This window comes from Streptomonospora sediminis (assembly GCF_054778995.1).
Genome location: NZ_BAAGYZ010000103.1, coordinates 1 through 57,671, shown reverse-complemented (window position 1 = coordinate 57,671; position 57,671 = coordinate 1). Strand labels below are relative to the sequence as shown.

At 70.9% G+C, this 57,671-nt stretch carries 46 protein-coding genes (1 of these 46 running past the window's edge); 23 read left to right on the top strand and 23 right to left on the bottom strand.

All coding sequences use genetic code 11. From position 1 onward, the window contains the following. On the bottom strand, nt 1-264 hold the 5' end (the start) of the coding sequence (locus ACYVD5_RS20005; RefSeq protein WP_461002620.1) for a LysR family transcriptional regulator. It extends 633 nt beyond the left edge of the window; only the first 264 of its 897 coding nucleotides appear in the window; it begins with the start codon at nt 262-264; the stop codon falls past the left edge of the window. 206 nt (nt 265-470) lie between these two features. Here ACYVD5_RS20005 and bla point away from each other — a divergent pair, with 206 nt between their 5' ends. After that, nucleotides 471-1,385, top strand: a complete 915-nt coding sequence (gene bla, locus ACYVD5_RS20000) for a class A beta-lactamase (RefSeq protein WP_461002619.1) — start codon at nt 471-473, stop codon at nt 1,383-1,385. Nucleotides 1,386-1,884: 499 nt separating this feature from the next. After that, nucleotides 1,885-3,885 (top strand): ATP-binding protein, encoded by a 2,001-nt coding sequence (locus tag ACYVD5_RS19995; protein WP_461002618.1) that lies wholly within the window; start codon nt 1,885-1,887, stop codon nt 3,883-3,885. Here ACYVD5_RS19995 and ACYVD5_RS19990 read toward each other — a convergent pair. The 3 genes from ACYVD5_RS19990 to ACYVD5_RS19980 form a co-directional block, all read right to left on the bottom strand. Next, on the bottom strand, nt 3,788-4,279 hold the full coding sequence (locus ACYVD5_RS19990; protein WP_461002617.1) for a hypothetical protein: 492 nt from the start codon (nt 4,277-4,279) through the stop codon (nt 3,788-3,790). The two genes, ACYVD5_RS19995 and ACYVD5_RS19990, sit on opposite strands and share 98 nt — an antisense overlap. Beyond that, nucleotides 4,276-5,541 (bottom strand): hypothetical protein, encoded by a 1,266-nt coding sequence (locus ACYVD5_RS19985; protein ID WP_461002616.1) that lies wholly within the window; start codon nt 5,539-5,541, stop codon nt 4,276-4,278. The genes ACYVD5_RS19990 and ACYVD5_RS19985 overlap by 4 nt, the downstream gene beginning before the upstream one ends. Nucleotides 5,542-5,810: 269 nt before the next feature. Next, nucleotides 5,811-6,644 (bottom strand): helix-turn-helix transcriptional regulator, encoded by an 834-nt coding sequence (locus tag ACYVD5_RS19980; RefSeq protein WP_461002615.1) that lies wholly within the window; start codon nt 6,642-6,644, stop codon nt 5,811-5,813. A gap of 125 nt (nt 6,645-6,769) precedes the next feature. Between ACYVD5_RS19980 and ACYVD5_RS19975 the strand changes: the two genes are divergently transcribed. Continuing rightward, nucleotides 6,770-7,828 carry an aldo/keto reductase gene (locus ACYVD5_RS19975; RefSeq protein ID WP_461002614.1) on the top strand — a complete coding sequence of 353 codons (1,059 nt, stop codon included), beginning with the start codon at nt 6,770-6,772 and terminating at the stop codon, nt 7,826-7,828. A 169-nt stretch (nt 7,829-7,997) separates the two neighbouring features. On the opposite strand, the gene ACYVD5_RS19970 is transcribed toward ACYVD5_RS19975, so the two are convergent. The 4 genes from ACYVD5_RS19970 to ACYVD5_RS19955 form a co-directional block, all read right to left on the bottom strand. Continuing rightward, entirely contained in the window at nt 7,998-8,144 is a 147-nt protein-coding gene (locus ACYVD5_RS19970; protein ID WP_461002613.1) for a hypothetical protein, read from the bottom strand. Between the two features lie 161 nt (nt 8,145-8,305). Then, nucleotides 8,306-11,626 (bottom strand): AfsR/SARP family transcriptional regulator, encoded by a 3,321-nt coding sequence (locus ACYVD5_RS19965; protein WP_461002612.1) that lies wholly within the window; start codon nt 11,624-11,626, stop codon nt 8,306-8,308. A 454-nt stretch (nt 11,627-12,080) separates the two neighbouring features. After that, on the bottom strand, nt 12,081-16,148 hold the full coding sequence (locus tag ACYVD5_RS19960) for an MMPL family transporter (protein ID WP_461002611.1): 4,068 nt from the start codon (nt 16,146-16,148) through the stop codon (nt 12,081-12,083). Further along, nucleotides 16,145-16,846 carry a response regulator transcription factor gene (locus ACYVD5_RS19955; protein WP_461002610.1) on the bottom strand — a complete coding sequence of 234 codons (702 nt, stop codon included), beginning with the start codon at nt 16,844-16,846 and terminating at the stop codon, nt 16,145-16,147. Before ACYVD5_RS19955 ends, ACYVD5_RS19960 begins: the two co-directional genes overlap by 4 nt. A gap of 1,922 nt (nt 16,847-18,768) precedes the next feature. On the opposite strand from ACYVD5_RS19955, the gene ACYVD5_RS19950 reads away from it, so the two are divergent. Further along, nucleotides 18,769-19,731: a Gfo/Idh/MocA family protein gene (locus tag ACYVD5_RS19950; protein ID WP_461002609.1), complete on the top strand. Its 963-nt coding sequence runs from the start codon at nt 18,769-18,771 to the stop codon at nt 19,729-19,731. A 259-nt stretch (nt 19,732-19,990) separates the two neighbouring features. On the opposite strand, the gene ACYVD5_RS19945 is transcribed toward ACYVD5_RS19950, so the two are convergent. Both ACYVD5_RS19945 and ACYVD5_RS19940 read right to left on the bottom strand, forming a co-directional pair. Further along, complete coding sequence (locus ACYVD5_RS19945) at nt 19,991-21,367, bottom strand: AAA family ATPase (RefSeq protein WP_461002608.1); 1,377 nt, start codon at nt 21,365-21,367, stop codon at nt 19,991-19,993. 170 nt (nt 21,368-21,537) lie between these two features. Next, on the bottom strand, nt 21,538-22,437 hold the full coding sequence (locus ACYVD5_RS19940; RefSeq protein WP_461002607.1) for an alpha/beta fold hydrolase: 900 nt from the start codon (nt 22,435-22,437) through the stop codon (nt 21,538-21,540). Between the two features lie 218 nt (nt 22,438-22,655). Here ACYVD5_RS19940 and ACYVD5_RS19935 point away from each other — a divergent pair, with 218 nt between their 5' ends. Together ACYVD5_RS19935 and ACYVD5_RS19930 are read left to right on the top strand one after the other, a co-directional pair. Beyond that, nucleotides 22,656-23,633: an aldo/keto reductase gene (locus tag ACYVD5_RS19935; protein ID WP_461002606.1), complete on the top strand. Its 978-nt coding sequence runs from the start codon at nt 22,656-22,658 to the stop codon at nt 23,631-23,633. Nucleotides 23,634-23,795: 162 nt separating this feature from the next. Further along, nucleotides 23,796-24,677 (top strand): ArsR/SmtB family transcription factor, encoded by an 882-nt coding sequence (locus ACYVD5_RS19930; protein ID WP_461002605.1) that lies wholly within the window; start codon nt 23,796-23,798, stop codon nt 24,675-24,677. 63 nt (nt 24,678-24,740) lie between these two features. Here the strand turns inward: ACYVD5_RS19930 and ACYVD5_RS19925 are convergent, their stop codons facing one another. Next, nucleotides 24,741-25,979, bottom strand: a complete 1,239-nt coding sequence (locus tag ACYVD5_RS19925; protein WP_461002604.1) for an ROK family transcriptional regulator — start codon at nt 25,977-25,979, stop codon at nt 24,741-24,743. Nucleotides 25,980-26,450: 471 nt separating this feature from the next. On the opposite strand from ACYVD5_RS19925, the gene ACYVD5_RS19920 reads away from it, so the two are divergent. The 7 genes from ACYVD5_RS19920 (at nt 26,451) to ACYVD5_RS19890 (ending at nt 35,515) form a co-directional block, all read left to right on the top strand. Then, nucleotides 26,451-28,973, top strand: a complete 2,523-nt coding sequence (locus ACYVD5_RS19920) for a glycoside hydrolase family 2 protein (protein ID WP_461002603.1) — start codon at nt 26,451-26,453, stop codon at nt 28,971-28,973. Between the two features lie 2 nt (nt 28,974-28,975). Continuing rightward, entirely contained in the window at nt 28,976-29,872 is an 897-nt protein-coding gene (locus ACYVD5_RS19915) for a LacI family DNA-binding transcriptional regulator (protein ID WP_461002602.1), read from the top strand. 140 nt (nt 29,873-30,012) lie between these two features. Next, nucleotides 30,013-31,041 carry a LacI family DNA-binding transcriptional regulator gene (locus ACYVD5_RS19910; RefSeq protein WP_461002601.1) on the top strand — a complete coding sequence of 343 codons (1,029 nt, stop codon included), beginning with the start codon at nt 30,013-30,015 and terminating at the stop codon, nt 31,039-31,041. Nucleotides 31,042-31,368: 327 nt separating this feature from the next. Next, nucleotides 31,369-32,622 (top strand): AGE family epimerase/isomerase, encoded by a 1,254-nt coding sequence (locus tag ACYVD5_RS19905; RefSeq protein ID WP_461002600.1) that lies wholly within the window; start codon nt 31,369-31,371, stop codon nt 32,620-32,622. Beyond that, nucleotides 32,619-33,665, top strand: coding sequence for a carbohydrate kinase family protein (locus ACYVD5_RS19900; RefSeq protein ID WP_461002599.1), 1,047 nt, complete (start codon nt 32,619-32,621; stop codon nt 33,663-33,665). The genes ACYVD5_RS19905 and ACYVD5_RS19900 overlap by 4 nt, the downstream gene beginning before the upstream one ends. 597 nt (nt 33,666-34,262) lie before the next feature. Then, nucleotides 34,263-34,856 (top strand): DUF4352 domain-containing protein, encoded by a 594-nt coding sequence (locus ACYVD5_RS19895; protein ID WP_461002598.1) that lies wholly within the window; start codon nt 34,263-34,265, stop codon nt 34,854-34,856. A 233-nt stretch (nt 34,857-35,089) separates the two neighbouring features. Then, nucleotides 35,090-35,515, top strand: a complete 426-nt coding sequence (locus ACYVD5_RS19890) for a PPOX class F420-dependent oxidoreductase (protein ID WP_461002597.1) — start codon at nt 35,090-35,092, stop codon at nt 35,513-35,515. 243 nt (nt 35,516-35,758) lie between these two features. Here the strand turns inward: ACYVD5_RS19890 and ACYVD5_RS19885 are convergent, their stop codons facing one another. Next, nucleotides 35,759-37,948 carry a HelD family protein gene (locus ACYVD5_RS19885; RefSeq protein WP_461002596.1) on the bottom strand — a complete coding sequence of 730 codons (2,190 nt, stop codon included), beginning with the start codon at nt 37,946-37,948 and terminating at the stop codon, nt 35,759-35,761. A gap of 372 nt (nt 37,949-38,320) precedes the next feature. Between ACYVD5_RS19885 and ACYVD5_RS19880 the strand changes: the two genes are divergently transcribed. Continuing rightward, the gene (locus tag ACYVD5_RS19880) at nt 38,321-38,854 is read left to right on the top strand and encodes a hypothetical protein (protein WP_461002595.1); all 534 of its coding nucleotides are present in this window, start codon (nt 38,321-38,323) and stop codon (nt 38,852-38,854) included. Between the two features lie 298 nt (nt 38,855-39,152). Then, nucleotides 39,153-39,722, top strand: a complete 570-nt coding sequence (locus ACYVD5_RS19875; protein ID WP_461002594.1) for a sigma-70 family RNA polymerase sigma factor — start codon at nt 39,153-39,155, stop codon at nt 39,720-39,722. Between the two features lie 27 nt (nt 39,723-39,749). On the opposite strand, the gene ACYVD5_RS19870 is transcribed toward ACYVD5_RS19875, so the two are convergent. The 3 genes from ACYVD5_RS19870 to ACYVD5_RS19860 form a co-directional block, all read right to left on the bottom strand. Then, the gene (locus ACYVD5_RS19870) at nt 39,750-39,980 is read right to left on the bottom strand and encodes a winged helix-turn-helix domain-containing protein (RefSeq protein ID WP_461002593.1); all 231 of its coding nucleotides are present in this window, start codon (nt 39,978-39,980) and stop codon (nt 39,750-39,752) included. Nucleotides 39,981-40,026: 46 nt separating this feature from the next. Further along, a complete protein-coding gene (locus ACYVD5_RS19865) occupies nt 40,027-40,260 on the bottom strand; it encodes a GntR family transcriptional regulator (protein WP_461002592.1) in 234 nt (77 codons plus the stop codon). Between the two features lie 143 nt (nt 40,261-40,403). After that, entirely contained in the window at nt 40,404-40,637 is a 234-nt protein-coding gene (locus tag ACYVD5_RS19860) for a GntR family transcriptional regulator (RefSeq protein WP_461002591.1), read from the bottom strand. 151 nt (nt 40,638-40,788) lie between these two features. Here ACYVD5_RS19860 and ACYVD5_RS19855 point away from each other — a divergent pair, with 151 nt between their 5' ends. The 8 genes from ACYVD5_RS19855 (at nt 40,789) to ACYVD5_RS19820 (ending at nt 47,534) form a co-directional block, all read left to right on the top strand. Continuing rightward, nucleotides 40,789-41,031 carry a hypothetical protein gene (locus ACYVD5_RS19855; protein ID WP_461002590.1) on the top strand — a complete coding sequence of 81 codons (243 nt, stop codon included), beginning with the start codon at nt 40,789-40,791 and terminating at the stop codon, nt 41,029-41,031. Beyond that, nucleotides 41,028-41,375 (top strand): hypothetical protein, encoded by a 348-nt coding sequence (locus tag ACYVD5_RS19850; protein ID WP_461002589.1) that lies wholly within the window; start codon nt 41,028-41,030, stop codon nt 41,373-41,375. The genes ACYVD5_RS19855 and ACYVD5_RS19850 overlap by 4 nt, the downstream gene beginning before the upstream one ends. Nucleotides 41,376-41,599: 224 nt before the next feature. Beyond that, nucleotides 41,600-43,249: an MFS transporter gene (locus ACYVD5_RS19845; RefSeq protein WP_461002588.1), complete on the top strand. Its 1,650-nt coding sequence runs from the start codon at nt 41,600-41,602 to the stop codon at nt 43,247-43,249. 276 nt (nt 43,250-43,525) lie between these two features. After that, a complete protein-coding gene (locus tag ACYVD5_RS19840; RefSeq protein ID WP_461002587.1) occupies nt 43,526-43,903 on the top strand; it encodes a VOC family protein in 378 nt (125 codons plus the stop codon). A gap of 44 nt (nt 43,904-43,947) precedes the next feature. Beyond that, on the top strand, nt 43,948-44,331 hold the full coding sequence (locus ACYVD5_RS19835; protein ID WP_461002586.1) for a VOC family protein: 384 nt from the start codon (nt 43,948-43,950) through the stop codon (nt 44,329-44,331). 78 nt (nt 44,332-44,409) lie between these two features. After that, entirely contained in the window at nt 44,410-44,622 is a 213-nt protein-coding gene (locus ACYVD5_RS19830; protein ID WP_461002585.1) for a hypothetical protein, read from the top strand. Between the two features lie 704 nt (nt 44,623-45,326). Continuing rightward, entirely contained in the window at nt 45,327-47,036 is a 1,710-nt protein-coding gene (locus tag ACYVD5_RS19825) for a BCCT family transporter (protein ID WP_461002665.1), read from the top strand. Nucleotides 47,037-47,057: 21 nt separating this feature from the next. Next, a complete protein-coding gene (locus ACYVD5_RS19820; protein WP_461002584.1) occupies nt 47,058-47,534 on the top strand; it encodes an Hsp20/alpha crystallin family protein in 477 nt (158 codons plus the stop codon). Nucleotides 47,535-47,648: 114 nt separating this feature from the next. On the opposite strand, the gene ACYVD5_RS19815 is transcribed toward ACYVD5_RS19820, so the two are convergent. From ACYVD5_RS19815 to infB, 8 genes are all read right to left on the bottom strand, one after another. Continuing rightward, nucleotides 47,649-48,986: a M16 family metallopeptidase gene (locus tag ACYVD5_RS19815; RefSeq protein ID WP_461002583.1), complete on the bottom strand. Its 1,338-nt coding sequence runs from the start codon at nt 48,984-48,986 to the stop codon at nt 47,649-47,651. Nucleotides 48,987-49,251: 265 nt separating this feature from the next. Then, nucleotides 49,252-51,564 carry a polyribonucleotide nucleotidyltransferase gene (locus ACYVD5_RS19810; protein ID WP_461002582.1) on the bottom strand — a complete coding sequence of 771 codons (2,313 nt, stop codon included), beginning with the start codon at nt 51,562-51,564 and terminating at the stop codon, nt 49,252-49,254. 401 nt (nt 51,565-51,965) lie between these two features. Beyond that, nucleotides 51,966-52,235, bottom strand: coding sequence for a 30S ribosomal protein S15 (rpsO, locus tag ACYVD5_RS19805; protein ID WP_461002581.1), 270 nt, complete (start codon nt 52,233-52,235; stop codon nt 51,966-51,968). Nucleotides 52,236-52,590: 355 nt separating this feature from the next. Continuing rightward, nucleotides 52,591-53,547 (bottom strand): bifunctional riboflavin kinase/FAD synthetase, encoded by a 957-nt coding sequence (locus ACYVD5_RS19800; protein ID WP_461002580.1) that lies wholly within the window; start codon nt 53,545-53,547, stop codon nt 52,591-52,593. Between the two features lie 165 nt (nt 53,548-53,712). Further along, complete coding sequence (gene truB, locus ACYVD5_RS19795; protein ID WP_461002579.1) at nt 53,713-54,606, bottom strand: tRNA pseudouridine(55) synthase TruB; 894 nt, start codon at nt 54,604-54,606, stop codon at nt 53,713-53,715. A 162-nt stretch (nt 54,607-54,768) separates the two neighbouring features. After that, entirely contained in the window at nt 54,769-55,212 is a 444-nt protein-coding gene (rbfA, locus tag ACYVD5_RS19790; protein WP_461002578.1) for a 30S ribosome-binding factor RbfA, read from the bottom strand. Nucleotides 55,213-55,217: 5 nt separating this feature from the next. Continuing rightward, on the bottom strand, nt 55,218-55,514 hold the full coding sequence (locus tag ACYVD5_RS19785) for a DUF503 domain-containing protein (RefSeq protein ID WP_461002577.1): 297 nt from the start codon (nt 55,512-55,514) through the stop codon (nt 55,218-55,220). 159 nt (nt 55,515-55,673) lie between these two features. Further along, the coding region (gene infB, locus ACYVD5_RS19780) for a translation initiation factor IF-2 (protein ID WP_461002576.1) at nt 55,674-57,671 on the bottom strand (1,998 nt) is incomplete at its 5' end.

Sequence of the window (57,671 nt, the reverse complement as noted above, 5' to 3'; positions counted from 1 at the left end):
GAGCCGGGCCCGTTCGGCGTCGTGCTGCATCTCCTCGGCCAGGCCGACCAGGCGTTTGGCGGAGGGCAGCATGTTGCGGCCGAACGGCGTCAGCGTGGCACGCCGGGTCGAGCGGTCGAACAGCCGGCCGCCGAGGTGCCGTTCCAGCGCCGCGATACGGCGGCTGGCCACGGGCTGGGGAATGCGTGCCGCAGCCGCGCCGAGGGTGAAGCTGCCGCGCTCACTCACGTGCACGAAGGCGACACAGGCACCGACAAGATCCATGACCCGCAGGCTATGCCGAATCTGCATGGAAGTTGTCATTTTCGTCTTAGACGGCATCGGTGGTGGCCCGCAAGACTCACTGCGAGGCCGCCGAGCGGCGGCGGCCTCCCACCCGCGCGCCGGGCGGTACGGGGGCCGCCGTGTCCGGTCCTGCCCTCGGCGATACCGAGCCTCGCGCGCCGACCCAATGACAGGAGGACCGCCCCATGTTCACCAGACCCGGCCGGGCCACCCGGTTCGCGGCGGCGGCCGCGCTCGCCCTCGTCCCCCTCGCCGGCTGTGCGACGGCCGAGACCGCCACACCCACCGCGGGTTCGCAGTCCGGCTCCGGCCCCGCTGTTACGCCCGGGGAGTTCAAGCCGCAGTTCAAGAAGCTGGAGAAGGAGTTCGACGCCACACTGGGCGTCTACGCGCTGGACACCGGCTCCAACGAAGCCGTCGCCTACAACGCCGGCGACCGGTTCGGCTACGCCTCCACGCACAAGGCGTTCTCGGCGGGCGCGGTGCTGGACCAGACCCCGGTGGAGGATCTGGACAAGCACATCACCTACACAGAGGACGACCTGCTCGAATACGCCCCGATCACCGAGAAGCACGTCGACGAGGGCATGGAACTGCAGGAGGTGATGGACGCCGCCGTGCGCTACAGCGACAACACTGCGGCCAACCTGCTCTTCCGCGAACTGGGCGGGCCGAGCGGCCTGCAGGACGCGCTGACCGAACTCGGGGACGACACCACCCACGTCGACCGGATCGAGCCCGAACTCAACGAGTGGCAGCCCGGCGACATCGAGGACAGCAGCACACCGAAGGCCATGGCCGAGACCTTGCGCGCCTACACCCTGGGCGACGCACTGCCCGCTGAGAAGCGGGAGATCCTCGTGGACATGCTGCACCGCAACACCACCGGCGACGGCCTGGTCCGCGCCGGAGTGCCCGAGGACTGGAAGGTCGGCGACAAGTCCGGCGGGGGCGACTACACCCGCAACGACATCGCCGTGATCTGGCCGCCCGAGGACGACCCGATCGTGATCGCGGTCATGTCCTACCGCGATGTCAAGGACTACGACGACGCCCTCATCGCCGGGGCCGCCGAAGTGGCCGTCGACGCGCTGGACTGACACCGGTGGCGGGCCCGCAGCCACCCGATCGGGAGGTGGCTGCGGGCCACGCGCGTCGGGCGGGTCGCCCCCGCCCGCCGGAGTGCGAAATATGCGTCGGCATTGTTTTTAAATTATTCCTTTTCACCACTTCAGTAACTGCGTCACCTCCCGCCGCACCGCAAACCGGACCCTATCGGCAGCCTGCCGAATGGACGATGTTAAGATCGCTTTCCTTCTAATAAGAGAATCCGGAAGGAAAGTGATGCGCGCATCCCCGGACGGTCCCGGCAACAGGGACTCGGCGCACCGGGATGGCCGCACGACGCCGCCGTGCCAGGACGGCGGTGATTCCGCCGGTACCGCAGCCGGCGCCGGCAGAGCCGACCGAGCCGATAGAGCCAATGGCACCACCGTTTCCGGCGGCGCCGTGGGCGCCGTCGTACAGGCCGGCACCGTACACGGGGATATAACCGTGCATTCGGCGGGTCCCGCACCGCAGTCTCACCAGGCGCCCCCGGTGCCCCGCCAGCTTCCGCTGGCGCCGCGGAATTTCACCGACCGCGAATCCGAGTGGGACCGGCTCGACACCGCGGCCCGCGCCGCCCGCAGCGACGGGGTACCGCAGATCGTCGTTCTGGACGGGCCCGGCGGAGTGGGCAAGACCGCGCTCGCCACCAGTTTCCTGCATGTGCTCGCCGACGCCTTTCCGGACGGCCTGCTCTATACCGACCTGCGCGGATTCGACCGGGGCGGCCCCGTGGACCCTGCTGACGTACTCGACGGGTTCCTGCGCGCCCTGAACACCGACCCCGCCCGGATCGCTCCCGAGCCGGGTGCGCGCGCCGCGCAGTTCCGCTCCAGCACCGCAGGGCGCAGTATGGCGCTGCTGCTGGACAACGCCGCCTCGGCCGCCCAAGTCCGCCTGCTGCTGCCGGGGTCGGGGGCCCATGTCGTACTGGTCACCACCAGGCTGCAGCTGGCCGGGCTTACCGCGGACGCTGCGGCCTTCGTCGAGGTCGCCCCGCTGGACGAGAACGCCGCCGCCGACCTCGTGCAGCGGATGCTGGGCGCCGACCGCAGCGGGGAGGCCGCGGCGGTGCGGCGGCTGGTCGCACAGTGCGGCCGGCTCCCGCTGGCCCTGTGCGCGGCCGCGAGCGGATTGGCGCGGCGCCCGGGCAAAACCGTCGGACGGCTCGCCGACCAGCTCGCCGACGAGCGGGGACGCCTGGCCAGGCTCAGCCGCGAGGAGGAGCTTTCCGTGCAGGCGGTGCTGGACACCTCTTACGCGGCACTGCCCGATGCGGCACGGCGCCTGTACCGCAGGCTCGGCCATACCGAGGGCCCCGACACCACGCCGGCGGCGATGGCAGCGCTGCTGGAAACCTCCGCGGACAGCGCCGAAACCGCCGCGGAGGACCTGCTGTCAGCCCATCTGCTGGAGGAGCACGCGCCGGGGCGCTACCGCCAACACGACCTGAACCGGCTGCACGCGCGCCGGCGCCTGGCCGAGGAGGAATCCGCGGCCCAGCGCAGCGCGGCCCGGCGGCGCCTGGCCGACCACTACCTGGATTCGGCCGTCGATGCCGACCTCAGGCTCAACCCGGGCCGCTGGCACCTGGGGGCGCGGTTCGATGAGCCGCGCCACGGCGAGCGCTTCGCCGACCGGCAGTCGGCGCTGGCGTGGCTGGAAACCGAACTGCCGAACCTGCGCGCCGGGGTCGCGGCCTGCCACTCCGACGGGAATTACGAGGCGAGCTGGCAGCTGTGCGAGGCGCTGTGGAACCTGTTCCTGCTGCGCAAGCACTTCGGTGCCTGGAGCGAAACCTACGAGACGGGGCTGGCTGCGGCGCGCGCTGCGGGCGATCCGGCGGCACAAGGGCTCATGCTCCGCGGCTTGGGATCGCTGCGGCTGCAGCGCGGCGAGGCCGCGGCGGCCCGCGAGCCACTGTATGCGGCCTTGGAGCAATGGGCGCGCGCCGACCACGCGCTCGGTGAGGCGGCGGCGCTGGAGAGTTGCGGGGTGGCCGAACTGGCGCTGGGCGCGCCTGCAGCGGCGGCCGGCCACTTCGAGCGGGCGCTGGAGATCCACCAGCGGTTGGGCCGGCAGCGCGGGATCGCCTTGATGCGGCGCCGCCTGGGCGAGGCGGCCCGCGACCGCGGCGACCACGCCGCGGCCGAGGCGCACTTCCACCGCGCGCTGGACCGCTTCACCGAATCCGCCGAACCTTACATGCGGCTGCGGACCCTGGTGGGACTGGCCGCAAGCCGGGCCGCCGCCGGATCCCACGGCGGATCGGAACTGGCCGAGGCGCTGCGCATCGCCGGCGGCCTCGGTGCCGAAACCGAGACCGCCGGCATCCACGTGCTGCTGGCCGACGCCGCCGCCGCCGAAGGGCGCACCGGCGATGAGCTCGCGCATCTCAATACAGCGCTGTCCATCTACAGTGCGCAGCACCAGTCCCGAGCCGCAGAGATACGGCAACGGATCGACGCGCGGCCGCGGCCTGGAAATCGGTAAGCGTCCGCACCGGCCAGGCGCGGGCCAGCTCGGCCAGGTCCAGGCCCGCCGACAACCAGGAGTGGGCCAGGGAGCCGAGCAGCCGGGCGTCCCAGCCCGAGCGCGCGGGCAGGTCGGCCCCGCTGCCGTCGACGATGACGGCGGGGCGGGGCACCGCCACGGCCCGCACCCGGCATGCCGGGGCGCCGCGGGCGAGCCGGTCGGGGCCGGCCGGCGGCTGCTGCGGCCCGCAACCGGGGTGCCGCAGGGACACGACGTCGGCTGCGAGCAGCCAGGCCCGGTCAGCACAGCACGCCGCCCAGACCTGGTCCTCGGCGGCGCGCTCCAGCAAGGCGCCGCCGGCCGCGTGTACAGCCACCTCGCTGCACACGCGGGCCCAGCGCGGGGCGCTCACGCGGCCCGGGCGCCAAAGCCCGGTCCGGCATCGTCGTCGGCCGCCACCGGTTTCGGCGCGGGCAGCGGGCGCAGTGCGGGCGGCCGGTCCGGCTCGGCGCAGCCCATGAGCGAATAGGCCTGCCGGCGGATGAGCCGGGCGGAGCGGCCCGGCACCGAGGTCAGCAGCCCTGCCAGTGCCTCGCCGTGCTCGGGGTCGGCGCGGTCGATGGCCCGCCCGATCTGGTCGGCGGCGGGTTCGCCGCTGCGGAACGGGCGCGCCCGGCGGTACAGCTCGGCTATTTGGGAACCGGGCACGATATCGGCCATCTCCCCCGCCGCGAGCAGTACCGGCCGGCCCAAGGCGGCGGCATAATACGTGACGGAGCTGTTGTCGCCGACGACCGCATCGGCGGCGACGAGCAGTGCCTGCCACGCCCCCTCGGGCGCGAGCAGCCGCAGCCCCGCCCGCCGCGCCTCGCCGAGCCAGGCGGCGACCTGGCGCGGCCCGTGGGCCGACCACACGCCCGGATGCAGCACCGCAGCGACCACGTAATCCGCCGGCAGTTCGCGCGGCAGTTCGGTGAGCAGTTCCGGGCGGCTGCCCGCGAGCCCGCCGCGGCCCCACGTGCTGACCAGGACGACCAGCCGCTGGTGCTCGCCCACCCCCAGCGCGCGGCGGTAGGCGCTCCGCAGCGAGCGGCTGGCCAGCATCCGGTCATAGGCAGGGTCGCCGACGACCGCGCACGCCTGTGCCGCATCGGGCACCTCTCGGGCGATGAGTTCGCGTTGGCGCTCGTGGGCGATGCCGATCACGGCGGGCACCACACGGCCGTAGCGCACCAGGGCACCCGCCGCCGCGCCGCTGACGGGGCGGCGTGCGGGCGGACCGTAGCCGGGGCGGCGCGGAACGAGCTTGGAGTGGCCGACCCCGTGCTCAAGCAGCAGGACCGGGGCCCGTACCTGGTCCAGGTCGCCGATGTGCGCCGCGATCGCCAGGTCGTAGCGCTGCGCCCGCGCGCGTTCCCAGCTCAGTGCGGCGGCGCCCATCCGGCGGACGTATTCGGCGCCCGAGACGGCGAACTGCGAGGCCGCGGGCACTGCATGGGCAATGTGCAGCCGCTGGTCGCCCTCAAGCAGGGCGGGCACGAAGTCGGCCAAGCGGTCGCCCGCCTGCCAACTGTGCACCATCGCCAGCACGCTGTGCTCGACCGGCCAGGTGAGGGGGACGAGCGGCACGCTGTCTCCTCTTCCGCCGAACCGTTCCTCGTTTCCGTTGTCCATCGGTCTTCTCCCATCGCCATTTGCCGACTGGCGGAACCGATGATGGGGACCGGTGCTTGCCGAATGCCTTGGCGATTGCTTGCAGGAGATTGCACCAAGCTGGGGATGTTCCTGCGGTGCAGCACCGGTCGGGTGCAAGGAATGTGCAACGCCGGGGATCCGGACCGGGCAAGCGTGCTTCCGAGTACGACGGCGGGACGTTTGCACCGATCCGGAAACGGCGGCGGCCGACGGCAGGCTGACTCAGGGCACGAACGGATGGTCCGGTATCACGGTGCGCACAACCGGTCCAATGCCGACTGGCTTTCGTCATCGTCAGCGCGGAAGATCACCAACTGCTGGTCCGGATCTTGAAGCGGCAAGAGGACCTCGAACTGTACTGCGATCACCCCGGCTTGGGGATGGCGCATCTCTTTGCGGCCGCGGCCGTTGACCTTGATGTCCGGCTCGGCCCACAACCGCGCGAATTCCTCGTCGCGGGCAGTGAATTCGGCGATCCGGTCGGTCAATGCCTGGTCTTCCGGATACGCGGCCCATGCGGCGCGCAGGTGGCCGATTCCCTCGCGCACCACGCGTTCGCGGTCGGTATAAAACTCCCGTATCCGCGGATCCAGCAGGCACAACCACATCAAATTGCGCTGCTGCGGCGGCAGGGTTTCGAAATCGACCAGCAGCCTCGTTGCCTCGCTGTTCCAGGCAAGGATGTCGAAGCGGTGGTTCATCACCATGGCCGGCAGCGGGGAAAGGTCGGCGACCAGCGTAACCAGCGGCGGCGCTGCAGCAGCAGTTGGCTTGCCGGTGTTGCGGGGGCGCTGCTGGGCGAGGTTGAAGAGGTGGGCGCGTTCGTTGGGGGCCAGGCGCAGCGCTTGGGCCAGCGCCTCGGCCACGTCGGCTGAGGGGCGCAGCCCGCGGCCCTGTTCCAGCCGCACGATGTAGTCGATACTGACCCCCGCCAGCTCGGCGACCTCTTCGCGGCGCAAGCCGGGGGTGCGCCGCGCCTGGCGGCGCAACGGCAGGCCGAAATCGTGCGGATCCAGGCGCCGGCGCCGGGAGCGCAGGAACGCGGCCAGTTCCTGTGCCGAGTCCACGGTGCGGGTGGTCATTACCGCCGATTCTACAGCGAGGGTAGGACCCGTCTTCCTAGGCGGTTCTCTCCCTTATCCCCGGCTCGCGGCGGCCGCAGGCTTGTCTTCGGCAACGGACCGCAAGCACTGGAGGCCACACCACCATGTCTCTCACTCTTGACAACTACCGGCTGCTCGGCCGCTCCGGGCTGCGGGTCTCACCACTGGCGCTGGGCACGGCGACCTTCGGCACCGAATGGGGCTGGGGAGCCGGGAAAGACGAGGCGCGCAAGCTGTTCGACCGCTACGTCGAGCGCGGCGGCAACTTCATCGACACCGCCCCCACCTACACCCATGGCAGCTCCGAGCGCCTGCTGGGTGAATTCACCCGCAACAACCGCGACAGCCTGGTGCTGGCGACGAAATACACGACGCTGCGCCGGTCCGGCGACCCGAACTCCGGGGGCCCGCACCGCAAGAGCCTGTTCGGGTCGGTGGAATCCAGCCTGCGGCGGCTGAACACTGACTACATCGATCTGCTGTACCTGCACGTATGGGATTTCACGACGCCGGTCGAGGAGGTCCTGCGCGGCATGGACGATCTGGTCCGGCAGGGCAAGGTCCTGTACGTGGCGGTCTCCAACATTCCGGCCTGGCAGGTGGCGCGCATGCAGGCGGTCGCCGACCTGCGCGGCTGGTCACCGCTGGTCGCGCTGGAGATCGAATACAGCATGATCCAACGTGCCGGCGACCGCGACCTGCTCCCCATGGCACGCGAGATGGGGCTGGGGGTGGTCCCGTTCTCACCGCTGGGCGGCGGGATGCTCACCGGCAAGTACAACCGCGACGACCTGACGTCGCCGGACGGCGGCGACAGCACCCGCAAGGACGTGAATGCGGCCCTGGGCATGCTCACCGAACACAACTTCGACATCGTGGAGGTCGTACGCGAGGTCGCCGCGGAACTGGGCCGCACGCCGGCACAGGTTGCGCTGGCCTGGAACGTGCAGCACCCGGACGTGACGGCACCGATCATCGGCGCGCGCACCCCCGCACAGCTGGAGAACAACCTGGGCGCCCTGGAGGTCGACTTCACCGACTCCCAGCTGGCCCGCCTCAACGAGGCCGGCGCGATCGAACTCGGTTACCCGCACCACCTGCTCGCCGGCGACTTTTTGCGTGCTGAGACCCGCGGCGACATGAAGATCGAAGCCCGCCGCTGATGGCGGTGAACCCCGAGGGCGGTGCTGGCGTCCGGTGCCGTCCTCGGGGCCGTCATTCGGCACACGTCCGCCGCGGATGGAAATCGGATTTGCAAGAGATTCCCGTCGACCGCAGCCGCTGTACCGGCGGTCCGAACGCGTGGTGCCATCACGGTACCAGTGGCCGAATTTAGTGCACCCAAATCCACGCACGAAGCTGTACGGCGATTTCCAAAAACGCAATCGGGCTTGCAACGCCCAACCCCGGCTGGTCAATGGCGGAAGCCAGAAGCACCAGCAACGACTCGGCGAGCTGGACGGATTCGGAAACCGACACACTTCTCCTAGGAAACCAAAATACGCGAATGGCGGAAGCGCCGATCCACTCCCAGGGGGGCGCGGCCGCATGCAGGGGAACCGGCCACTCACGCAGCCGGGAGGAGCAATGTTAGCAGACCCGAACGATCTCCATGACTCGTCCCGAAAGGTTAGGCCAACCTACGCCCACACAAATGAGGAAAACTGCTCCATTGCGGTGATTTTCACCTGAATGGCCGCTGCGTGCTCGGATCCGGGATCGGCCGATTTCAGCGCGCGCCTCCAGTTCGCGAGCGCTTCGGCTTGATCCCCTCCACGGGCGCTCAGATCACCGAGCCGGTCGTTGGCCAGTGCCTCGTCGCCCGCCGAAGCTCCGTTCGAGGCGAATCCCCGAGCGTTGCGATAGTGCAGCCGAGCCTCAGCCGTCCGCTCGTAGGCGCTCAACGCGTCGCCGAGTGCCAGCATGACCTGGGATTCGGTCACCGGATCCGACAGCGGCTCGACCAGCACCGTTGCATCTTGGAGCGTGTGCCACGCATCCTCCCGCCGCCCCAGGGACAGCAGCGCCGAACCTATGCCCGTCAGCGCCCGCACCGCCTCGGCTTCCGCGCCGACATGCATCAGGAGTTCGTGTGCACGGCGGAAGTGTGCGATCGCCTCCTCGAAACTGCCCTGGTAAGCCAGCACCTCGGCCAGGTTGTGGGCGACGCTGCCGCTGAGCAGGCGGTCGCCGATTTCATCGAAGACGGCGAGTGCCAGCTCGCAGAAACGCTGAGCGTCGCGGTGGTAGCCGCGGCGCTGGAGGATGCCGGCGAAGTTGGCGAGCGCGAGCGCCTCGGCGCGGGGCTCACCGATCGCCCGCAGCGTTGCGGCGGCCGATGAGCAGGCGTTCTCGGCGGCGTCCAAGTCCCCCAGCATCGCGTGGCAGGTGCCGACGTGGTTGAGCGCGTCCGCATGGCGGCGGTGGTCTCCCAGGTCGGCGAACAGCTTCGCGGCCCCCTCGTGCTCGCGAAGGGCGGCGCCGTTGCGGGCGGCCGCGAACTGGACGGATCCGAGCTGATCCCGCGCCACCGCCTCGCCCGCGACGTCGCCGTCCCGGCGCCAGTGGGCCAGCGCCGCCTCGGCGTTGGCCTTTGCATCGTCCAGTCGCCGCAGCCGCCGCTGCACCCGGCTCAGCTCGAAGGCCGCCAGCGCCGCCTTGCCGCCGTCGCCCTGCTCCCGGCACAGCTGCAGGCAGGCGGCGAGATGGCGCTCGGCGCTCTCCCAGGGCCCGTCCGTGTCGCTGAGGGCCCCGATGGCCAGCGGAAGGCAGATGGCATAGGCGCCGACATCGGCCGACGTGCTGAATTCGCCTTCGCGGGCGCACGTCAGGGCGGCCTCGATCGCCGGGTACTCCTCCTCGAACCAGTGGCGTGCGGCCGCCGCGGTCGCGAAGGGATCCGGGTGTTCCGGGGCGGTGGGCAGCGCCGGCGGGCGGCGCCGCATCGGCGACACCGCCCGGTCGGCCGCGTCGGCCGCCGCCCAGTAGTGGTCGAGGATCCGCACCAGCACCGCCCGCCGTTCGGCGGCGGGCAGCACCTCCGCCGCGCGGCTGCGGGCGAACTCCAGTAGCAGGGCGTGCATGCGGTAGCGGCCCGGCCCGACCTCCTCGACGAGGTGGGTGTCGAGCAGTTCGTCCGCGGCGGCCTCGGCGGGCCCCGCTTCGTGTGCAGGGCTGCCGAGTGCGGCGGCGAGCGCGGGCAGCGAGAACTCCGGCGACGGGTGCAGGGCGATCCGCAGGAAGGCCGCTCGGGCACCGGCGCTCAGCGCCTGGACCGAGGTGGCGAAGACGCCGGCCACATCGTGGTCGGCGGAGCGCATCTCCGCGAGGCCGTTGCGGGCGATGCGGTCGGCCAGGTAGCCGGGCGTCCAGGTGGGGTGGTGGCGCAGCCGGCCGCCCGCCACCCGCAGCGCCAGCGGCAGCCGCTCGCAGCTCAGCGCGATCCGGCGCACATCGGCGTCGCCGGCGCGGTCGGGTGCCAGGCCCGCGATCTCGGTGAGCATCCCGGCCGCCTCGTCAGGTTCCAGTGCGGTGAGGGCAACGTGGTGGACACCGTCGAGCTCGGTCAGCGTCCACCTGCTGGTCACGAGCACGACACAGCCGGGCGTTCCGGGGATCAGCGGGGCGATGCTGCCGCGGGTGGCGTCGTCGAGGAGCAGCAGGGCCCGCCGCCCGGCGAGGCGGCTGGACCACAGTGCCGCCCGCGCCTCAGGTTCGGACGGTATGCCCTCGGCCGGCACATCGAGCTTGCGCAGCAGCATGTGCAGCGCCTGCGCCGGGTCCAGCGCGGCCTGTCCGGCGGTGTGGCCGTGCAGGTCGAGTTGGAGGCGGATGTCGAACTCGCCGCGCAGCAGGTGGGCGGCGCGGACGGCGAGCGCCGTCTTGCCCATGCCGCCCAGACCGCAGATGACCACCACGGTCGTTGCATCGGGCCGGCCGCGTGCGCGAGTGAGGATCGCGGCGAGTTCGTCGGTGCGGGCGGAGAAGTCGCCGATGCCGCGGGAGATGCTGTCGTGGACGGGGACCGCGGAAGCCCCCGGCGCGGCGGGTGCTGCGGGCGGCCCGGCACCGGCGGCCGCGGCTCCGGGGGCGGCCGCAGCGCCGGGTGGGGCCGCGGGTGCGGCGGGGTCGGCGGAGCCGTTCGCCTCGACCGCACCGGCTGCGGCTCCGCCATGGCCCCGCTCCGTCTGCGGGCGCGCGCCGGGCCGGGCGGCGCCTTCGGCCTGCCCGGTAAGGATGCGCTGAAAGACCTCTTGCGTTGCGTCGCAGGGGTGGCCGCCCTGCCGCGCGGCGAGATCCTCGCGCAGGCGGGCGTGAACACCCAGCGCTTCGGCGTGGCGGCCGCTGCCGGCCAGGGCTTTCATCAGCACCACGGCCAGCCCTTCGTTGTCGGGGTACCGGGCGGCCACCTCGGAGACGTGGGCGATGACGTCGTCGCAACGGCCGATCTGCAGGCACGCCTGCGCCCACCGCTCCACGACGAGCAGCCAGGTCTCGTGCATGGCCCGGCGGTAGCCGTGTGTCCACGGGCCGGGGATTTCGGCCAGCGGGTCGCCTTCCCAGAGGTTCAGGGCTGACGCGAGCAGCTCGGCGGCGCGGCCGTACCTGCCCGCTTCTGCGGATTCGGCGGCACTGGTACGCAGTAACCGCATCCGGTGCCAGTCGACGGACTCGCCGGGGATTTCCAGGACATAGCCCTGCGACCGCGACGGCAGGCCGACACCCGCGCCGGTTTCCCGGATCCGGGTGCGGATGCGGCTTATGTACGCGTGGAGGCTGGAGCGCACCGAGGCCGGCGTTGCGCTGCCCCAGACACGTTCGATGATGGTCCCGGTCGGCACGACTTTGCCGGGTACCAGCGCGAGGGTCGCCAATATCGCGCGTTCTTTCAAGGTGCCGGCGTCCACGGCCCGCCCGTCGGCCACGATGCGGACCGCCGGACCGAGCAGTCGTATCTCCATGGGCGACCACCCCTCCCGCGACCTATGGTCACACCGAAATTGACGTCAATCCATACATAATTCGATGATCCTTTTTATAGGGAGCGGACAAGTGCGTTGATCAGTGGATATCCGGCGGCGATGTGGATATCACGGGCCGACTGGTGTACCGTTTCCGGCGCCGCATTCCCCGTCCGGCCCACTGCGCCGCGGAAACGGCGAAATTGCTCGGGAAAATGCATGGCCACCCGTACGTGCCGATGCACGTGAATGGATGATAACCCTGGCCGCAACGGAAAACCGGAGAATACACGGCCGTTCACCGTGAACAGGGGCCCCGCAGCCGCCCGCGCGCCCGGCACGCGCTCGGCGCACACCCGGCGCCGCGGCCCGCGGCCTTGCGGGACCCGCCGCACAGCAGCGTGGGGCCCGGCCGCCGGGCCGGACCCCTTGCTGCGCGGGTGAGCGCACCGGCCTACGGGCGCGCTCCTGCCTCGCTATCCTGCAGGTCCTGCCCGCCGCCGGCGCCTTGCGCGTCGGCCGCTGCTCCGGCGCCGGATGCCGGGTGGGCCGCCGCCAGCTTCTCGCCCTCGATGTCCACGTTGGGCAGCAACGCGTCCAGCCACCGCGGCAGCCACCAGGCGGCCCGCCCGAACAGGGCCATCACCGCCGGGACCAGGGTCATACGGACCAGGAATGCGTCGAACAGCACACCGGCGGCCAGCGAGAAGGCGATGGGTTTGACCATCTCGTTATGGCCGAACACGAACGCCGCGAACACGCTGACCATGATCACCCCCGCGGCCGTGACCACGCGGGCCCCCTGGGTGAACCCGGAGATGACGGCGCCCTGCGCGTCGCCGCCGTGCACGTAGTCCTCGCGCATCCGCGAGACCAGGAACACCTCGTAGTCCATCGCCAGGCCGAACAGGATGCCGATCAGCAGTGTCGGCATGAACGCCAGCAGCGTCGGCGACGCTTCCACCCCGAACAGTTCGGCTCCGTACCCCCATTGGAAGACGGCCACGGTGAGCCCGAGTGCGGCGCCCGCGCTGAGCACGAAGCCCAGCGCCGCCTTGATCGGCACGACGATCGAGCGGAACACGATCACCATCAGCACCAGGGCGAGGCCGATGACCACCGCGGCGAACACCGGAAGGGCCTCGGCCAGCTTCTCGGAGACGTCGATGGCCGAGGCGGTGGCGCCGGCCACCGCGATCTGCGCCCCGGTCTCGCGGTCGATGTCGTCGTCCAGGCCGCGCACGTCGTGCAGCAGGTCCTCGGTGGCGTAGGCCGACGGCCCGGTCTCGGGCACCACGCTGATGATCGCGGTGTCCTCGACGTCGTTGAGCTGCGGGGGCAGGACCTCCTCGACGCCGTCGACCTTCTCGATGCGCTCGGCAACCTCATCGGCGGCGGCCGGGGTGTCGGACAGGCCGGTGAGGTCGGCCACCACCGCCAGTTGCGAGCCGTAGCCGGGGCCGAACTCGTCGCTGATGATCTCGTAGGCCTGGCGCTGGGTGGTGTCCTCGGCGCTGGTGGCGTCGTTGGGCAGCCCCAAGTGCAGGTCGCGCAGCGGCAGCAGCGCCATGACCAGCACCGCCAGCACGGCCAGGATCGGCAGCAGCGGCCGGCGGGTAACGGCCCGCACCCACCGGGTGCTGAAGGGCTCCGCGGCGGTCATCGCGGCTTCGGCGCGGCGCCCCAGTACCGGCAGCCGCCCGGCGGTGATGCGGGTGCCCAGGAAGCCGAGCAGCGCGGGGAGCAGCGTGACCGTCAGCAGCACCGCCAGCGTGACGGTCACCATTGCGGCGACGCCCATGACCGTCAGGAACGGGATCTGCACGACGGCCAGCCCGAGCAGCGCGATCACGACGGTGGCGCCGGCGAAGACGACCGCGCCGCCGGCGGTCCCGATGGAGCGGGCCACCGATTCGGCCGGATCCATTCCTTCGGCCACCTGTTTGCGGTGGCGCGACAGCACGAACAACACGTAGTCGATGCCTACGGCGATACCGAGCATCATCGCCATGATCGGTGCCGTGCTGGTGAGGTCGAGGACGCCGGACGCGGCGTAGAGCAGCGCCATCCCGACCCCCACGCCGAACAGCGCAACGAGGATCGGCAGGCCCGCGGCGACCACCGCGCCGAAGTTGATCAGCAGAACCAGCAGCGCTGCGCCGATACCGACGAGTTCGCCGGTGCCGACCTCCGGCGGCTGCATGGAGATGGACTGGCCGCTGAACTCCACGTCGAACCCTGCGTCGCGCGCGCTGTCGCCGGTGTCCAGGACCGCATCGACGGTCGACCGGTCGACCTCGTCGTCGGGCCGGTCCAACTGCACCTGCAGCATCGCGGTGGAGCGGTCGTCGGAGAACTGCGGGATCTGCTCGACCACCTCCCCCTCGTCGAAGGCGGGGGCCTCCTCGGCGACCTGGTCGCGGGCCTGCTGCTCGGCGTCTGCGGCCATCTGGTCCACGACCTGGTCGCGGCCGGGTGTTCCCGGCGGGACCTCCTGGGCGACCTGTTCGCGGGCTGTTGCCGCGGCTTCGTCCGCGGCCTCGGCCATTTCCGCGTCGTACTGGTCGCGGGCGTCGGTCAGCAGCGCGTGCGGGCTGATGACCCCGTCCACGCCGGAGACGCCCTCCAGCTCGTCGGCGGTGGCGCGGATGGCGTCGGCGTACTGCTCGTCGTCGACGATGTCGGCCCCGTCGGGTGCCCGGAGCACTGCGGTGATCGTCCCGCCCTGGCCGGAGAACCGCGTGTCGATCAGGTCGGCGGCTTCCTCCGACTCGGTGCCGGGGATGCTGAAGCTGTCACTCATGGGGACGCGGAACTGGACCGCGGCTCCGGCCGCGGCGGCCAGCACCACCAGCCAGATGACCACGACCAGCCACCGCCGGCGGAACGCGAATCCGCCCAAGCGGTACAGCAGTTCGGCCATACTCGTTCTCCTTCTCCCACCCGGTGATCGGTCCGCCGCAAGCCCATCCGGTCCGGATGAGGCGAGGTCCCGAGGATGATGAGAGCGCGATGAGAATGCGCCGTTTGCGGGGAGACCGTCGTCACGGTGGCCGTCGCCGTAGTGGTCGGCATCGGGGCGTTCGCCGCCGGGAGGCGCGCCGCGGTGCCGGGCGGTGCCCGAAGCACCGTCCTCTGCCGGCGGGAACTCCAGGCGGACCGCGGTACCGCCCTCGACCGAGGAAGTGACCACCGCGTCGCCGCCGTGGCCGCGCATCACCGCCCGGACGATGGGCATGCCCAGCCCGCTGCCGGGCCGCTGCGATGGCGAACCGCCCCGGTAGAAACGCTCGAACACGAATGCCGCCGTCTCCTCGGCCATGCCGGGGCCCGAGTCGCTGACCTCCAGGACCACGCATCCGTCGACCCGGCGCAGCGCGGCCACCGCCGGGCCGGTAGCGGGGGTGTGCACGCGCACGTTGGCCAGCAGGTTGGCCAATGCTTGGCGCAGCTCCTGCTCGTCGCCGAGGACCAGGCCTTCGGCGCTGATCTCGGCGCGCCATTCGCGGTCGGGTTGGGCGGCCCGCGCATCGGCGATGCTGTCGGCGACGACCCGGCTCAGCCGGACCACGTCGCGCCGGGGCGCGGGACGCTCGTCGAGCCGGGCCAGGTACAGCAGGTCGTCGACTATGGCGGCCATGCGTTCCGACTCCTGCTCGGAGCGGGTGATGACATCGGGGCGCTGGGCGACGTCGACGACGCCGCGGGAGACCATCTGCAGGTAACCGCGGATCGACGTGAGCGGGGTGCGCAGCTCGTGGGAGGCGTCGGAGGCGAACCGGCGCAGCCGCTCCTCGGATTCGGCCCGGGCGTGCAGGGCGGAGCGCAGCCGCGCCAGCATGCGGTTGATGGACAGGGTCAGCCGGCCCGCTTCGCTGGCGTCGCCGCCGGTCGGGGCGGGGACTCGGCGTTCCAGGTCACCCGCTGCGATGGCTTCTGCGGTGTCGACGACATCGTCGAGGGGGCGCAACCCGCGGCGGATCACCGAGGATCCGGCTGCGAGAGTGAGCAGCAGCATCGCCGCCGCCGCCAGCGCCTCGACCGCTACCAGCCGGTGCACGGTTTCCTCGACCGGTGACAGCGCCTCCGCGATCAACCCGACCGCATTGTGGTCGGGCAGGTGGACCAGTGTGGCGCGGTAGTCGTCGCCGCCCCGGTGGATGGTGAACACCCCGTCGGGCGCGGTGGCGGTGTCGATGCCGCGCAGCAGGACCGGCCCGGCCCCCTGCAACCGGTGCATGCCGGCTTCGGGGCCCTCCGTGATGGTGAACTCCACGATGAAGCCGCTCGGCGCGTTGAGCTGCTTAACATCGGCCGCCTTTTCGGTGAAGATGCCGTCCTGCTGTGTGCGGGCGATCTCGGCGGCGATCTCCAGGCGCTCGTCGACACGTTCGAGCAGGTAGGAGCGCAGGAACGCGGTGCTGACCGAGGCGACCGCCACCAGCGAGAGCGCCATCAGTACGGCGTTGACCAGCACCATGCGGCCGGACAGGGTGCTGATGCGCGGCGGCCGGATCCTCATCGGCCGCCGTCCTCGCGCAGCACGTAGCCGAATCCGCGCTGGGTCCGGATGAGGTTGGGGCCGAACTCGCCGAGTTTGCGGCGCAGGTAACCGATGTAGGTGTCGACGATGTTGGAACTGCCGGTGTAGTCGCTGCTCCACACCGCGTCGATGATCTGGGCGCGCGAGAGCACGTGGCCTCGGTTGAGCATCAGGTAGCGCAGCAGGTCGAACTCGGTGCGCGACAGCGGGACCGGGTGGCCGGCGCGGTGGACCGTGCAGGCGTGCTCGTCGAGTTCGATGTCGGCGAAGCGCAGCGGCTCGTCTCCGGGATCCTCGGCGGGTTCGGGCAGGGTGCGGCGCAGGACGGCGCGCACCCGCGCGAGGAGTTCGTCGATGTTGAACGGTTTGGTGACGTAGTCGTCGCCGCCGTAGGTGAGGCCCGCGATGCGTTCGCTGTGGGCGTCTTTGGCGGTGAGGAAGACGATGCCCACCCGGGGCAGGGAGCGCCGCAGGGCGCGGCACACTTCGAACCCGTCGCCGTCGGGCAGCATGACGTCGAGTACCACAAGGTCGGGCCGGTGGGCGCGGGCGGCCGTATGCGCTTCGGCGGCGGTGGCGGCGCCGGCCATCGCGAAGCCGTGGAACTCCAGCACGGTGGTCACCATGTCGACGATGTTGGGTTCGTCGTCGACGACGAGGATTCTGGGTGGGTTCATCGGTCGTCCAGGGAATCTCAGGGTGATGAGAGGAAGATGAGAGCGCCGCGCCGGCGGGGTTGCCGGGGCGGGCGGGCGGCGGGCCACCCGGCGCACCGATGACCCTGCAGATATGCCCGCATATTGGAGCTGAGGTGGGGATTTCTGCATGATCATCGCCGATCGTAACTCGCCAGCGGGTGGATTCGGCGGCGGCAGCGCGTGGGACGGCCGCCGGGACGGTGCCGGCCGGCGCCGATCACCGATCCGGACGCGCGGGTGCGCGGCGGACGGGATGGGCTCGCCCGTGCGAGCCCGCCGCCCGGGCGCGGCCGGGACCCCGGAAGGGGCTTCGCTTTCGCGGGAAGGCGCACCCTTTTCGCAATCCCGAATTGTTTTGGACACCCGGAAAGAGCCACCAAAAATACTAGGTGACGGTTCGATTACAAAGAGCCATTGACGCCGGTGGCGGCGCATGGAAAGAATCTAGGTACTGCTCCTCCGGACGCCGCACACGCACCGTGTCCGGATACGCCCGCTTGACGATACCGGAGACCGAATGCCCGCTTTTTCTACCGCTCTTGCAGACGTGGCCACCGGCGCGCCGACCCGCGCACCGGTGCCTGCCACGGCTGCAATTGCGCAGGCGGCCACCGGTGGGAGCGTCGTCCGCAAACCCGTTCCACAGGACCTGGAGGCTCTCCGGAGAACACTGAACGGCCCCTGGCACCCGCCTCCCGGAACCACACACACTCAACGGGTCAGGGCCGATACCAAATCCGTTTCCGGTAACAATACGAATTGCGCATCCTCCCGCACCAAGGTGCAAAACCGACTTCGTGCGCCACCCGGCCGAACCTCTCGGCCCTTCAGCTTCTCGACCGGCTGACCTCCATAGCGCCCCCCGGCCGTTCCCCGCCCCTTCCTCCCGGGGCGGGGAACGGTTTTTAACGTCGGCGGATCTGCTCAGTGCCGGCGGTACGGCACCCGCGCCCGGCCGCCGTACCTGGGCCGGGCCGGCACCGCCGGCACTGCCCGCACAGCCCGGCGGCCGCACCGCCGGGCGCCCCGCCCGCCGTCTGCAGGCCGTGTCGGCGACGACCGCCCGAACCCCCGCTGCCGCTGTACTACGTGCACCGCCACCGCCCCAGGAACCGGCGCCACTTCCCGTGGCGACCGCCCAGCCGTCCGGCACCCCGCCGGCACCCGCAACCGCCCACCAGCCACCAGCCACCAGCCACCAGCCACCAGCCGATTCCAACCACCGATCGCGGCGCGCAAAGCAGCGTTCGCCGCGACCGCACGGTGGCGGGATTCCAAGAAATCGCTTTCCAAACCGGCCGCGGTGTTACCTTCGTCCACACCACCGGGAAACCGGCTACCGGCACAGACACTCCGCCGGTTTCAGGGCCGGAGCTCACCGAACGAACTTTTCACCAAATTTCGGCATTATCCCAACAGAAAGCGCTGTCCGGCCACTCCTGCCGCAGAAGCAATTGCATACCTTCAATCGGCCACCCCGGGTTTCCACGAGCAAAAAAGAATCATTGACAACCCGCACACCGTGGCAGGAACCTAGGTGCATTCGCGGTGCTCCCTTGCCGACCCACTCTCCCGGAAAGGCGGATTCCTCCGGTGGCGCCATGCGCGGAAACCGTTTCTTTCGAAAACCCGATACAGGAAGGCGGCGGATCCCTCATGCCGCCCGCACCGGCGGTGCACCCGGACGGCTCCGGACACCGCCCCCACCTGCCACCGCCGGACCGGCCCCGCACAGCATCCGGCCGGCACCCAGCCCCAGCACCCGCCGACACGTCCGGCTGCGGCATCCCGCGTTGCGACTACTCCTACCGCCCCAGCCGCCGCTGCCACTCCGTCGCTTCCTGCGATCCCACCGATACCCCGCGCCGGCTGCGCCGGGCCAACAGCAGCGGAGGACGCTGATGTCCGCACTGCGCGCCGGTGTCATCGGGCTGAACTCCATCTCCCGGTTCTACGTTTCCGCACTGCAGCGCCTGCCGTCATGGGAGCTGGCAGCGGTCTGCGACCGCAACCCCGAGGCGCTCACCCCGCTGCAAGGGGCCGCCCGCTGCCACCTCGACCACCGCGACCTGCTGAACGGCGGCGACCTCGACGGTGTGATCGTCACCGCCCCCAACCACCTGCACGCCACGGTGTGCCGCGACGTGCTGGCGGCCGACCTGCCGGTGTGCGTCGAGAAACCGCTGGCCACCCTGCCCTCCGACGGCGCTGCGCTGCGGGCCGAGGCCGACCTGCGCGGCACTCCCCTGTTCACCGCGTTCCACCGCCGCTACAACCGGTCGGTGCGCGCGCTGGCCGCTCGCCTGCCCGCCGATGTGCCCATCACCTCGGTGCGGGTGCGCTACCTGCAGGACATCGAGGACCAGATCGGCCCCGAACTCTGGTACCTGGACCCCGAACGCTGCGGGGGCGGCTGCGTGGCCGACAACGGGACCGATGCCTTTGACCTGGCCCGGATGCTGCTGGGCGAACTCTCGGTAACCCAGGCGCACATCGCCTACGACACCTCCGGCGTCGACCGGCAAGCGCAGGTACGGCTGCGCGCGGCCGACGGCGCCGAAGCCGCGGTCGAGCTCGACTGGTCCTACCCCGGCGAATGCAAGGACATCCAGGTGCGGCTGGCCGACGGACGCACCGAGACCGCCGACATGCTCAGCGGCTTCGGCGGTTTCAAGGCGTCCCTCTGGCACGAGTACGAAGGGATCCTGCAAGACTTCGCCCAACGCCTACGCGGCACCCCCACCCTCACCGACGACAACGCCGGCACCGCCGCACTCACCCTCGTCGATTCGGCCTATCAGACCCAACGCGGCAACCGGCAACCCGCAACCGCCGCACCTCCGCAGGCGATACGGGACATGTGAGCGGCCCCGGTGGCCGCCGACCGCGCCGCAGTGGAACCGACGAGGCGGCGGCCGAATCACCCCGTTCGAAGCAACGGCGATAATCGACCCAGCCATCCAGGCCCGGCCTGCTCGGATACGGGGGTGGGCGCCAGGGCGCTAACCGCGGCGCCGGCCGCAATCCGGCGATCCGCCTGCTTTGCCGACGCTCTCGATCGCCTCGACCAACTCCCAATCCGTGACTGCGCCTTCGCAGACAACGAGAACGCGTGACTTCGCCTTACGGGTCCGCGTGTTCCGCGAGAGGTTCGCCTTCGCCCTGCGAGGACGGTTCATCGTGTTCCCTGTGCAAGCCGGAGAATACCGAACGTATCTCATCGAAATCCACGTAGGGAACGGCCCCGTACCGGCCTTGCAGGTAGCCCCGCTCAGTGTTCTCCTCCCCTCGGGGACGGAACTCGGCGAGGGAGAACAGTTGCGTGGCGCCCTCCGCGTCTTTCTCGGTGAACCATACCTCATCGCGGTTGAGGAGTCTGCTCTCCATCATCCTGCCCAGTAGGGTGGTGTCATGGGATGCGAAGACGAGTTGAGCGTCTTTGGGGTTGACCTCGGAATCCGTGAACATCTTGATCACGGTGGAGGAGATCATCGGGTGCAGACTGGAGTCGATCCCGTCGACAAGGAACACGGAACCACTGCGCAGTACGCGGACGAGCGGGCCGATGAGAGACACCCAGGACCGGGTCCCCTCACTTTCCTGGCTGAGGCGGAGGGTGCGCGTAGTGCCGCCGCTCCGCCGTTCAAGCACGAGATCCTTCGAATTATGCGCCACGTAGCTCTTATAATCGAACAGGAGATCTCCACCTGCTTTCCCAAAAAAACGGGGTCCGCTTGACGCCTCCAGTCGCCATCCGGTAATTCCGAGATCGGCGACCGCAAGTATCCGGAAAACAGATTCAGCGGAATCCCCTTCGGAAAGCAGTCTCTTTGTCGCGTCTATACTGTCCCGTTGATCGCTTTCATCCTGGCGCGCGGAAGAAATACCTTCGACAATCTCATCGTATATCCAGAAGAGTTGCCGGTGCCCGTTGGACGCGGCCGCGGAGAGATACAGAGAGTTTTCCCTGGTAAGGCGTCGAATCTGCTCTACTTCGCCGGTGAGGGAGCGGCCGAACCGGTACGTGTGCTCCCTGCCGTCCCCCGGTTCCCGTTCGAACCAGCGCTGGGCACGGCCGTGCGGATAGGCGTAAAGCCACTCGCCGGCAACACGGCTATCGTCCACCTCAAAGCCGTACGTATAGCGGGTTCCACCGTGGGTCAGAACCACCTCGAAGAAGGACGGGGTTCGGGGGGAGTCGTCGTCCAGCAGGAACGGGTCGCGCGGAATGCCCCCTCCGGGTTCCCAACGTGTGTGGGAGTCGTGGACGGCCCGGCGCATCCACCGCAACGCATCGAGCACGTTCGACTTGCCCGAGGCGTTGGAACCGTAGATCCCGGCGACCCGCACGGTCGGCGGGGTCTCGCCTGCCTTGGGTTTGGCCCCGCCCCGCTCCGGGACCGCGACAAGGGACAGCTCCTGCTCATCGCGAATGGATCTGTGATTGGCGACGCGGAACCGCAGCAGCGTGTCCGGCCCCTCCTTCAACACCCTCTGCACGGTGTGCCACCCAATGGACGGCTGGGCATCCTATGGCGGCCTCCTACGCACCCTACGCACTTACATAGCGGATTACGAAGGTTTACGTCGCAACAGGCCTTGGAATTACATGGCCGATGCTGCTGGGGCATCAGCCGGCCGCCGCTGCGGGCGATGGGCACCGAACGCGGTCACCCCTGGAGGAAGGCGGTGAGGTGGTCGGCCACCTCGGTGGGGGACTCTTCTTGGACCAGGTGGCCGCAGGGCAGCGCGTGGCCTTCGACCCCGGCCGTGGACACATCGCGCCAGGTGGCGGGTACGTCGTAGGTTTTGCCGACCGTGCCCTGGGCTCCCCATAGCGCCAGGAGCGGTTGGGTCAGCAGGTGGCCGGCGGCCGTGTCGCGGTGGTCGTGGGTCAGGTCGGTCGTTGCGGCGGCCCGGTAGTCCTCGCAGACGGCGTGGACGGTGCGCGGGTCGCGGTAGCAGCGCAGGTACTCCTGGACCAGGTCCTCTTCCGGGACGCCCGCGGTGCGGCTCTGGCCGTTCAGGTGGGCGCGCAGGTAGGTCTCGGTGGCGCCGGCGATCATCGTCTCCGGTAGCGGCTCCGGCTGGATGAGGAAAAACCACCAGAAGTACCGGGTGGCGAACGCGCGGTCGGCACGGGCGTACATGGTCGCGGTGGGCGCGATGTCGAGGACGGCCAGCCGCTGCACGGCCGCGGGGTGGTCCAGGGCCATGCGGTGGGCGACCCGGCCGCCGCGGTCGTGGCCGACCACGGCAAAGGTGTCGTGGCCGAGGGCGCGCATCAGCGCGACCTGGTCGGCGGCCATGGCCCGTTTGCTGTAGGGGGTGTGGTCGGCGTCGCTCCCGGGTTTGCCGGAATCGCCGTATCCGCGCAGGTCGGCGGCTACGACGGTGTGGTTCCGCGCCAGCGCGGGCGCGGTCGCCCGCCAGGTGGCGTGGGTCTGCGGGTGGCCGTGCAGCAGCAGGACCGGCGGGCCGCTGCCGCCGGTCGCGGCGCGGATGCGGACTCCCGCTCCGACGTCGGTGTCCGCCGCGGTGAAGCCGGGGATCAGCGTGGTTGCAGCCATGTCTCCTCGTCTCCCGTTTCGTTGTCCGGCCCCGGGGGGCTGGGGACGGCCGGCGGCCCCGCGCGCCGTGCGCGGCGCAAACTCTACGCCGCGGCGGTGCCCGCTTAGCCGAGCGCCCCCGCCGCCGGTGGCGGGCGCAGCCCTCGGGCCGCCCTGCCGTGTCCGCCGCTGCGCCGCGCTCCGCGGGAGCGGTCCCGCCCCCGTTAGGCTCGGTTGCCATGGAAGAACGCAAGCTCGGCAAGACCGGCAGAAACGTCAGTGTGATCGGATTCGGCGCCTGGCAGATCGGCGCCGCGTGGGGAGACGTCAGCGAGGACGACGCTCTCTCTGCGCTGCGCACCGCGGTGGACTCGGGCGTCGGCTTCATCGACACCGCCGACGTCTACGGCGACGGGCGCAGCGAACGCCTGGTCGGGCAGGTGCTCAAGGAGTACCCGCACCTGATGGTGGCCACCAAGATGGGTCGGCGCGTGCCCCAGGAAGCCGCCGCATACAACCCGGAGAACTTCCGGGCCTGGAACGACCGCTCCCGCGCCAACCTGGGCGTGGACACCATCGACCTGGTGCAGCTGCACTGCCCGCCCGAGGCCGTCTACGCCTCCGGCGCGGTCTTCGACGACCTGGACGCGATGGTCGCCGAGGGCCGCATCCGCGCCTACGGGGTCAGTGTCGAGACCTGCGCGGAGGCTCTGGCCGCGATCGAACGCCCCGGTGTGGCCAGTGTCCAGCTGATCCTGAACGCCTTCCGGCACAAGCCGCTGGAGGAGGTGCTGCCCGCGGCCCGCGAGGCGGGCGTGGGCATCATCGCGCGGGTGCCGCTGGCCAGCGGCCTGCTCTCGGGCAGGTACACCGCCCAGACCGCCTTCGGCGAGGACGACCACCGCAACTTCAACCGTGCGGGTGCGGCCTTCGACGTGGGCGAGACGTTCTCCGGCGTCGACTACGAGACCGGGCTGGCGGCGGTGGAGCGCATCCGCGAGGTGGTGCCCGAGGGCATGGCCATGGCCCAGTTCGCGCTGCGCTGGATCCTGGACCAGCCCGGTGTGAGCACGGTGATCCCCGGCGCCCGCAATGCCGAGCAGGCGCGCGGCAACGCGGCGGCCGCCGCTCTGGAACCGCTGCCGCAGGACGTGCACACCGCGGTGCGCGAGATCTACGACGAACTGATCCGCCCCCAGGTGCACAACCGCTGGTGACGGTGCCCGCCCGGGTGCCGCGCCGCGCGAAACCGCGGCGCGGCACCCGAGCACGGCGCCGCCGGTGGCGGCCGTAGCGGCGGGTAGCGGGTGGCAGGTGGCGGCCTGGCCGTGCCGCGCCGCTCAACCCATTGACATGCAACCTGAAAGTTCCCCAAATTGATGAGCAACCTTCCGGTTGCATGTTTGGTGATGGCGATGGACGCGATCTTCAAGGCACTGGCCGACACCAGCCGGCGGCGGCTACTGGACGCGCTGAACGCGCGCAACGGGCAGAGCCTCCGCGAGCTGTGCGCGGAACTGGACATGACGCGCCAAGCGGTCGCCAAGCACCTGGGGGTCCTGGAGTCCGCCGGGCTGGTGAGCACGTCGCGCCACGGCCGGGAGAAGCTGCACTTCCTGAACGCGGCACCCATCAACGACATCGCCGACCGCTGGATCCACCGCTACGACCGGGCGCGGGCGCAGGCCCTCGCCGACCTCAAACAGGCTCTGGAGGACAGTCCGATGAGCGGCACCGACAACGCGGAGGGCGCGGGCGAAACGCGCTTCGTCTACATCACCTACATCGACACCACACCCGAGCGGCTCTGGCAGGCGCTCACCGACCCGGCCTTCATCAGCCGCTACTTCGAGGGCGGCGGGCCCAGCTCGGACTGGCAACCCGGCTCGCCCGTGCTGTGGAAGATGGACGCGGGCGACCAGTGGCACGACTGGGACCAGCATGTTCTGGAGTCCGACCCGCCGCGCCGGCTCTCCTACACCTGGCACAGGTTCGAGCCGGAGATGGCCGAGGCGTTCGGCATCAGCGGCGAGCGGCTGGAGAAGCTGCGCAACGAGCGGCGCTCAAAGGTCACCTTCGACATCGAGCAGGCCGGTGCCGCCGCGAAACTGACCGTCACCCACGACGATTTCGACCCGGGCAGCGAGATGCTGGCCGGCATCAGCGAGGGCTGGCCGGCGATCCTGTCCAACCTGAAGACGCTACTGGAGTCCGACCGGATCGTCCCGGTTTCCGAGGAGACCGCGGAAACCTCCGGCTGACGGCAGACCAAGAAACCGGCCGGCAACGGGCCGGCCGCCCCGCCGCCCACTGCGCTCACCCGCTCACCCGCCCGCGGGAGGACCGGTGGCCTGTCCGGGTTCGGCGGGGTGCCCCGCCGGCATCCGGGTGCCCGCCTGCAGCGGCACCAGTTCCGACTGCAGCACCATGGTGGCCGCGCCGATGGCGGGGGCGGTGGCGGCCGAGGTCGAGATCTGCACGGCCACCGGGTGCGTGGCGCGGGAGAAGAACGCCCGGTCCAGCTCCTCCTGGATCACCGGCAGGTACAGCGGCCCGGCCACGGCCAGGCTCTGGCCGGTGAGCACGATGCGGTCGAGGTCCATAACGTTGGCCAGGGTGCGGGTGGCCACGGCGAGGTAGCGGGCGGAGCCGTCCACGAGCGCGCGTGCGCCCGGGTCGCCGCGCCGGGCCGCGCGCGCCACCGCGGCGAACTCGGCCGCCGCTGCGGAGCGGCCGGGTTGAGCGTAGGCGCCCAGGCCGACCGAGCGGGCCACTTCCGGGGCGGCGCGCGCCCGGGCCACCACAGCGGCCGGACCGGCCAGAGCCTCGGTGCATCCGCGCGCGCCGCACCAGCACTCGGGGCCGTCGGCGGACACGCAGATGTGCCCGATCTCGCCGGCGTTGCCACTGGTCCCGTGGTAGGGGATGCCGTTGATGAGGATGCCGGATCCGATTCCGGTGCACATGTAGACCGCGGCGAAGGTCGAGGAGTCACCGGCCGCGCCGGACCAGTACTCGCCCAGCGCCGCAGCGGTGGCGTCGTTGCCCAGGATGACCGGCAGCCCGGTGGCCTGCTGCACGGCCCGGTCCAGGGGGAAGTCCTCCCAGTGCCGCATGGTGGGCGGGGCCAGGCGCATGCCGGTGGCCGGGGCCAGCGGCCCGGGCGAGACCAGGCCCGCGCCCAGCACCCGCGCCTCGTCGATCCCGACCCCCTCGATCAGGGTGCGCACCTCGGCGGCAATGCGTTCGACGACCGCGGGCGGGTCGGCTGCGCCCGCCCCTGCGCGCGTCATCCGGGCCACCACGGCCCCGCCGAGGTCGGCGAGCACGTAGGCGATGCCGGAGTGGTCCAGGTGTATGCCGACGGCATAGCGCGAGGACGGGTTCAGCTGGAGCAGTACCCGCGGTTTGCCGCCGGTCGACTCCGCCCGCCCGGTCTCGACGACCAGGCCGTCCTCGATGAGCTTGCGCACGACCGTGGAGATGGTCGCGCCGGTGAACCCGGTCGCGTCGATCAGACCGGCGCGGCTGATGGTGCCGGCGGCGCGGATGGCGTCGAGCACGGCCGCCCGGCTGCTGGCATGCGGTATGGCCCGCCCCGGCCCGCTCACCCGGCACCTCCGCTCCGTGTCTGCGCCGAGTTCCGGCGCCCCGGTCGGCAAACCGGGCCCCGTCCCCCTGCACCGCGCGCCGCAGCGCTGACCCGCCGGCCTGTTTGACCCGCTGACCCGCTGACCCGCGCGGGCCGGCCGACTGCTGCGCATGCTACCGCCGGGGCGCGGCCCGAACCGCTGCCCGGCTGCGCGCCGCCCACTGCAGCGGCTCCCACACTGGTCGGCGCCCGCCGCAGGCACCCCGCCGTTGCCGGGCGCGAGCGGAGTTGATTGACTTACTTTGTTCGCCAACTTAAGTAGGCCGATTCAAGTAGGCCCCCCGACTCCTGGGTGCACCATGCGCTGCACCGCGACCGCCCCCACTGACCCGCCCCTTCGACGACCCGCACTCGCGGCGGGCCCAGTCTGGAGTGATCACACATGCTGCGTCAGACCCTGCACGAGGACTGGCTGCTGTCGACGACCGCCGGCCCCGTACCCGAGGAGATCGCCGGACGCACCATCCCGGCGCAGGTCCCCGGAAGCACCCACGTGGACCTGCTCACCGCCGGCTTGATCAGCGATCCCTACCTCGACACCACCGAGAACGACCTCACCTGGGCGCACCGCACCTCGTGGCGCTACACGCTGACCTTCCAGGCCGACGCCCCCGGAGCCGGCGAGCGCACCGACCTCGCCTTCGACGGGCTGGACACCATCGCGACCGTCCGCCTGAACGGGCACCGGCTCGGCGAAACCGCCAACATGCACCGCGGCTACCGGTTCGACGTCCGCGACGCGCTGCGCGGCGGCGCCAATGAGCTCACCGTCGACTTCTCGCCCGCGCTGCACTTCGCCGAGCAGGAGCGGACCCGCCTGGGCCACCGCCCGCACACCAATTCCCACCCCTACAACATGATCCGCAAGATGGCCTGCTCGTTCGGTTGGGACTGGGGCCCCGACCTGCAGACGGCGGGTATCTGGAAGCCGGTGCGCCTGGAGCGCTGGCGCGGCGCCCGCATCACCGGGGTGCGCCCGCTCGTCACCGTGGGCGCTGACGGCACCGGGCGCATCGAGGCGCACGTGGGGATCGAACGCGCCGTTCCCGGCAGCGGCGGCGACATCGTGCTCACCGCGCGCGCGGCCGGCCGCGAGGCCGCCGTCAGCGTGCCTGCGGACGCCGCCGAGGGCGTGGCCGTGATCGAGGTGCCCGACGCCGAACTGTGGTGGCCCGCCGGCTACGGCGACCAGCCGCTGTACGGCCTCGACGTCGCCATCGCCGAGGGCGCCCCGGGCGCGGCTGGGGCCGAACTGGACTCCGCCCACCGGCGGATCGGCTTCCGCACGGTCACCGTGGACACCACCCCCGACGACATCGGCGCCCGGTTCGTCATCACCGTCAACGGCCGGCCCATTGCGGTCAAGGGCGCCAACTGGATCCCCGACGACCACTTCCTCACCCGTATCACCCGCGAACGCCTGGCCCGCCGCGTTGACCAGGCGGTCGGCGCGCACATGAACATGCTGCGCGTGTGGGGCGGCGGAATCTACGAGACCGACGACTTCTACGACGTGTGCGACGAGCGCGGCGTGCTCGTCTGGCAGGACTTCGCGCTCGCGTGCGCCGCCTACCCCGAGGAGGAGCCGCTGGCCGCGGAGTTCGAGGCCGAGGCCCGCGAGAACGTCGCCCGGCTCAGCTCGCACGCTTCGCTGGCGGTGTGGAACGGCGGCAACGAGAACCTGTGGGGCTTTGCCGACTGGGGCTGGCCCGAGGAACTGCAGGGCCAAAGCTGGGGTCCGTACTACTACTACGACCTGTTCCCGCGCGTGGTGGCCGAACTGGACCCCACCCGCCCCTACGTCGACGGCAGCCCGTGCAGCCCCGGCTACGCCCCCGAGGAGCTGCACCCCAACCACCCCGACCACGGCTGCCGCCACGAGTGGAAGGTGTGGAACGAGATCGACTACACCCACTACCGCGACACCGTGCCGCGGTTCTGCTCCGAGTTCGGCTTCCAGGGGCCGCCGACCTGGACGACCCTGACCACCTGGATCCACGACGACCCGATCACCCCCACCTCGCCGGCGTTCCTGCTGCACCAGAAGGCCAACGGCGGCAACGGCAAGCTGCACGGCGGCCTGCAGGGCCACCTGCCGGTGCCCGCGGACTTCGCCGACTGGCACTGGGCCACCCAGCTCAACCAGGCCCGCGCCGTGTCCTACGGCGTCGAGCACTTCCGGTCCTGGTGGCCGCGTACGGCGGGCACGCTGGTGTGGCAGCTCAACGACTGCTGGCCGGTGACCTCGTGGGCGGCGGTCGACGGCGACGAGCGCCCCAAGCCGCTCTACTACGCCCTGCGCAGCGCCTACGCGCCGCGCCTGCTCACCTTCCAACCGCGCGACGGACGGGTGGCGCTGATCGCGGTCAACGACTCCGACGAGCCGTGGAGCGGCCGGGTGCGGCTCCAGCGGCAGACCTTCGCGGGCGAGGTGCTGGAGACCGCTGAAACCGAGCTGGCAGCGGACGCCCGGTCGGCCGCCCGTATCGACCCGGCCGATGAGCTGCTGGCCCCGGCCGACCCGGCCACCGAGCTGCTCGTGGCCGAGGCCGGCGGCGTCCGCGCCGTGCACCTGTTCGGTGAGGACCCCGAGCTGGCCTACGACACCGCGCCGCTCAGTGCCGTTGCCGCGGCGGTGCCCGGCGGCTACCGGGTGGACGTGCACGCCCGTTCGTTCGCCCGCGACGTCGCCGTGCTGGCCGACCGGGTCGCGCCCGACGCCGAGGCCGACGACATGCTGGTTCCGATGCTGGCCGGCGAATCCCGTTCCTTCACCGTGCGCACCGGCGCCGATATCGACCCGGCGCTGCTGACCGGCCCGCTGGTGCTGCGCTGCGCCAACGGACTGGCGGACGTGCCGGCCGAGCCCCTGCCGGAGCAGGCGGGGCGACCGGGCGGGGACTGAAGGTGAACACGTCCGCTTACCACCGCGGCGCCGCCCCGGGCGCGGTCGGGCTGGTCCTGGCGCGCCCGGCCCGGCTGCTCAGCGTCGAACCGTTCTTCATGGAGTTCATCGGCGGGATCGAGGAGCGGCTGGCCGAGCGCGACGTTTCGGTGCTGCTGCACATCGTGGCCGACCAGCAGGCCGAACTGGCCGCCTACCGCCGGTGGGCGGCCAAGGGCCTGGTCGACGCGGTCGCGGTGGTCAACCCGGTCGTCGGTGACGAGCGGCCGGGCGTGCTCGCACAGCTCGGCCTGCCCGCCGTACTCGTGGGCACGTGGGAGGGCGGCACCGAGGGCGGCACCGCCGCGTCTGTTGTGGGCACCGACAACGCCGCGCCGGTGCACGAGGCGCTGCGGCACCTGCTGGACCTGGGCCACCGCAGGGTGGCCCGGGTCAGCGGGCCCGCAGAGCTGCTGCACACCGGCAAACGCACGGCAGCGCTCCAGGAGGGCTGCCGTGCGGCGGGCATCGAACCGCCGGTCATCGTCGAGGGCGACTACTCGCGCGAGGCCGGCGCCGACCTGACCGCCGCACTGCTGCGCCGCCCGGACGCCCCGACCGCCGTGCTCTACGACAACGACGTCATGGCCGTGGCGGGGCTGCAGGCGGCCAAGGAGCTGGGGGTCGCGGTGCCCGAGCAGGTGAGCCTGATCGCCTGGGACGACTCCACGCTGTGCCAGCTGGCCGCGCCGCCGCTGACCGCGATGAGCGTGGACGTCCACCGGTTCGGGGCCGCGGTGGGCGAATCCGTGCTGGAAGCCGTTGACGGCCTGCCCGTGGCCCGGCGGTCGTCGCCCGGTGCCCGCATCACGCCCCGCGGCAGCACCGCGCCGCCGCCGGTGCGCGGTGCCTCCCATTAGCGGGGAGCAGCCGAGCAGGGGCGGCACTCGCCCCGATGTCCGGCGTACGGTATCCGGCACCCGCTCCTCGGCGAACGTTACATTTGCCGGAGTCGAGGAGTGCGCAGCCCCCGGAGTCCGAGACGCAAAGGAAGTCCACCGTGCGCCGTCCCACCATCGCCGACATCGCCCAGGCAGCGGGTGTCTCCAAAGGCTCCGTTTCCTACGCACTCAACGGCAGACCCGGTGTATCGGAAACCACCCGGCTGCGCGTGCTGGCCATCGCCGAGGAGCTGGGGTGGGCGCCGAGCACGGCGGCGCGCGCCCTCTCCGACGGGCGCGCCGACGCCATCGGCCTGGTCGTCGACCGGCCCGCGCGGACGCTGGGGCGCGAGCCGTTCTTCATGGAGCTCATAGCGGGGGTGCAGACCGTCCTCAGCGAGACCTCCACGTCGCTGCTGCTGCAGGTTGCGGCCGACCAGGACCACGAGATCCGGACCTACCGCAACTGGCACGCGCAGCGGCGGGTGGACGGCGTGCTGGTGATGGACGTGCTCATCGACGACCGGCGGCCCGCGGCGCTCGCCGAGATCGGGCTGCCGGGCGTCCTCGTCGGCGGCCCGCTGCCGGGTGCGGCGCAGCCGTGCCTGTGGTCCGACGATGCCGAGTCGGTCGCGGTGGCCATGCGCTACCTCGCCGGCCTCGGCCACCGGCGCATCGCCCGGGTGGCCGGGCCTCGGGCGCTGCTGCACACCTCGCGGCGCTCGCAGGCCTTCGAGGCGGCCGCCGCCGGCATCGGTTTGGAGGCGCACTCGGTCGTGCACGCCGACTACTCCGACGAGGCGGGCGCCGACGCCGCGCGCCGGCTGCTGAGCCGTCGGCCGCGGCCGACGGCGCTGGTGTTCGACAACGACCTGATGGCCGTCTCCGGGCTGGGCGTGGCCCAGGAGATGGGCTTCTCGGTCCCGGCGGACCTGTCGGTGATCGCCTGGGACGATTCTCCGCTGTGCCGCATGGCCCGCCCCGCGCTGACCGCCATGGCCCGCGACGTCCGGGACTACGGCGAGCAGGCCGCCCGGATCCTGCGCCGGGTGCTGGCGGGCGAGGAGCCGCCCGATCTGCCCGCGGCTCCGGCCGAGCTGGTGCCCCGAACCAGTACCGGCCCGCCTCCCGCCGAAGAGGGGCCGTGAGCGGTCCGCGCTTGCGGTGGCCGGCCGGCGCCCGCCGCGACCTGCGAACGGGTACCCCTGGGCCCCAGGGCCCGAACGGCGGGCAGGTAGCCTCCTTAGGGCGCACCGCCCCGGCGGCCGGGGCCGCCGCCGGGCCCGGAGCTGTTGCGGCACGGGAACGGCCCAGGAACCGGCCGCGCAGCCCGCCGCGGGACCGGCCGCCGAGCCCATCGCCGAACCGGCCGCTCATCCGGCCACCCAGCGGACCGCCCAATGGACCGCCGGACCGCCCGACCGGCTGACCCTGAACCCGGTCAAACCCTTCTGCCACGGACGAATGGAGTCGCTTTGGACCCCTCAGCCACCGATCCCGCGCCCCTCGCCTGGACACGGGAGCAGGCCGACGGCCTGGTCGCCTGGGCCGGGCGCGCCCGGCAGGCGCACGGTTTCGCCTGGCTGGACGACGACGGCCGCCCCCGTGAGGAGCAGGGGATCCAAACCTGGATCACCGCGCGCACCACGCACGTCAGCGCGCTGTGCGCACGCGGGCAGGGCGGCGCGGCAGGCGCGGCAGGCGCGGCTGCAGAGTTGGCTGAGCATGGCGTGAGCCGCCTGCGCGAATCCCTGCGCGATCCTGAGCACGGCGGGTGGTTCTCCACGGTCGCCCTCGACGGCTCGCCCACCGACACCGACAAGGCCGGCTACCAGCACGCCTTCGTGCTGCTGGCCGCCGCCACCGCGACCAGCGCCGGCACCGCCGGGGCCGCCGACCTGCTGGCTGACGCCTCGGCCACCGTCCTCGACCGCTTCTGGGACTCCGCGGCCGGGCTCGCCGCGGAGTCCTTCGACCGCCCGTTCACCAACGCGGAGCCCTACCGCGGCGCCAACAGCAACATGCACATGGTCGAGGCGTTCCTGGCCACCGGCGCCGCAACGGGCGACGCGGCCTGGGCCCGGCGCGCGCTGGGCATCGCCGACTTCCTCATCCGCCGCCAGGCCGCAGCAAACCGCTACCGGCTGCCCGAGCACTTCACCACCGAGTGGGCGGTGCTGCCCGAGTACAACCGCGACCGGCCCGGCGACCCCTTCCGCCCCTACGGTTGGACGCCGGGGCACTCGCTGGAGTGGGCGCGCCTGCTGCTGCACGTGGAGGCCGCCGTGGAGGCGCCGCCGGAGTGGCTGCTGCCCGCCGCCGAGGCACTGTTCGCCACAGCGGTCGAAGCCGCCTGGGCGCGCGACGGCGCCGATGGATTCGTCTACACCCTGGACTGGGACGACCGGCCGGTCATCCGCGAGCGCATGCACTGGGTCGCCACCGAGGCCATCGCCGCGGCCCACGCCCTGCACACGCGCACCGGCAACGCCGACTACGCGGGGCTCGCCGACCGCTGGTGGAACCACGTGCGCACGCACTTCGTCGACCAGGCGCCGAACTGGCGGCACGAGCTCGACCCGCAGAACCGCCCCAGCGCCACGGTCTGGAGCGGCCGTCCCGACATTTACCACGCATACACCGCCCTGGCGTTCGCCGCGGGCAACCCGATCCCCGGGTACGCGGTGCTGAGCGCCGGCGGCGGTCCTGAGGGGAGTGCGAACGCGTGAGCACCGAAGTGACCGATCCCGCCGCCGCCCCGACCGGGGCAGCACCGGCCGACCGTTCGGAGCCGCGGGTCGCCATCGCCGGCGAGCACGTCATGGACCTGCTTCCCGAGGACGGCGGAGTGCTGCGGCCGGTTCCCGGAGGCGGTCCGGCGAACATCGCCGTGGCAACCGCCCGCCTGGGCACACCGACCATGCTGCTGTCGCGGTTCGGCGCCGACGCCTTTGCCGAGCGGCTGCGTGGCCGGATGGCCGCCGAGTCCGTCGACCTGAGCCGCTGCCCCACCGGGTTGGGATCCTCGGCCCTGGCGGTCGCCACGTTGGACGCCGACGGTTCCGCGCGCTACGACTTCTGGCTGGAGGACGCCCCCGACTGGGGCTGGACGCAGGAGGAGCTGGCCGGTGCGCTGCCCGAGTCGGTGCGGGTGCTGCACCTGGGTTCCATCGCGGCGCTGCGCCCGCCCGGCGACACCGAACTGCTGGAGCTGGCCCGCCGCGAGCGCGAGCGGCGGATCGTCACCTTCGACCCCAACGTGCGGATGGCGACCCTGCCCAGCGCCGACCACGCGCGCGGGCGCGTCGAGGACTTCTGCGGCGCGAGCCACCTGGTCAAGGCCAGTGACGCCGACCTCGCCGAGCTCTACCCCGGGGTCCTCCCCGTGACGGCGGCGCAGCGGCTGCTGGAGTTCGGGCCGCAGGTGATGGTCGTCACGCGCGGCGGCAAGGGCGCGTTCGCGTTCAGCAGGTACGGGAGCGCCGAGGTCGCCAGTCCCGCGGTGCAGGTGCACGACACCATCGGCGCCGGCGACACGTTCATGGCCGCCCTGGTGAGCGGCTGCGCCGACCGCGGCGGCACCGTCCCGACCTCATCGGAGGACCTGCGCGACCTGCTGGAGACCGCCGCCGGCGCCGCCGCCATCAACTGCACCCGCCCGGGCGCCGACCCGCCCACGGCCGCCGAACTCGCCGGGTTCAGGGCGGGCGGCGGGGCGGATCCGTCGGCCGGGGCCGCCGAGTCCACCCAAGCCCTGTTTAATAGGCCCTGATCGATCGGGACCGCCCGCATGCCGGTGCCTGCGCACAGCACGGACCCGGGCGGGCGCCCGTGTGATCCCTATTGCCCGATTCAGCGGAACGAGCATGCAGTTTTACCGGGGATTCGGCGCCGGATCTCGGCAAAACTGCATGATCATCAACGGGAACCCGATATTCCGTACAGACCACCCGCCGCCCCCGCTGTCGACCGGCCCGTGCCCCTTGCACGGGCCGTGCGCTGCGGCGCGCTCGCGGCCTGGCCGGATCCGGCCAACCGCGGCACCTGTCCGATGGAGCCCGCCACCACCGCAGCCGGCCCCGGCCGACGGCGGCCGACCGCGGTCGGCGCAGGCACCCATCCGACGCACGGCCCCGGATTCCGGTCGCCCGGCGATCTGCCGCGGGAAACGGAACCGCGCAGACACGGCGGCCGTCATAGCGGTGCTGAACCACTGAGGACGCGGTCCTCACCCGCCCGGTGGCCTATTCCGGCCGGTAGCCGACGTGCTGCCCAGCGTCCGGAAATGTCCGTTGCGCTGTACCCTTTCCGGGCCCCCCAACAATCCGCATAACCGGCATACGCTGCACATCGACCAACAGGGACCCCCGTGTACTCTCAGTATCCGCAACCCCAGCCCTACCCGCAGCCCCAGGCCCCGAAGAAGCGCAACTACTGGCTGATCGGCTGCTTCGGCTGCGGGGGCGCACTGGCCCTTGTCCTCGGCGTCATCGCCATCGTCGTGGTTTTGGTGAACCACGATGAGAACCCGGGCGGCACGGCCGACTCGCCCGACTCGCCACCCGCCGCCTCTTCGGAGGACTCCGGCAACGGGCAGGAGGAGTCCGCCCCCGCCGTCGACAGCGACGCCCCGGTCGGGATGACCGCCGAGTCGGTCGAGTACGAGCCCAGCTCCCTGTCCGAGGGCGGGGACTATGTCGCGGTGCAGGTCACGGTCACCAACAACACCGGCGAGTCGCTCCCGGTCAACCCGCTGTACTTCACCATGGAGGACGCGAGCGGCGGCACCAAGGAAGCCGACCTGATGGAGTCGGCCGGGCAGACGGACAACTTCGAGGCGCTGGATCTGGCCGACGGCGAGTCCGAAACCGGCGTCGTGGTCTTCTCGGGCAGCGAGCCGCCGGCCAGCATCACGTTCTCCGGTCCGCTCGGCGAGGAAATGGCAACGGTCGACGTCGCCTAATGCGGCCTTGCGGGGCTTGAGAACACTTGCGGCGGCTTGGTGCGGCGCGGCCAACCGCGGTGCTGCGGTGGGTGCCCGGCGGACCGGTTGCGGATCCGCCGGGCACCCGTGCGTCGGCCGTCGGCCCGGCCCCTGCGCGCCTGCACCTGCACGCCGGGGCCGCGACCGGAGCCGGAGCCGACATGCGCGCTGCGGTACCGCGGCCCGACCGCGCGCCGCACTACTGTGGCGGGGTGGCTACCATCACTGATCCCCAGGTGCGCGCCTTCCTCCAAGAGGGCACGCGGACCGGAAAACTCGCCTACACCGCCTCCGACGGCCGCCCGCTGGTGGCGCCCGTGTGGTTCATCGTGGAGGGCGACGAAATCGTCTTCAACACGGGCGCGAAAACCGCGAAGGGCGCGGCGATCGCCCGCGACCCCCGCCTGGCGCTGGTGGTCGACCTGGAGTCGCCGCCGTATGCGTTCGTGCAGGTGCAGGGCCAGGCAACGGTCTCCGAAGACCCCGGCGAACTCCTGCGCACCGCCACCGCCGTTGCCGAGCGCTACATGGGCGAGGACCGCGCCGACGAGTTCGGGCGCCGCAACGCGGTGCCCGGCGAGATGGTGGTGCGGCTGCGTCCGACCAAGGTGATCGCGGGTTTCGACATGGCCGATTAGGCCTCGGTCATGCCCTGTTGAAGAAAGTCCTGCCTGCCCGCTCGGCGGCCTTGCCCGCGGCCAACCCGCGGGTGGTCTGGACGTGAAAAGCGGCAGCGACGGCCGCAGGAGGCGCGGGCGGGCGGTCACCGGTCCCGCCCGCAGGCGGCGGGCCACCCGGCCCACCGCAGTGATCATGCAGAAATCACCGGATTTCAAAGCTCAGACCGGTATTTCTGCATGATGGCCGCTCGCCGGACCCGCTCAGCCGCCGCGCGCGGCGCCCGCCGCGGCGGGCCGGCTGCCGAGCAGCTCGGGCAGCGGTTCGGCGTGCACGATGCGCAGGCTCGTCACCGCGCGGGTGAGCACCACGTAGAGGCGGTGCAGCCCGCGGGACTCGGCGGCGGCGATGCGCGCGGGCTCGTCCACGACCACCGCGTCGAACTCCAGCCCCTTGGCCAGCGTGGCGGGCACGCACGCCAGACGCGCGGCCTCCAAGGCGTCTTCGGTCTCGCCCACCACCGCGGTCTCCAACCCGTCGGCGCGCAGCCGAGCCGCGACCGCCGCGGCGTCTGCATCGGCGGTGATGACGCCCACCGACCCCGGCCCCGACAGCGCCTCGCGGCAGGCATCGACAAGCCGGGCGAGCCGCTCGTCAGAACCGGTCGCGGCGATGTGCAGCGCGTCGGTGCCGCCGCGCACCCCGGTGGGCAGCCCCAGGCCGGGGGCGATCTCGGGCAGTAGCCGGGCCGCGTAGTCGATGATCTGGGCGGGCACCCGGAACCCGCGGTCGAGCACGGTCAGGCGGGCGTCGGGCTGGCCGAGGTGGCCCAGCAGCACGTCCCATCCGTCCACCGCCGCCGGGGTGGTGCCCTGCGCGATGTCGCCGAGCACGGTCAGGGAACCGCGGGAGCAGCGCCGGGCGACCGCGCGGCACTGCATGGGGCTGAGGTCCTGGGCCTCGTCGACGACGATGTGGCCCATGGTGGCGGGGCGCTCGATCAGCCCGGCCGCCTCGTCGATCAGTGCGAGGTCGGCGGTCGACCACTTGGCGGACTTGGGCCCGCGCGGGCGGCCCGGCAGCAGCACGGCCTGTTGCTCTTCGGCGGTGAGCAGGCCTTCGGCCGCGCGGGCGAGCCGGTCGGGGTCGGTGAGCAGGCCCAGCACCAGCCGGATGGGATCGGCCTTGGGCCACATGTACCGGACCGCGGCGCTGACCGCCTTGTTGCGGCGCAGCGCGCCCAGTGTGCCCGGATCGACCGACGCGCCGTCGTTCTCGATCCGCCGCATCAGCAGGTGGGCGATGCGCTGCGACAGCAGGCCGGGACCGGCACCGTAGGCGAGGTCGCGGGTGCGCAGCTCGGCGAGGGCATCGGCCAGCTCGTCGGCGGGGACCCGCCACCGCCGCGACCCGCGCTCGACGACCAGGGTCTCCTGCGGCGGCTGCAGCTGCGCCCACAGGCCGCGCCGAATGACCTCGGCCATGCGGGCGTCGCCCTTGATCCGCTCGGTGTCGGGGGTTTCGGCGCGGCGCACCGGAACGTGGGCGATCAGCTCCTCGATGGTGGTCTGGCGGACCCCGACCTCGCCGAGGGCGGGCAGGACCCGGCGGATGTAGGAGAGGAACGACCGGTTCGGCCCGAGAATGGCCACGCCGCCGTCGCGGCGCAGCCGGTCGCGCTCGGTGTAAAGCAGGTAGGCGATGCGGTGCAGGCCCACCGCGGTCTTGCCGGTGCCGGGGGCGCCCTGCACACACAGGGTGGGGCGCAGCGGGGCGCGCACGAGGTCGTCCTGCTCGGGCTGGATGGTGGCGACGATGTCGCGCATCGGCCCGGTGCGCGGACGCTCGATCTCGGCGTGCAGCAGTTCGTCGGCGAGCCGGGGGCCGCCCGCGGTGGCGGGCCCGCCCGGGTCCGCAAGCGCGGCCGCCAACGGTTCGTCCTCGTAGGCGGTGAGCTCGGCGGTGTCGGAAAACCCGTAGCGGCGGCGCCGCAGCACACCTTGCGGGTCGGCGGGACCGGCGCGGTAGAAGGCGGCGGAAATCGGGGCGCGCCAGTCGATCACCAGCGGATTGCCCATGCCGTCGTGCACGTGCCGCCGCCCGATGTAGACGCGGTCGGCGCCGCCGGGGGTACCGGGACCGACGGTGCTGTCGGTGCTGTCGGCTGCGTCGGCGGGGCCGGTGCCGCCGGCGTGCTCGTAGACGGCGCCCGCCGGGTAGTCGAGCCGGCCGAAGAACAGCGGGACGTCGGGTATGTCGGCCAGAGCCGCGGCACGGCGCCCGCGGTCCATCTCCAGCAGCTTGTTGGTGTGGTAATAGTCGGCGTCCTCGGAACTGTCCTGCACGGTCGCGGTGGAGACGACATCGGTATGCATGTTCCGCAGTGCCGTGCGGGCAGCGGCGAGAAAGGAACGTTCGGCGCGAATTTCGGGATCGACAGAATTACCGGGCATGGGTCGGGCCATGATGAGGCAGCCTCGATGATCGGCGGGACACGAGAGAGCAGCGGCAGCGCGGGTCCCGCCCCGGAAAAAGCCCGGTGCGTCGCGATCCTCGGCGCAGCACAATAAGAATTGCCGCTGGACGAAGAATCCACTTTAGTCACGGACACCCATGTCGGCAACCGCCGGTGTCGGTGCCGGCCCGGTTCGAGCCGGGGCGCGTCCTCCGCGGGGAGGGTGCGGGTCGCCCCTGAGGGGCGGGCGGGGCGGCGCCGAACCGGGCACTTCGCAGGAGCCGCTGAAACGGTGCGCCGTGGAATCATGCAGATGATTACGGCAGCCGCCGTTTCGCCTCTCCCCCGCCATCCCCCTTCGAGGTACACAGTGCACGAGCTCCTGCTGCGCGACGGCGCGATGACCGCCGCCGTACTCGCGTTCTTCGCCGCGGCCTGGTTCGGCTGGGCCCAGGAGCGGCCGCGGCCGGGGTGGCGCTTGCCCCTGGCGGCCGGATCGGTCGGCGCGATGCTGGTCGCCGCGGCAGCGGGCACCGTCGCCGCGCTGAACTGGGGCAGCGGATCTGTACTCGACTCGGCGGACACCTTCGGCGCCTACCTGGTGATCGTCGGGGTGGAGTTCGGCGCCGCCGCGGTCGGTGCCGGGGCGCTGGCGCTGCTGGGCCGGGCCGGCCACATCCCGGCCTGGATCTGCCTGGTGGTGGGCGTGCACTTCTTCCCGATGGCGCCCGTGCTGGACAACCCTGCGATGTACGCCCTGGCGGTGCTGCTCACCGCAACCGCGGTCGCCGCGCCGTTCGCCGCTGCGCGCACGCGGGTGCCGGTGAGCCTGGCCACGGGTGTCCCGGCGGGTGCGGTGCTGCTGGTCTTCGCGCTGTGGGCGGGGATCGCCACCGCGCTGTGACACCCGCCGCGCAAGTGGCTGCGCGGATTTCCGCCGCCGCCCGAGGCGGCGACCTGGGATCGGGCAAGCGACGCAAAGACGGTCCTTCGCGACTGCGGCGCCGCAGCCGATTCGATGTAAAAATATACGCAGTGTCCGAGTTGTCACTGTCCGATGCACCGCCGCCGCACCGGCCGCGCGCCCGGTGGATCCGGCGGCGCACCCCCATGGATTCCGCACGCGCACGGGTACAGCGCGCCGTGGGAGCGCTCCCACTCTCCCATCCGCTCCGTCCGCCCGCGCGAGGGGGTGGTCCGCCGTGGAGGACGCCGAGCTGACACGGCTGGCGCTGGACGCCGGCGCGGGCGTCCCCGGATCCGCGGAACGGCTGGTCCGCGAGGCGCGCGGCGACGTGGCCCGGTTCATCGCCGCTCGGGCCGACCCGCGGTGGGTGGAGGAGCTGACTCAGGAGACCCTGATCCGCGCACTGCGCGCCCTGCCGCGCTTCGCCGCGCGGTCCCCGGCACGGTCGTGGCTGCTGTCCATCGCCCGCCACACGGTCGCCGACCGCTACCGCGCGGCGGCCGCCCGCCCGGCCGTGGTCAGCGTTGACGACGTCGACACCGCCCGGACGCGCGCCGGGCGCGCGCACGGCCGCTTCGAGGAGGAGATCGCTCTGCTGAACTTGGTGGCAGAGCTGCCGGAACCGCGCCGCGCCGCTTTCATCCTGACCCGGATCGCGGGTTTCTCCTACGCCGAGACCGCCGAGATGACGGGGGTACCGGTGGGCACGATCCGCTCGCGAGTGGCCCGCGCCCGCGACGACCTCGTAGCGGCCCTGCGATCGGCGGAGCACATCCCCCGGCCCCGGGCGGCTGAGCAGCCGTGATCAGCGTGAAAGCGAGACCTTCCGTGCTTATGTCCGTACGAATGTCCCACGCCCAGGCGAGGTGACGATCAAGCCTTCCTCCAGGAGGATCGCGTAGGCCGCACGCACCGTGCGCCGCGACACGTTGAATTCCTCGCACAACTGCGACTCGGACGGCACGCGTTGGTTGGGCCGGTATGTCCCGTCCTTGATACGGCGCCGCACGATACCTGCGAGTTGGCTGTAGAGCGGTTCGGGTCCCTCAAGTTCCTCGGTCATCTCGGGAGAGACCCTTTCACCGTGTGGACGACCTAAGCAGCACGGTTCAGCTCCTGCGCACGTAGCTGCCCATCCCTGACTGTGTGCGGATCAGCCCTTCATCGCGGAGCGCTCGGTGCACCTTCTGGCCGGTGGATGTGCTGATCCCGTACTCCGACTGCAGTTGCAGTACCGACGGCACCTTATCCCCCGGCTTCAGCTCCCCGCGTTCGATCTGGCCGCGGATGATCTCCGCTACCTGTGTCCAACGCGGCTCATCGTCCGCAAACTCGTATGCCACCTAGGAACATTAGGTACCGCAGGGGAGCCAGGCAAGCTGCGTCCCCAACCCTGGTGGTCCGCAGGCCGGTCAGGGGGATCGGATGGTCCCAGCTCGTCCCAGGGGGGCTCCCTTCACCATGCCGGAAACCCGCGCAGCATGGTTCAGCTTCTACGCGCGTAGGTGCCTTTACCAGGAGACGACACTATCCACCCTTGTTCGCGAAGCAGCGCGTACGCGCTTCGCGCGGTCCGCCGCGAGACATCGAACTCTTCACAGACTTCCAACTCAGTTGGGATGAGCTGGTTGTGCTGGTAGGTACCGTCCACGATCCGTTCGGCGATGATCGCCGCGATCTGTCGGTACATCGGTTCGGGTCCGTCAAGGTTGGTGGGCATGTAACAACGCTAGGCAGCGCGCGCCCATGCACATCTTTACGGGAACTCACGTGCCATTACGTACCTTAATCAGGTACGGTAAAGACTCCACAAGCAAATAGCGGCCCGGCGGAGCCGCAAACTCCCCGGGCCCGGACATGGAAGGTACTCCATGCCGATGCAAAGCCTACTGGCCCCCCTCTACATGCTCATACGCTTCCTGCGCCGTGCCGAAGGCGTCCACGCCGCACCTCGGCGGGTCGTTCGCGAGGCGGCGGAAACCATGCCGGCGCCCATCTGCACCGCCGCCCGAGTACGGCCCTACGTCCGCGACATCGCGCCCCTCCTCGGCGACGCTCCCGATGCTCCCGCGTGGGTCCGTCCGTACTGGTTCGCCGCGGGAGGTGCCCGATGACCGTCCGCTTCAAAACCTCCGGCGACTGTCCGAACGAAGCCTCCCTCGCTTACGGGTGCTATATCCCGTCCGCCTACAGCGCGACCTGCGGTTCACCCCGGCTGGTGATCTACACCTGTCCGGCGTGCGCGGAGCGGCTCGCAAGCGAGCACGCGCCAAAGGCGACCCTGTACAGGGTCCCGGTCACCGTCTCGCGGCCCTGCGGCCAATTGACCGTCTTCGCTGACGACGACACAGACACCGGAAATACGGATGCCAACGGACCCTCCGCGGAATCGCCCATGGACGTACTCCCGCACGGGTTCCGGCGCAAGGGAACCGTTTGGCAGAGCGGCTACGAGTAGGCGCCGTTCCCGCGGGCGACCGCCGCGCAGACCGAAGGGGGATCCCCATCCGGGGCGGGATCCCCCTTCTTTCGTGTTCTGTTCCGTCCTGATCCTTGAGCCGTCCCCGCGGTGAACGGGTGACCCGAGCCACATCGGAGATCCCGCCCGCCGCGATGAGTTCCGCCCCCTCCCCCGGTCCCCACTGCGGCGAACACTCGAACGCTGTTACGAAAGGACCGGAAATGGACACGACCGCACCGACCGCACCGACCGGTGCGCCGCCTCGGGCCGGGCGGCGGGAATGGCTGGGGATGGCGGTGCTCGCGCTGCCCACGCTGCTGCTCTCGCTCGATATGAGCGTCCTGCACCTGGCGCTGCCGCACCTGGCGGCCGACCTGCGGCCCAGCAGCAGCGAACTGCTGTGGGTGATGGATGTGTACGGCTTCATGATCGCCGGATTCCTGATCACCATGGGCACGCTCGGGGACCGCATCGGGCGCCGGCGTCTGCTGTTGATCGGCGCGGCCGCATTCGGCTTGGCCTCCGTGGCCGCCGCCTACTCGACCACGCCCGCCATGCTGATCGCCACCCGCACGGTCCTCGGTATCGCCGGTGCGACGCTGATGCCGTCGACGCTGGCGCTCATCAGCAACATGTTCCGCGACCCGCGGCAGCGGGCGACCGCGATCGCGATGTGGGCGAGCTGCTTCATGGGCGGCACCGCCATCGGTCCGGTCGTGGGCGGCCTGATGCTGGAGTGGTTCTGGTGGGGTTCGGTGTTCCTGCTCGGTGTGCCGGTCATGGTGCTGCTGCTGATCACCGCACCGCTGCTGCTGCCCGAGCACCGCGACCACGGCGCAGGGCGGCTGGACCTGTGCAGCGTCGCCCTGTCCCTGGCGGCGATCCTGCCCGTCGTCTACGGCCTCAAGGAGACCGCCGCGCACGGGCCCGGAACCGCCGCCTTCGCGGCGATCGGCGCGGGTGCCCTGGTCGGTGCGGTCTTTGTGCGCCGCCAACTGCGCATGGCCGATCCGCTGCTGGACCTGCGCCTGTTCACCGACCGCGGCTTCAGCGCCGGGTTGGGCGTGATGATGCTCGGTGCGGTCGCAATGGGCGGCATGTTCCTGCTCATGTCGCAGTACCTCCAGCTCGTCGGCGGCCTGACTCCGCTGCAGGCCGGGCTCTGGCTGGTGCCGTCGTCCATCGTGATGATCGCCGGCACCATGCTGGGGCCCTGGGCGGCCCGGCGGCTGGGCGGTGCGAACGTGATCGGCGGCGGTATGGTGCTGGCCGCGGTCGGGCTGGTGGTGCTGACCCAGGTCGGTGCCGCGGACGGCACCGGACTCGTGGTCACCGGATTGGTGCTGGCCTCGTTGGGTCTGGGTCCGGGTTCGGCCCTGGTGACCGACGTGGTCGTCAGCGCCGCCCCGCCGGAGAAGGCGGGGTCGGCGGCGTCGATGTCGGAGACCAGCGGGGAGTTCGGCATCGCCATGGGGGTGGCGCTGCTGGGCAGCCTGAGCACGGCCGTCTACCGCGGGCAGGTCACCGTCCCCGACGGTGTGCCGGCCGAGGCAGCGGCGGCATCGCGCGACAGCCTCGCCTCGGCGGTGGCCGCCGCCGCTGAACTGCCCGCCGGTACCGCCGGCGAACTGCTGGTGCCTGCCCGGGAGGCGTTCACACAGGGGCTGAACGCCGCCGCGGTCGTGGGAGCGGTCGTGCTCGGCGCATTCGGTGCGGTGGCGATCGCGCTGCTGCGCAACCGCGGCCCTGCAGCCGGGGCGGACGGCGCCGCACCGTCCGAAGCCCCGACCGCGGCCGCCACCGGGGACAGCGCCGGCCCCACCGAAACGGGCTCTGCCGAAACAGCCGCCGCGACCGCCGCCCAGCGGTGATCAGAAGGGGCCGCCACGGCGAGTCTGCAGGTATGCCCGGATTCGGCGCTGGATCCGGGCATACCTGCGGAGTCGAGCCGGCACCCGGCCGCCCTGCCGAAAAAACCTCCCGAAAACCCGTCCCGCGGCGATGAATCCCTGCCGTGGCAGGGGTCTACCCCAGTGACGGCCGCCGCTGCGCACCGGGCCCTGTGCAGGGCCGCCGGCCGCGGGTAGCGGCCGGCGCAGGACGGCGGAGACCCAATACGGAAAACAGCGGAAAGGACACCCGTCACCATGACGAACGCAGGAATCAGCGGAATGCTCCTGGCCAGCCGCGACCCCGAGCGGCTGCACGGCTGGTACTCCGCGGTGCTCGAACCGCAGGAGGACTCCCGGGTGGACCAGTACCGCATCCTCAAGCTCGGTTCGTTCTATCTGTTGATCGACAGCCGCGACGACATCGGCGGCACCAACCCCGAGCCCGGTCGGATGATCCTCAACGTCGATGTCGACGACGCCCGCGCCGTCGGCAAGCGGGTCGACGCGGCAGGCGGGCCGTGGCTCTCGCCGATCGAGGACCGCGACGGCAGCCTGTTCGGTACCGCGATCGACCCCGACGGCAATTACGTGCAATTCATCCAGCTCAGCGAAGAGGCCAAGAACTCGATGTAGGGCGTCCGGCGCGATCGGACGGCAGTGCCAAGGAGGCAGGCATCATGCTCGGCAGCAGCAAGGCTTTCAGCAGTTTCGCGGTCGACGACACGGCCGCCGCCGAACGGTTCTACAGCAACACCTTGGGCCTGAAGGTCACCGGGGTTCCGGGGATGGAGGAGTACGGGCTGCTCAGCCTGCACGTGGGCGGCGACCGGGAAATCCTGGTCTACCCGAAGCCCGACTTCACTCCGGCCACCTACACCGTGCTGCACTTCCCCGTCGACGACATCGAGAAGGCCGTCGACGAACTCGGCGCGCGCGGCGTGGAGTTCCTGCGTTACGACGCCTTCGAGCACGATGCGAAGGGCATCACGACCGGCCGGCCCCGCAATGCGTGGTTCACCGATCCCGCGGGCAACGTGTTCGGCCTGGTCCAGGAGGACTGACCGACCCGGTGCGGCCGGCCGGGGACGGCGGCCGGCCGCACCGTGCATCGCCGGGCCGCCAGCGGGTACAGAGGCGGCATGCTGTCCTCGCTGACCCTGCAGTCGCTCCGTTCGGCGGTGCACCGGCTGCTCATGGGAGGGGCTTGGTTGTGCCCCATTCTTCCCGCCGACGCGCTCGGCACCGGCTATGGCGAGAGTTCCCCGCGACCCCCGCGCGGCACCGAGTTGGATCAGTCGCGCGTCGAGGAACTGTGGTCGGACTTGATACGGCGCGAGCTGCCCGACTGGTAGGCACCGGGCGACCGGCGGAGCCCTACCGGCCTGCGAGGAATATCGCATCAAGTCCGACATGAAGTCGCCGTTACGGGGTAAGGACGGCAGCGATACGGTCCCGAAACCCGGTGTACAGCGGGAATCCGCTCCGCCGGGACGCGTCCGGCGCGGACTCCGCGGCGGCGCGGGAGGCCGCGGCGGTTCCCTGACAACCGCACCGGCCGCGGCCGCACCGCCCCTATCATGGCGCCCCGGCGGCCACCGGCCGCCGGCGCCAAACGCAGGTCCCGGCCCCGGAGACGGGCAAGCGGAGAAGCGGAGACGACGGGAGAGGAGCGTTGGAAAACCGAAGAACGAAAGGCGCGTCTCGCGATTTCGACCCCGTGTCGTAACAGTCACGTGACGGTTGCTGCGCTAACGTCATCCCGCACGAACCGAGTCATTGTCCCGGAGCGGCAGCGCCAGGGTCAATATCCTATAACCATTCGGCGCGCATAAGCGTGGTATGCACCGATTGGCCGTAGAGTTTCCGGTCGAGGACTGCGAAAAGCGCAACGGAATATACTCCGGTACCAGCAGCGGTCCCGTGCAGGCACCTTCACGGGGTCGGGAGGAGAGGGCCAGGCCCCTGTACAGCGAAAATGTCGCCGCGAAGGTACCTGGCTCGGGACTCTCGGTCCGGACCTCGGGAAGGAGTCGTCATCTCTCGATTCAGGTCCTACATACAAGAACACACGAACCCACCGGTCTTCTTCACATCGGCCGCCGTGGTGCTCATCTTCTTGATCCTGGGCGCGGTCTTCACCAGCGGACTCGCAACCGTGGCCGGCACGGTACTTACGTGGATCACCACGTATTTCGGCTGGTTCTATATTATGGCGGCCACTTTTTTCCTGGTCTTCGTACTCTGGGTGATGTTCAGCCGATTCGGAAACATCCGCCTCGGCCCCGACTCATCCCGGCCGGAGTTCGGGACCATGGCCTGGTTCGCCATGCTGTTCACCGCAGGTATGGGCATCGGCCTGGTGTTCTACGGTGTCAGCGAGCCGGTGGGCTACAACGCCTCCCCGGCGCACCCGAACGAGATCCAGGCCAACACCCAGGAGTCCGCCAGCGAGGCGATGAACTTCACCCTGTTCCACTGGGGTGTGCATCCCTGGGCGATCTACATCGTGCTCGGGCTGGCGCTGGGCTACTTCTGCTTCCGCAAGGGCCTGCCGATGCGCCCGGCCTCGGCGCTCTACCCGCTCATCGGCAACCGCATCTACGGCTGGATCGGCAACCTGGTCGACGTCCTCGCCGTGTTCGGCACCCTGTTCGGCCTCGCCACGTCGCTGGGTATCGGTTCCCGGCAGGTCAACGCCGGTCTTAGCGAGCTGTTCGGCCTGCCCTACGTGTGGTGGATGCAGGTCGCCATCGTGGCGGCGATCACGACCGTCGCGGTGCTCAGTGTGATGCTCGGCATCGACAAGGGCATCCGCCGGCTTTCGGTGATCAACCTCTGGCTGGCGGTCATCCTGATGATCGTCGTGTTCATCTTCGGCCCGAAGCTGTACATCCTCACCGGTATGGCCGACTTCGCGGGCTACTACATCCAGCACCTGCCCGAGACCAGCCTCTGGGTGGCCAACCCGGCGACCGACCCCAACGGGTTCACCTTCCAGCAGGACTGGACCCTGTTCTACTGGGGCTGGTGGATCTCCTGGTCCCCGTTCGTGGGCATGTTCATCGCGCGCATCTCCTACGGGCGCACCATCCGCCAGTTCATCACCGGCACCATGTTCGCCCCGGTGGGCGCCTCCATCGTGTGGTTCAGCGTCTTCGGCGGCGCCGGCATCTTCTACGACAACCTGCGCAACGCCGGCATCGCCGATGTCGACGCCGAACTGGCGCTGTACACGCTGCTGGACCAGCTGCCGCTGCCCGCTCTGCTGACCGGGCTGCTGTCGGTGCTGACCATCGCGGTGGTCGTGCTGTTCTTCGCCACCTCGTCCGACTCGGGTTCGCTCGTCGTCGACATGCTCACCAACGGCGGCGACCCGCACCCGATCAAGCTGCAGCGGTTCTTCTGGGCCGTCACCGAGGGCCTGGTCACCATCGTGCTGCTGATGTCGGCCATCGGTATGGCCGAGGGCGAAGCCGATCCGGTCTCGACACTGCAATCGGCATCACTGGTCACCGGCCTGCCGTTCGCGATCGTCCTCATCGTCATCTGCTTCGGCCTCATCAAGGCGCTGAAGCAGGAGAAGACGCAGATCGTGGTGCCCGGAACCACGCCTCCCAGCCGCGGGAGCGGCGATGCGGTAAACGTGCCCCCGCCCGGGGACGTCGACCGTCCGACGGCCAAGTCCGCTACACCGGCGGCTGCCACGTCCAAGACGGCCAAGAAGGACACCGGCAAGTCTTCGGACAGCAGCGGCGACAGCGCCTGAGAGCAGTGAGGAAGATCGAGCATGCCCGCTAAGAAGAGAAGGACGAACCCGTTCCGCGGCGTCCTGGACATGATGAGCGAGATGAACCGCATCTCCGACACCATGTCCAACCTGGAGACCGGGTCCTCGCCGACGACGCCGCGGGGATTCGCCGACGCCTGGAGCCCGGCCACCGACATCTTCGCCCGCGGCGAAGACGTCTACATCCGGTGCGACCTGCCCGGAGTCCTCGCCGAGGACGTCGAGGTCTCGTTCTCGCACGGCTCGCTCACCATCGCCGGTGAGCGCAAGCGCGACGACTCCGACGTCATCTACTACGCCTCGGAGCGTTTCCTGGGCAACTTCCGGCGCGAGATCACCCTGCCGGAGGGCACCGACGACGAGGACATCGAGGCCAGCTTCGACGACGGCCTGCTCACGGTCCGCGTGGCCGGAGCGGCCGACGCCGAAGGGCCGCGCCGTATCCAGGTCGGCAGCAAGAAGAAGCCGCGCACGTAGCCGGCGGCCGGCCCGATTCGGGCCGCAACGCGCAGAAAGGCGCCCGGCCGGTTCTCCGGCCGGGCGCCTTGCGTTCGCCGCCCGGCCGCCGCAACGGGGCCGGGCACAGCGGCACTACACGATGCGGCCGTCCTCGTCGTAGGGGCCGATGAGTGCCAGCGACTCCGGGCGCCCCAGCATGTCCTCGGCCACCGCGGCCACGTCGTCGGCCGTCACCGCGTCGAACAGCGCCAGGTCGTCGTCCAGCGAGAAGTGGCGCGGGTAGCCAAGCTCATGCACCGTCAAGCGGCCCATACGGGCATTGCTGCCCTCGCTGCCCAGCACCCACGAACCCTTGATCTGGCCCTTGGCGCGCTCCAGCTCCTCGTCGCTGATACCGGTGGCCGCCGCCTTGGCCAGCTCCTCGCGGCACACCCCCAACACCTCTTCGATCTTCTCGGGCAGGCAGCCCGCATAGACCTGGAACATGCCGGTGTCGGCAAAGGACGTGTGGAACGCCTGGATGGCATAGGCGAGCCCGCGCTTCTCGCGTACCTCCTGGAACAGCCGGGAGGACATCCCGCCGCCCAGCGCCGAACTGAGCACGCGCATCGCGTACCAGCGCTCGTCGGTGCGCGGCAGGCCCTCGCGGCCCAGGATCATGTGCGCCTGCTCGGTGTCGCGTCCGACCAGGCGGGTGCCGCCGTTCAGCTGCACCGGCCCGCCCCCGATGCGCGGGCGCGAGGGCCGGGCCTGGCCCGCCGCGGCCAGCTGGTCGGCGAAGAGCGCTTGCACCTGCTCCACGACCGTGTCGTGGTCGAGGTTGCCGGCCGCGGCGACGACCAGCTCGCCGGGCACGTAGGCGGCGCGGTACTGCTCGGCGATCCGGTCGCGGGACAGCCCCGTGATGGTGTCGTTGGTACCCAGGATCGGCCGGCCCAGCGCGGTGTCGCCGAAGACGTGCTCGGCGTAGATGTCGTCGATGAGGTCGGCGGGCTCGTCCTCGTTCATTGCGATCTCTTCGAGGATCACCCCGCGTTCGACCTCGACCTCGCGCGGGTCGAGCACCGACCCCGCGACCATGTCGCCCACCACGTCGATCGCCAGCGGCAGATCCCGGTCCAAGACCTTGGCGTAGTAGCAGGTGTGCTCTTTGGCGGTGTAGGCATTGTGGTCGGCACCGACCGCATCGAGCAGCGCGGAGATCTCCATCGCGTCGCGCCGCTGGGTGCCCTTGAACAGCAGGTGTTCCAGGAAGTGCGCCGAGCCCGCATGCTCGCGGTCCTCGTCGCGCGACCCGGTGGTGGCCGAAATACCGAAAGCCGCCGAACGGAGGCTGGGCATCGCCTCGGTCACGACCCGCAGCCCGCCGGGCAGGACGGTACGCCGCACCAGACCGGAACCGTCGCTGGGCTCCAGCAGGGTGAGGGTGCTGCCGGGCTCCTGCTCGGCGGCGATGGGCACAGAGCTCATTCTCGCTGTCTCCGCCTTCCTTGAGGTGGCATGCATGAGTGGGGTCTCGCAGATGGCGCCGGACTCAAGCCGAAGACGTGAGCCGCCGCAGGTGGTGTCCGCAGTCGCGGGGCCGTGGCAAGCGCGGCAAGAGCCGTGGCACAGCTGCCAACGCCGGCAAAACCGTCGAAGCCCCACTGCCGCCAAAGCCGCCGCGGAAAAGGCCCCAACGACGCGGGGCGGCCGCACCCGAAGGTGCGACCGCCCCACCGATCATAAGCCGCTATCAGGTGTTCTCACTGCGGCTGGTGCGGGTGCGGCGCCGCCGGCGCTCGCCGCCCCCGTCGCCGCCGGAGTCGGCGGTCTCGGCGGCGGCCTCGGCCGGTTCCTCGGCGGAATCGGGCTCGGCACCGTTGGCGGAAGCGGTCTCGGCCTCGACGACCTCGACCGGAACGAGCGAGAGCTTGCCCCGGTCGTCGATCTCGCGGATCTCGACCTGGATCTTCTCGCCGATGCCGATGACGTCCTCAAGGTTCTCGATCCGCTTGCCGCCGTGCAGCTTGCGGATCTGCGAGATGTGCAGGAGGCCGTCCTTGCCCGGCAGCAGCGACACGAACGCGCCGAAGGCGGTGGTCTTGACGACCGTGCCCAGGTAGCGGTCGCCGACCTCCGGCATGGTCGGGTTGGCGATGCTGTTGATCGTGTCGCGCGCCGCCTCGGCCGAGGGGCCGTCGGTGGCGCCGATGTAGATCGTGCCGTCGTCCTCGATGGTGATGTCGGCGCCGGTGTCGTCCTGGATCGAGTTGATCATCTTGCCCTTCGGGCCGATGACCTCGCCGATCTTGTCGACCGGAACCCGGACGGTGAGGATGCGCGGCGCGTTCGGGCTCATCTCGGCCGGACGCGTGATGGCCTCCTGCATGACCTCCAGGATGGCCAGCCGCGCGCCGCGGGCCTGCTGCAGCGCCTGGGAAAGCTGCGAGGCGGGAATGCCGTCGAGCTTGGTGTCGAGCTGCAGCGCGGTGATGAGGTCGCGGGTGCCGGCGACCTTGAAGTCCATGTCGCCGAACGCGTCCTCGGCGCCCAGGATGTCGGTCAGCGTGACGTACTGGTCGCCCTCGCTGATCAGCCCCATGGCGATGCCCGAGACCATTTCCTTCAGCGGCACACCGGCCTGCATCAGCGACATGGTCGAGGCGCAGACCGAGCCCATGGACGTCGAGCCGTTGGAGCCGACCGCCTCGGAGACCTGCCGGATCGCGTAGGGGAAGTCCTCACGCGAGGGCAGCACCGGCAGCAGCGCCCGCTCGGCAAGCGCACCGTGGCCGATCTCGCGGCGCTTGGGCGAACCCACGCGGCCGGTCTCGCCGGTGGAGTAAGGCGGGAAATTGTAGTTGTGCATGTAGCGCTTGGTGCGCTCCGGGTTCAACGTGTCGACCGTCTGCTCCATGCGCAGCATGTTCAGGGTCGTCACACCCAGGATCTGGGTCTCGCCGCGCTCGAACAGCGCCGAGCCGTGCACCCGCGGCACCACGCCGACCTCGGCGCTGAGCTGGCGGATGTCCTTGGGACCGCGGCCGTCGATGCGGACCTTGTCGCGCAGCACGCGCTCGCGCATGAGCTGCTTGCTGAGCGAGCGGAACGCCGCACCGATCTCTTTCTCGCGGCCCTCGAAGTCCTCGCCGATCTTCTCGGCGGCCAGCGCCTTGACCCGGTCGAGCTCGTCTTCGCGGTCCTGCTTGTCGGCGATGGTCAGCGCCTGGGCGAGCTGGTCGCGCACCGCGGTCTCGACGGCCCCGTAGACGTCGTCCTCGTAGTCGAGGAAGATCGGGAACTCGCCGGTCTCCTTGGCCGCCTGGTCGGCCAGCGCCTGCTGGGCCCGGCACAGCACCTTGATGAACGGCTTGGCGGCCTCAAGGCCCTCGGCGATGGTCTGCTCGTTGGGGCCCACCGCGCCGTCGGCCACGAGCTGCAGGGTCTGCACCGTGGACTCGGCCTCGACCATCATGATGGCGACGTCGCCGTCGTCGAGGACGCGGCCGGCCACCACCATGTCGAAGGTGGCTTCCTGCAGTTCGGTGTGGGTGGGGAAGGCCACCCACTGGCCCTTGATCAGCGCCACCCGCACGCCGCCGATCGGCCCCGAGAAGGGCAGCCCGGCGAGCTGGGTGGACATCGACGCGGCGTTGATGGCGACAACGTCGTAGAGGTGCTCGGGGTCGAGCGACATGATGGTCTCGACGACCTGGATCTCGTTGCGCAGTCCCTGCTTGAACGACGGCCGCAGCGGCCGGTCGATCAGCCGGCAGGTGAGGATGGCGTCCTCGGAGGGACGCCCCTCGCGCCGGAAGAACGAGCCGGGAATGCGGCCCGCGGCGTACATGCGCTCTTCGACGTCGACGGTCAGCGGGAAGAAGTCCAAGTTCTCCTTGGGCCGCTTCGAAGCCGTGGTGGCCGAGAGCACCATGGTGTCGTCGTCGAGATAGGCGACGGCCGATCCGGCGGCTTGGCGGGCCATGCGGCCGGTCTCGAACCGGATGGTACGGGTGCCGAAAGTACCGTTGTCGATCACGGCTTCGGCGGAATACGCGCCCTCCATGGGCGTCCTCCTCTTACGGTTACGGGTATTCGGTTGTCCCGCGCCCGTGCCCCGGAGAATTCGTCGAGAGTCGCGGATGCCCGGCGGCGCGGGCGGAGCAATACCTGCCAGCGCAACTGGACCGCCAACGGCCGGCCATCGATCGAAGCCCGCGCTCGCCTGGATGAGGAGAGCCGCAGGCCACTACCGAGGACCGGCCTCGACGCGGCAGCCGAGGTCGGGGAGCGCGGGAGCGCTCTGCCACGAACCTTGCAGTCCGTGCTGAAATCTTCGGTTGTAGCCGCGTCGCGACGCGGCGCGGGTAACTGTTTCGGACGATACCCGCTGGCCATGCACGCGGCCGATGGGTCCACACTACTAAGAAAGGGAGTGGCCGAGGCCACTCCCCGATCGCTGTGCCGCTAGCGGCGCAGGCCCAGACGCTGGATCAGCCGGCGGTACCGGTTGATGTCCTGCTTCTGGATGTACTTCAGCAGCCGGCGGCGCCGACCGACCATCAGCAGCAGCCCGCGGCGGCTGTGGTGGTCCTGCTTGTGGGTCTTCAGGTGCTCGGTGAGCTCCGTGATGCGGTGGGTCAGCAGCGCGACCTGCACGTCGGGCGAACCGGTGTCGCCTTCGCCGGTGCCGTAGTCGGCAATGATCTGCTGCTTGGTGGCGGTGTCAGTCGACACGTCGCTCCTTCTCTTCAATCGTCGGTACGCAGGCGTCAAAGACCCCGTGCGAGCCGCCGCACCGGGATTGGGCGGTGGCGGCGGAGCAGGCACGGACCGGTGACCACGCGTACGAACAGTCACCGTCTGCGGACCGGGACATCCCGCGTGAACCCAGCGGGCACCGCATCCCGGCCGCTTGCGCCCGGTAAATCCGGGCAGCAGTATGCGGTCTTCAAAACCCAATCCTATAGCACGCCGCAGGTGGCGGGGACGGTCGCGCCTACCGGGCACCGCCCGGTCCGCTGCGGGCCGCCGGCGCACCCGGCGCGGGCAGGGCGAACCGCCTCCGCTGCGCCCGCTGCGTCCCTCGGGCTCAGGAGCCGGCGGTGAGCTCGCGCGCCCGCTCGACGTCGCGGCCCATCGCCTCGATCAGCTCGGCCACATTGGCGAAGCGCAGCTGGCCGCGGATGCGGTGGGTGAATTCCATGGCCATGGGCCTGCCGTACAGGGAGAGATCGTCGCGGTCGAGCGCATAGCCCTCGACCGTGCGCTGCCCGCCCTCGAACGTGGGGTTGGTGCCCACCGAGATCGCGGCCGGCCACACCGACTCATCCTCGGCGCCGACCGCGGGCCCGCTGAGCAGCATGCGCCCGGCGTAGACACCGTCGGCCGGGACGGCGGTCTCGGGCGGGCCGTCGAGATTGGCGGTGGGAAACCCCAGCAGCTCGCGGCCGCGTGCGGCCCCGTGCACCACCACGCCCTCGACCCGGTGCGGGCGGCCCAGCTCCACCTGCGCGCCCTCGACGTCACCGGCTTCCAGGCAGGCGCGGACCCGGGTGGAGGTGACGGTGTCGGCGCCGGCGACCAGCGCCACGCCCTCTACCGCAAAGTCGTACTTCTCCCCCAGGGTGCGCAGGGTCTCGACGCTGCCGCCGGCCCGGTGCCCGAAGCGGAAGTCCTCGCCGACGACCACGGCCGCCGCATCCAGGCCCTCGACCAGGACGCGGCGCACGAAGTCCTCGGCGCTCAACCGGGACAGCTCGGTGGTGAATTGCAGCACGCACACCGCGTCGGCGCCGCACTCGGCCAGCAGCTCGGCCTTGCGGGGACCGGGTGTCAGCACCGCCGGGGGCGGGCCGCCGCGCACCACGACCTCCGGGTGCGGCTCGAAGGTCACCACCACGACGGGCAATCCCAGGGAGCGGGCGCGGTCCACAGCGGTGCGCATGATCGTCTGGTGCCCGCGGTGCACCCCGTCGAAGACACCGATGGTCACAACAGAGGCGCCCCAGTCGTGGGGTACCTCCTCCAGACCGTGCCAAGGCCGCACGTCGAACAGCTCCCCTCGCTCACTCGGACCAGCACCAACCTACCTCCGCCGGGCCCGCCGCCGAGCGGCGGTGGCCGCCGATGCGGCAATCCGAAGCCGGCGCCGCGAGGAGGCCGCCCGGCCCGGCCGCGCTGGGCGGCGGGCGCACGCGCGCCACGCGGCGGCTCAGGCCGCCGCGAACACCACAGTCGGCTTGGCGTAGCCCGGCCGGTCCTCGGCCAGGGCGACCACTGTGCCGTCCGGTGCGAACAGCCCCACCGTGCCCGGTCCGAGTCCGCCCGGGGAGATGCGGTTGCCGTGGGCGATCTTGCGCACCTCCTCCCGGTCGAGCACGCGCACCGGAAACGCCGCCGCCACCGCCTGGGCCAGCGGCACCGCGGTGAATTCGGCGGCGAGCTGCTCCAGCGTGTGCGCCTGCGAAAGGTCGTAGGGGCCCACGCGAGTGCGGCGCAGCGCGGTGAGGTGGCCGCCCACACCCAGCGCAGCGCCCAGGTCGCGGGCCAGCGCGCGGATGTAGGTGCCGCTGGAGCAGGTGACCCGGGCATCGACGTCGACGTACACGCCGCCGCCGTCGGGATCGCCGACGCGGCGGATGGCGCCGACCTCGAACTCCGAAACGGTGACCTCGCGGGCGGCCAGCTCGACCTCTTCGCCCGAGCGCGCGGACTTGTACGCCCGCTTGCCGTTCACCTTGATCGCGCTGACCTGCGGCGGAATCTGGCTGATGGTTCCGGTCAGCGCAGCCGCGCCGGCCCGGACCGCTTCGTCGCCCACCGCGGCGGCATCGGTGCGCGCACCCGGCTCGCCCTCGGCATCGTCGGTGCTGGTCGACAGGCCCAGGCGCAGCGTGGCGGTGTAGGCCTTCTCGGTGAGGGTGAGGTGGCCCAGTAGTTTGGTGCCCTTGCCGATACCGAGCACCAGTACGCCGGTGGCCATCGGGTCGAGCGTTCCGGCGTGGCCGACCTTGCGGGTGCCGGCCAGTCTGCGGGTTCGGGCGACCACGTCGTGGGAGGTCCAGTCGGCCGGCTTGTCGACGATCGCGACACCGCTGTCGGTCATGGGGGCTCGGGTTTCCTCGTTCGGCTGGGTGCCGCTCCCGCCGGCCGGGCACGGTGGCCCGGCCGGCGGGAGCGGCGCAGTGGCGGTGCGGGGGCTCAGCGGCGAAGAAACGCGCTGGCAGGGCGGGCCCGCAGGCTGCGCGCCGCCCGGGTGCCGCTGGAACTAGAAGTCGTCGTCCTCGTCGCGCTCGCGCGGGATCTTGTACGGATCGGCCTCGCCCGCCGGGGTGGCGCCCGAGGCCGCGCGGGCGACCTCGGCGTCGGAGCGGCGGGCCTCGTCCAGCAGTGTCTCGATGTGCTCGGCGTTGCGCTGCACATCGTCGCTGCGGAAGGTGAGGCTGGGCGTGTGCCGCAGGCCGGTCTGGCGGCCGACCTCGGTGCGGATGATGCCCTTGGCGCTCTCCAGAGCGGCGGCGGTGCCGGCCTTCTCCTCGTCCGTGCCGAACACGGTGTAGAAGACCGTGGCGTCGCGCAGGTCGTTGGTGAGCCGCGCGTCGGTCACGGTGACGAAGCCCAGCCGCGGGTCCTTGACCCGGCGCTCCAGCATCTCGGCCACGATCCGCTGGATGCGGTCGGCGAGTTTGCGTGCTCGTGCGGCGTCAACCATCGTTCTCAGTCTTCCTCTGGGCTGAAGAGCCGCTGCCTCGCGGAGAGCAGCTCGATCTCGGGGCGTTCCGCGACGAGTTGTTCGCAGGTGTTCATCAGCTGCGAGCAGTGTGCGGCCGTTGCTGCGACGACGGCCACACCGATCTCGGACCTGCGGAAGAGTTCCTGGTTGCCGGTCTCGGCGACCGACGCGGAGCAGGCGCGCTGCAGCTCGGCCACGATGGGCCGCACCACCGAACGCTTCTGCTTCAGCGACCGCACGTCCTGGAGCAGGATGTCCAATGTCAACGCTCCGACGAACATGCGCTCACCCCGTATGCCGCGCGCCGCGGATCGCAATTCAGATGTCATGTGGCGGCCGCATGACGGAGCGGCCGGGCCGGTGAATGCAACCGGACGGACACCGCTCCCGGACCCCCGGCCTGGGCGGCCGGGGGTCCGGGGCGGATCAGCTGGAACCGATCAGTCGCGCGGTTTCTCGCGCATCTCGTAGGTCTCGATGGTGTCGCCGACGCGGACATCGTTGTAGCCGATGCCGATACCGCACTCGTAGCCCTCGCGGACCTCGGTGGCATCGTCCTTGAACCGCCGCAGCGACTCCACGTTGAGCTTCTCGGAGACGACGATCCCCTCGCGGATGAGCCGTGCCTTCGTGTTCCGGCGGATGGTGCCGCCGCGCACGATCGAACCGGCCACATTGCCGATCTTGGGAACCTTGAAGACCTCGCGGATCTCGGCGGAACCGAGCTGGATCTCCTCGTAGATGGGCTTGAGGAGCCCCTTGACCGCGGCCTCGACCTCGTCGATCGCCTGGTAGATGACCGAGTAGTAGCGGATGTCGACGCCCATGCGGTCGGCGAGCTGGCTGTTCTTGCCCTCCGGCCGGACGTTGAACCCGATGATGATCGCGCCTGCCGACGCGGCCAGGTTGATGTCGTTCTGCGTGATCGCGCCGACGCCGCGGCCGATCACGCGGATGTCGACCTCTTCGCCGCCCGCGTCGATCTTGGACAGGGACTCTTCGAGTGCCTCGACCGAGCCGGACATGTCGCCCTTGACGATCAGCAGCAGCTCGTTGCGCTCGCCCTCGGCCAGCGCGTCCTTCCAGGTGTCGATGGTGACCCGGCGCGTGGAGCGGCTCTGCTGGGCGAAGCGCTCGCGCGCCTCGCGCTGCTGGGCGATCTGCCGCGCCACCCGGTCGTCCTTGACCACCAGGAAGTTGTCGCCGGCGCTGGGGACGTTGGTGAGCCCCAGTACCTGCACCGGCCGCGAGGGCTCGGCACTCTGCACGTTGGCACCGTGCTCGTCGAGCATGGCGCGCACGCGGCCGTAGGCGTCGCCGCAGACGATGGAGTCGCCGACATCCAGCGTGCCGCGCTGCACCAGGACCGTGGCCATGGAGCCGCGGCCGCGGTCGAGGTAGGCCTCGATCGCCAGCCCCTGGGCTTCCATGTCCGGGTTGGCCCGCAGGTCCAGCGCCGCGTCGGAGGTCAGCACGACCGCCTCAAGCAGCGCGTGGAGGTTTTCGCCCCGCAGTGCGGAGATCTCCACGACCTGCACGTCGCCACCGAGTTCTTCGGCGACAACGCCGTACTCGGTGAGCTGTGCACGCACCCGCTGCGGATCGGCGCCCTCGACGTCGATCTTGTTCACGGCGACCACGATCGGGACATCGGCCGCCTTGGCGTGGTCGATGGCCTCGGCCGTCTGCGGCTTGACGCCGTCGTCGGCCGCGACCACCAGCACCGCGATGTCGGTTGCCTGGGCGCCGCGCGCACGCATGGCGGTGAACGCCTCGTGGCCCGGGGTGTCGATGAAGGTGATCTTGCGATCTTCACCGTCGACCTCGGTGGCGACCTGGTAGGCACCGATGTGCTGGGTGATGCCGCCGGCCTCGCCGCCGACCACGTTGGAGCTGCGAACGGTGTCGAGCAGCTTGGTCTTACCGTGGTCGACGTGGCCCATGACGGTCACCACCGGCGGACGCGGACGCAGGTCCTCGTCGGTTCCGGTGTCCTCGCCGAACTCGATGGAGAAGGACTCCAGGAGTTCGCGGTCCTCGTCCTCGGGGCTGACGACCTCGACCCGGTACTTGAGCTCGTCGCCGAGCAGCTGCAGGGTTTCGTCGGCCAGCGACTGCGTGGCCGTGGCCATCTCGCCCAGGTGCAGCAGCACCTGTACCAGCGACGCCGGGTTGACCCCGATGCGGTCGCCGAAGTCGCCCAGCGAAGCGCCGCGCGGCAGGCGGATGGTCTGCCCGTTGCCGCTGGGGATCTTCACGCCGCCGAACGACGGCGCCTGCATGTCGTTGAACTCTTGGCGCCGCTGCTTCTTCGACTTGCGCTGGCGGCCCGGACGGCCACCGGGGCGGCCGAACGCACCGGCCGTACCGCCGCCGCGACCGCGGCCGCCGCCACCGGGACGGCCGGCGAAACCGCCGCCGCCCGGACGGCCGGCACC

Bases quoted from the DNA above. Each gene is read 5' to 3' on its own strand.
- ACYVD5_RS19960 (WP_461002611.1), bottom strand. From the start codon at position 16,148: ATGAGGATCCGGCCGCCGCGCATCAGCACCCTGTCCGGCCGCATGGTG.
- ACYVD5_RS19785 (WP_461002577.1), bottom strand. From the start codon at position 55,514: ATGTTCGTCGGAGCGTTGACATTGGACATCCTGCTCCAGGACGTGCGG.
- ACYVD5_RS19955 (WP_461002610.1), bottom strand. From the start codon at position 16,846: ATGAACCCACCCAGAATCCTCGTCGTCGACGACGAACCCAACATCGTC.
- ACYVD5_RS19835 (WP_461002586.1), top strand. From the start codon at position 43,948: ATGCTCGGCAGCAGCAAGGCTTTCAGCAGTTTCGCGGTCGACGACACG.
- ACYVD5_RS19850 (WP_461002589.1), top strand. From the start codon at position 41,028: ATGACCGTCCGCTTCAAAACCTCCGGCGACTGTCCGAACGAAGCCTCC.
- ACYVD5_RS19840 (WP_461002587.1), top strand. From the start codon at position 43,526: ATGACGAACGCAGGAATCAGCGGAATGCTCCTGGCCAGCCGCGACCCC.
- rbfA (WP_461002578.1), bottom strand. From the start codon at position 55,212: ATGGTTGACGCCGCACGAGCACGCAAACTCGCCGACCGCATCCAGCGG.
- ACYVD5_RS19950 (WP_461002609.1), top strand. From the start codon at position 18,769: ATGTCCGCACTGCGCGCCGGTGTCATCGGGCTGAACTCCATCTCCCGG.
- ACYVD5_RS19845 (WP_461002588.1), top strand. From the start codon at position 41,600: ATGGACACGACCGCACCGACCGCACCGACCGGTGCGCCGCCTCGGGCC.
- ACYVD5_RS19965 (WP_461002612.1), bottom strand. From the start codon at position 11,626: ATGGAGATACGACTGCTCGGTCCGGCGGTCCGCATCGTGGCCGACGGG.
- ACYVD5_RS19870 (WP_461002593.1), bottom strand. From the start codon at position 39,980: ATGACCGAGGAACTTGAGGGACCCGAACCGCTCTACAGCCAACTCGCA.
- ACYVD5_RS19860 (WP_461002591.1), bottom strand. From the start codon at position 40,637: ATGCCCACCAACCTTGACGGACCCGAACCGATGTACCGACAGATCGCG.
- ACYVD5_RS19830 (WP_461002585.1), top strand. From the start codon at position 44,410: ATGCTGTCCTCGCTGACCCTGCAGTCGCTCCGTTCGGCGGTGCACCGG.
- ACYVD5_RS19885 (WP_461002596.1), bottom strand. From the start codon at position 37,948: ATGCCCGGTAATTCTGTCGATCCCGAAATTCGCGCCGAACGTTCCTTT.
- ACYVD5_RS19930 (WP_461002605.1), top strand. From the start codon at position 23,796: ATGAGCAACCTTCCGGTTGCATGTTTGGTGATGGCGATGGACGCGATC.
- ACYVD5_RS19815 (WP_461002583.1), bottom strand. From the start codon at position 48,986: ATGAGCTCTGTGCCCATCGCCGCCGAGCAGGAGCCCGGCAGCACCCTC.
- ACYVD5_RS19980 (WP_461002615.1), bottom strand. From the start codon at position 6,644: ATGACCACCCGCACCGTGGACTCGGCACAGGAACTGGCCGCGTTCCTG.
- truB (WP_461002579.1), bottom strand. From the start codon at position 54,606: ATGACCGACAGCGGTGTCGCGATCGTCGACAAGCCGGCCGACTGGACC.
- ACYVD5_RS19985 (WP_461002616.1), bottom strand. From the start codon at position 5,541: ATGGACAACGGAAACGAGGAACGGTTCGGCGGAAGAGGAGACAGCGTG.
- ACYVD5_RS19820 (WP_461002584.1), top strand. From the start codon at position 47,058: ATGCCCGCTAAGAAGAGAAGGACGAACCCGTTCCGCGGCGTCCTGGAC.
- ACYVD5_RS19935 (WP_461002606.1), top strand. From the start codon at position 22,656: ATGGAAGAACGCAAGCTCGGCAAGACCGGCAGAAACGTCAGTGTGATC.
- ACYVD5_RS19810 (WP_461002582.1), bottom strand. From the start codon at position 51,564: ATGGAGGGCGCGTATTCCGCCGAAGCCGTGATCGACAACGGTACTTTC.
- ACYVD5_RS19940 (WP_461002607.1), bottom strand. From the start codon at position 22,437: ATGGCTGCAACCACGCTGATCCCCGGCTTCACCGCGGCGGACACCGAC.
- ACYVD5_RS19920 (WP_461002603.1), top strand. From the start codon at position 26,451: ATGCTGCGTCAGACCCTGCACGAGGACTGGCTGCTGTCGACGACCGCC.
- ACYVD5_RS19855 (WP_461002590.1), top strand. From the start codon at position 40,789: ATGCCGATGCAAAGCCTACTGGCCCCCCTCTACATGCTCATACGCTTC.
- bla (WP_461002619.1), top strand. From the start codon at position 471: ATGTTCACCAGACCCGGCCGGGCCACCCGGTTCGCGGCGGCGGCCGCG.
- ACYVD5_RS19975 (WP_461002614.1), top strand. From the start codon at position 6,770: ATGTCTCTCACTCTTGACAACTACCGGCTGCTCGGCCGCTCCGGGCTG.